Source organism: Candidatus Steffania adelgidicola (genome assembly GCF_020541225.1).
Classification (GTDB): domain Bacteria; phylum Pseudomonadota; class Gammaproteobacteria; order Enterobacterales; family Enterobacteriaceae; genus Steffania; species Steffania adelgidicola.
The window spans coordinates 403699-461369 of the sequence record NZ_CP045889.1 but is presented as its reverse complement, the minus strand read 5'-3'; the positions used below and the strand labels follow the sequence as shown (position 1 = coordinate 461369).

Genomic DNA, 57671 nt, shown 5'->3' with positions numbered 1-57671 from the left:
AATGTCGTCCGTGTCGTCTGTGAATCACGATCTGAGCCGGAACGCGAAAAAAAACAAACCCATCAACTAAGTAACATCATTACAATTTGTATACTGTATATTAAAATAGTATTACTAGCGTCGCATTTAAATATCGTGTTCTTTAAGTTTACACTTATAATTCATAAAATTTCAACTCGCCGTATAGATACAAAATTACTCTCTTTAATCTTCATCCTGGCACGTCTTCAGACAATATCTCTGTTTTAATCTATTCATGCTTATACTTTAATATAATCATATGGTCACTAACTTAAACAAACTCAGACTAGGGCCTTAGTATATAGCGATCCCTATTCTTTTTTTATCAATACTTTTCTTATCTCTTTAGTAGAGTGATTGTCAGTGCTGAACAAGAGACTAAATTCTGGCTCACTCATCTGCGTTAATCATGTCTTTCTATAAAATATAGAAAGACTATTCACTATTCACTATTCACTATTCACTATTCACTATTCACTATTCACTATTCACTATTCACTATTCACTATTCACTATTCACTATTCACTATTAGTATGGATACTAAATAAACTTCCATATAAAATATCGTGATGACATCTCTAGATATATAGATAAAACTTTTTCCATACCCAGGAAAAAACTCCAAACATGGAACCTGGCTTTATTTATATTACCTAAGTGTTATACTCTTTCTAAGAGTATTATTTATAAATCTTCCACATCATTATATAAAATATCTATTTTTATGGTATTTTTCCTAAAACTTAATAAGTTTTATCCAGATCTGTAAATTATAAATACCGTCCAACATACAACTCTTCTTGTGTAATTTGCACTCAGAATCAGCATAGATATTCAACATTTAATGATAAACAAGAATCAACAATGTATCAACTACTTTTTTAACCTGAGAGACGAAGCTCCTAAATAGGAGGACTATACTTTCATCTCCTTCTGTACAGATGACCCTCTTCGCTAACTACTGTACCTCTAAGCCTCAGGCATTATTATCGAGCCATTCTACCGGAATTTATACCATTATCTTTATTCTAATATTAGAAATCAAAATTAAACTACAGCCATATATTGATTTTTGTACCCCAACATAATCTCGATTTATATCTCGGCATTCACAACAAATTTACAACAAAATCCGGCTACTTTCTCGTAGGCTCTCTTATGTTCTTAACTTCCGAATTACTATGTAATGGCAATAATAACCTCTTATTTTTCATGAGAGGTATGCGATTTTATGCATCATTGTTGAACTTGGCTATTTACTACAGTATTTATCTACAAATGTAAGTGCTTTTTACATGACCAAACATAAAAATACACAACCTAGATAGAAAAAACAAAGAAATGCATACTGAGCGATCTGGAGCTTGTTCTGAATCCGGATTCAGTACTTCACACGAGTCTCCTTAAATATAACACCACCAATACTCTCTCCGTTTCTTATCAAGAAAGCGGGAAAAAGCGCTATTAACGTTAGCACGTAACCAGCATTTTTACTTCTTGTTGGCACGAAGATAAAGAAGGCACCGATTTAACTTTATATCTAATGGAGCTTCTATCCGAAATGTTTTTCTGCTAGTCGGATGCTCAAAACACAGCGAAATGGCGTGTAGAAAAAGACGATTTAGGGCACACACTTTTAGTGTCTGATTAAACGCATCATCCCCGTAACGATTATCAAACGCAATAGGATGACCAGCATATTGGGCATGAACCCGAATCTGATGCGTGCGACCAGTAACCGGAGTGGCTCGAATAAGTGTTGCTAACGCAAATCGTTCTTCCACTTTGAAACGGGTTTCTGACGGCTTACCCTCAGCATTAACCCGCACGATGCGCTCACCACTAGTGAGCGCATTCTTTAGTAGCGGTGCCACTACCTTTTGAGAACGGGATTTCCAATAACCTTTTACTAGCGCTAAATAATCTTTTTTTATCCCTTTAGTACGAAATTGCTCATGCAGAGAACACAATGCCGAACGCTTCTTGGCTATCAACAAGACCCCAGAGGTATCTCGATCTAGGCGGTGAACTAGCTCGAGAAAACGTACATCGGGACGAAGTACTCGCAAGCCTTCAATGACGCCAAAACTGAGACCGCTTCCACCATGCACAGCTGTACCAGCTGGCTTATTCAGGATCAGAAGATCCTCATCTTCATAGAGCACAGCATCATTTAATATCGCCACATTATCTAATGTAGTAAAAATACATGACTTCTCTACCTCTGATCGCCGTACTGGAGGAATACGCACTTTATCATCATGTTTAAGTTTATATTCCGGTTTGACTTTTTTTTTGTTAACTTGAACCAAACCTTTTCGAATAATTCGGTAAATCATACTTTTCGGCACCCCTTTAAGGTGAGTACGCAAAAAATTATCAGTCCGCTGACCAGCTGCATCTAGAGAAATGGTGATAAAATAACCACTAGGTTTATTCGCATTCATAAAATGAGATTGTAAATATATCGACACCATAGCGCCACTTCTTTTTATATGTTTAACTATGGGTTCATGGGTGAAATATCTTCTGTAATCTCTTCACTCGTTATCCACTCTGATTAAGAAGCCATTTAGGATAAGTCTGAAACCTATCATTGATGCCTAAAGTCATCTTGCTATCCACCTGTCACCAGTGGAATAATACGTTTACTTTCCACGCTTTTTTACTTTAAACAACTAAACGAGAAATCAAACATGAACCAGATTTACTCATTATGGTAATTAATATATCACGCTCTACTCTTATCAAACGATAGTCTCATTCATGACAGAAAAAACCTTAAATTTATATGATGTAGACCAAACGCCGCAATGGCGTAAGATGTAATGGCTAATCAAGCAGTTAGCGGGCTGCGATTACAGCTTGGTGGGTAATGGGAATCCGTTCTGGCAATTACTATCAGACGTTATTCTATCCGTAAAAAACGCCGTTTTCTGTTATGAAAAACAGGCTGCCGAAATATTTCGCTCTTTAGCAAGGAACCACGGTAAGGTTGACGACTTTTCACCAAGTTACGGGATCCTCGGTGATTATCTGACATGCGTTTTTTACCCGCAGCTCTGATACCAACAGATAAAAAATGAGTAAGTTACGATGAAAAGAATGTTAATTAACGCAACTCAACAGGAAGAGTTGCGCGTCGCCCTGGTGGATGGCCAGAGACTATATGACTTAGATATTGAAAGCCCTGGACACAAGCAAAAAAAATCCAATATCTATAAAGGTAAAATCACCCGTATTGAGCCTAGCTTGGAAGCGGCATTTGTGGATTATGGAGCAGAGCGACACGGCTTCCTTCCTCTCAAAGAGATCTCCTGCGAATATTTTCCTTCTCAATATTCTGACTATAGTAGCCGACCCAACATTAAAGATGTTTTACGGGAGGGTCAGCAGGTCATAGTGCAGGTAGATAAAGAAGAACGGGGTAATAAAGGCGCCGCATTAAGCACCTTTATAAGCCTGGCTGGAAGCTATCTGGTGCTTATGCCAAATAATCCACGGGCTGGCGGTATTTCGCGGCGTATCGAAGGTGATGATCGAATAGAGTTAAAAGAAACTTTATCCTCTCTTGAGCTTCCGGATGGTATGGGATTGATTGTTCGAACTGCAGGCGTTGGCAAGTCTGCGGATGCCCTGCAATGGGATTTAGCTTTTCGACTGAAACACTGGCAGGCAATTCAAAAAGCTGCTGCAGGACGTCCTGCACCATTTTTAATTTATCAAGAAAGTAATGTTATCGTTCGCGCTTTTCGCGATTATTTACGGCCTGATATTAGCGAAATCCTAATTGATAATCCAAAGGTATTGAACTTAGCGAAGGCTCATATCGTATCACTGGGTCGTCCGGATTTTAATAGTAAAATTAAACTTTACAGCGGAGAAATCCCCCTGTTCAGCCACTATCAGATCGAATCACAGATTGAATCCGCATTTCAGCGAGAAGTAAAATTACCCTCCGGTGGCTCTATTATTATTGACACTGCCGAGGCGCTTACTGCTATTGATATTAACTCCGCGCGTTCAACACGCGGAGGCGATATTGAAGAAACCGCTTTTAATACCAACCTTGAAGCAGCGGATGAAATTGCTCGACAACTGCGCCTACGTGATTTGGGTGGCTTAATCGTGATAGACTTTATCGATATGACACCACTTCGCCACCAACGCGAAGTAGAGAATTGTCTACGCGAATCAGTGCGCCAGGATCGTGCCCGCATTCAAATAGGACGCATATCTCGTTTTGGATTGTTAGAGCTCTCCCGTCAGCGCCTGAGTCCCTCGCTTGGGGAATCAAGCCATCACGTCTGCCCCCGTTGTAGTGGCACTGGTCGTATCCGCGATAACGAATCCCTCTCCCTTTCCATATTGCGACTAATCGAAGAAGAGGCCCTGAAAGAGAATACTCATGAAGTCCATGCGATCGTACCAGTTCCCATAGCATCTTATTTGCTAAATGAGAAACGCGAAGCAGTCAATGCAATCGAGAAACGTCAAGGCGGAGTGAGAGCAATTATCGTCCCAAACGATCAAATGCAGACCCCACATTATGGGGTTTTACGCGTAAGAAAAGGCGAAGATGCCCCTACTTTGAGCTATCTATTACCGCAACTTCATGAAGTAGAGATGACGACACACTCATCAGAGGATGCTATTACAGAGCGAAAGCGTCCCGAAAAGCCGGCAATAGAGGATTTTATGATGCCCAATCCTTCATTGATCTGCGATAAGCCCGTTTCTGCTAACACCTCTACGGGTACTCTTATGTCGCGTAGTTTATTCTGGCGTCTCATTGCTGGTTTCAAATCTCTTATTAGTACCCAACCTCATCAACAGGAAACTGATTCCACTGATGCTCTGATGAGCGAGACACCGCCCGAAGGAGCTATGTCACAGCGTCAGAAACTCCATGCTTTATACAGGAACAACAAAGAACGACGCGAGCGCAATAATGGCGATCCTGAGCATGCTCATCAGGAGAATCATCAGCGACACAATAATCGTAACGACCCCCCCCGAGGGCATATTCAAGCTTTCACCGCTATACAATCAACGGGTAATCTCATAAATAAAACTCCGCGGGAAGAAAATGAGACACTACAACGTGAGGTACCTCCAGATGCCCCATCCTATCGCCGTCAGCAAGCGCTGAAAACAGACCCTAGCGCGCAGGAGAGCAAGGCTCTGATCATTAACAATGATATAAAGATAAAGAGTGGCGAAAAAACAAATGAGGCCGATAAACTGATGCGGTTACCGCAGCATCAGGTACGCCGACCGCTGAATCAAAAAATTCATCTTGACGATAAATCAGCTATCCCTGTCACCCTGACTTCTACTATCACGGATAGTGCCACAGTTATCTTTAATACAGCAGTAGTCAGGCAAGATAATGGAATCAACCATCTACAATCTGAGAATAGCAACGAGCTCCAGTCCAGAAGCATGGATATCAGCCGTAATGGTAATAAAACCGGGCTACCGCGCCGTTTACGTCGTTCACCTCGCCATCTACGCGTTAGTGGACAACGTCGGCGACGTTACCGTGATGAACTTCATCTATTAGTATCACCAATGCCGATGACCAGGGCAGTGGTATCTATAGAAATAGCCTCAGGTAAAGTATGGGTTCGCTATCCTATTACTCCTATCAGTCCTATTCAACAGACAGACAATGATGGAATTACGCATGTGGTTTCTCACGTCCATCGATCATCAGTTTCAGCATTTTCTGGGCAACAGCAGCAGACATTAGAAACAGCCATAGCTTTAACCATGAAAGAAACCTTAAATCACGAACATCTCTCGCAGTTAATGCTTATCCCACTGAAGAATCCTGTACCTTCACAACCATATAATGCTGAGATACTGCCAATAATTGAATCCCTTCAATCCCCGTGGAGAGAAAAACAGATCCAACATACTGTTAGTAGCAGTATGCTGCTAACAACGCACGTTATCAACCAACAACAAGAGTCTGTAGATTTAAAGACGACATCACCTATTAAAGATAAACAGAAAGGCACCTGCGATTTTGAGAAATCCTCCCGATCAACTGAAACACACTTCTTCTCACGACTCTCTGATAAAACAACTAATCCTACGGAAACACCGGAGTTATTCTCTAACGCTGCTGCATTAACTGCAGCCATCTTAGGCGAAGCTAGTGACATGATCGGTCAAACAACGCTAGTTTCCTCCCCTCTAACCGTACAGGGAAACAAATATACGAGACATGCAGAAAATAAACGTTCGTTGCTAGTTATCCCTGAAACTCGTTTTAGGCGTCATGCTAGCGCGCCAACAACTACACCCTCTATATTACCGGATTATAAAGATTCGTCTCTCCCAGGAGGCGACTGGGAAAGAGAAAATTACCTATTTGAAGGCAATGGCGGCGCTGGCGGTCATACTGCAGACAGGCACTCTAGCGCACCAGAAACCCGTCCAGATTCACCAGATCTACGCTAACGCATATTCTTTTCCACCCCCAACTCAAGACTCGCTTCGGCGGGTCCTTTTTATCTGCTTTATGAGGTCATAAAGATATTAAATTAAGATAAGGTAAAATACGGTAAGGTACGGTAAAGTACGCATCTCTCTTTATACTTCTTCTAATAAAGTGCTTTCATAAGCAAAGTAATAACTTTATCCTAATTTAACCGGAGCTAGACAATATGTCTCAACAATCACCAGTACTCAAAATTCGACGACCGGACGACTGGCATGTGCATTTACGCGATAATGAGATATTGCGTACAGTGCTGCCCTATACTAGTCGCCACTTTGGCCGAGCGATAATCATGCCTAATCTAATGGTGCCAATAACCACTCTCGAGCAGGCGAGAGCCTATCGAAAACGCATTGTTTCTGCGCTCCCAAATGGACACCGGTTTACACCATTAATGACCTGTTATTTAACAGATACCTTAAGAAAGAAAACACTTATTGACGGATACAAACAGGGGGAATTTACTGCAGCCAAGCTGTATCCAATGAATGCTACCACTTACTCCCAGCATGCTGTTACTAACATTACAGCAATGTATCCTCTCTTTGAAACAATGCAAACACTTTGCATGCCTCTACTTATTCACGGCGAAATGATCGGGAGAGATATCGATATTTTCGATCGTGAAGCTCGATTCATCGAAAAGATCATGGAACCTATTCGGCGCCAATTTCCAGAGCTAAAGATCGTTTTTGAACACATTACCACAAAAGAGGCCACTGAATATGTGCTTGCCGGTAATTCTTATTTGGGCGCTACAATCACTCCACAACACCTGATGTTTAACCGTAACCATCTTCTAGTGGGAGGCCTACACCCTCATCTTTACTGCTTACCAATCTTAAAACGTAAGATCCACCAGGAAGCATTGCGCGGAGCTCTCGCAAGCGGCTGTAATCGTTTGTTTCTCGGTACGGATACCGCGCCGCATACCCAATCGCGTAAAGAGTCAGACTGCGGCTGTGCAGGAATTTTTAACGCCCCATCAGCATTAGCGGCTTATGCCACAATATTCGAAGAGATCGGTGCACTAGCGCATTTAGAAGCTTTTTGTTCGGTTAATGGTCCATTTTTTTACGGTTTACCGCTGAACGAAGATTTTATTACACTAGGCCGTAAGACAAACCGCCAACCCATGACAATTCCTCTTATAAATTCCGATCTCGAGACGCTAGTACCCTTCCTTGCTGGCCAGCTGCTCAATTGGAGCGTACTAAATGACAGTGAATGTGACGCTGATAAATATACAGTCAATTCACTGGATAATATAATGGGATCCATCCCTTAGTAGCCTAGTTATTTTCCTAAAACATTTGCATAAAACTTGAGGCGTATTAAAGGATACGAATATACTTCATTAACAATGAAGTATCTTAAACACCGGTATTTAATCATCTTAAAAAGTATAGCATGAAGGATATAAATAAAATAATAAAGACAAAACTAAAGCTTAAGCATAAACGTTTAAAACTACGCATTCGGTTATCTACGTTAGGATCTAAATCTCTTAAAAAAAAGAAATGAAACCCAATCACTTTATCTTGCTTAAGTGTAAATCTTATAACTCGCTTAATTTTTATCCATTTCTACATTATACCGCTCCATCGGCTGCCAAAAGGTAGGGGAAAGAAATTTACAAACCTTTTAAAAAATCTTGTAAAAACAAGGCGTTATAAGAAAACTTAAATTCCATGGCTTGTTTTAAAGCTTATTAGAGCGCTCTTTTCACTGAAAAGAGAAAATATAAAAAATATGACCGTGTTATTGAATAAACAGTATTCAGATATAGTCAAAGTTACTGTTTCATTTTAGTCAAGAAATTGCGATCATATCAAGTTAATGTGTTGCCATGAACAATCAAGCATTGCCACAATCAGTCTTGAGGAGCATAACGCCATTTTAGTCTTTGAAAGAGTTGTACAAGATTAAAGCGAAATGACTTCAAAAACACACAATATTACAGAATGTCAAATTTTTACTAAAAATACATGTGCACCTTGTTTATAAAAGCAAAAAAATTTTTATCTTAAAGGTGAAGTAGAATAACTATACCCTTAAAAAACCATGAATAACCAACAGGCGAACAGGTAGAAACATTGGAAGATAGCAATCAAAGTCTGGATAAAGCTAATCTATAGCTAAAAGCTGTTGGATGTGTTAACGATATAACTCATTGCTACCTGTTAGATTTATAATTAAAAAGATCCATGACATCTGACGTACCAAGCATGCCACAGTAAGCAAGGAGATAGGCGTGAAGCAATTACCGAAGTTCCTGATAGCTATCGGGGTCAATCTTATCATCCTTGTAGCATTGACGGTTACCGGATTGAATCTAGCCATAACGCATCTAAATCACTTCCGTCCACAAATAGTCGCAATTTTAAATCACGATTTCCATACCAATATCCAGATAAACCGGCTCCAAGCTAGCTGGGAATCCTTTGGAATCACTTTGGATATTAGAGGACTGGAAGCTGTGAATTCTACCGAGTTGCTGAATGTAGAGCACCTTACGCTAGCTCTAGATATCTGGAAATCGCTTCTGCAGTGGCGCTGGAAATTCCGAGATGCAACCTTTTATAATCTTCAGGTAATTGTTAACCCCACTATGTTACAACAGGATCAGCATAATGCTTTTGTCAAGGCCTATCATTTTTTTGATTTTTTTCTTCGCCAGTTTGATCAGATCATGCTGATCTGCAGTAAGATCACTGTTCTAACCCCATCAGGAGAAGAGAATCGGCTTTCTTTACTACACGTCACCTGGTTTAATACCCTTAATCACCATTTTGCTAAAGGAAAGATACGCCTCTCCAGTCGACAGATAGAGCAAGGAGAGATCGAGATACAAATAGATTTGTATGATCAAAAAGAGGTACTAGACCATGGCAAGATCTCTCTACAAGCCAAGCATTTTAACTGTAAACCTTGGTTCAATAAACTATTAAAACAGAATATCAACCTAAAGAGTGCTGATTTTGGTCTAACAAGTTGGGTAACTATCACTAACGGAAAGATTGCAAGCGCAGATGCTTTACTCAACAAGGGATCTATGCTTTGGGAAGAGGATGTTCAGAAACATTGGATTGATATTCATCAGATAAGGCTGCATCTAAGAAAACAGGAGAATACTTGGAAGATAGATATACCAACAATAGATCTTACCACAGATGGTCAAGCCTGGGCACCTGCAACGCTATCATTTTACTGGTGCCCATCACAGGGGTATCTCGTTAGTCAAGATCCAAAAGGTGAGATACGTCTGCGTGCGAGCGGACTTGTTTTCGAAAGGTTAACACCATTGCTATCGCTGATCTCATGCGTAACGCCAACTCTATGTGCACGCTGGCATGACCTGCAACCACATGGAGAACTGTCAACCTTAATCTTAGACATTCCACTTAGTAATGTCGTTGCCACGCATTTTCAAGGACGCTGGCACGATCTCAGTTGGCAGAGCTGGAAAATGCTGCCTGGCATGGATCACATCTCTGGATCAGTAGAAGGCTCGATAGATACGGGAGAATTGCAGTTAACGATAGAACATAGCAAAATACCCTATCAGGTGATGTTTCGCAAACCAATAAATTTATTTTATGCGTGCGCGACTTTTTATTGGCACCATAATCTAAAAAAAGAGCTAATTCTCTGGGGGCGTAATATTCATGCCCAAGCTCCATCAATATCAGTTAATGGTGATTTTTGTTTTCATCAACCAGTAAAAGGGGAACCTTGGTTAGATGTTCTTGCCGGTCTACGCTCAAACAACGCTAGCAATACTTTACGTTATTTTCCCACAAGACTGATGGGAATCCGCTTAATGGAGTATCTAACCAGTGCGGTTAAGCACGGCAAAGTAGATAATGGCATCATGCTATTTTCAGGCAATCCCACTCGGTTTTCATTTAAACATAAAGATGGACATCTTCAGGTATGGCTACCTTTAAGACATGCGGAGTATCAATTTCAATCTAATTGGCCGGCCCTCAAGCGGTTAGAAATCGACCTAAATTTTGTTAACGATGGTTTATTTATGTATGCTAAACACACTATGTTTGGCGAAGCCAAAGGTCGAAATGTCACCGCTAGCATTCCAAATTATTCTAAAAAGAAATTATTAATCGATGCCAATATCAGCGGCACTGGTGACGCTGTTCGTAACTATTTTCTTCAAACACCGCTTAAATCATCGCTTGGAAAAACACTCAATGAGCTTCGGGTTTCAGGGAAACTACATGGAAACCTGCATCTAGATATCCCACTTAGCGGTCCAGCAGTGACTGCTTCAGGTGATATAACGCTTGAGAACAACTCACTTTATTTAAAATCATTAGACATCACTCTACAGCATTTAAACGGTACTTTTCATTATACTAATCGTAATATAGACAGTACCTTTCTTGACGGGACATGCTTCGGACAACCTATAGTGTTGAATTTCATAACGAGAGAAAAGTTCGGTAGCTTTAACGTTAATGTTGGACTAAAAGGAGACTGGATACTTAGAAAGTTACCTTTAATACCAGATAGACTGACCAAAGTAGTGAAAGGTCATATACCCTGGGAAAGTAATATTAAGGTTGTTTTACCGGTAAAAGGGAAAATGCACTATGAAGTTATAGTGAGGAGTGATCTAAAAAATATCAAGAGTCAGTTTCCTGCTCCATTCGATAAAGAAGAAAATCAGCCCTTAACGCTTGTTATAAATGCTAAAGGAAATATGTATTCCTTTACATTCAGTGCCTACACGAACAATCTTAATGCTTTTAATAGCCAATGGCTATTATTGCCAGGAAAAAAAGTTCAACTAGCGTTTGGAGCGTGGACAGACAATGGAAAGATACCTCCACTTCCCGCTGATACTGCTGCTCTAACGTTATCGATAAAGACTCTGGATGGAGATAAATGGCTACACCTACTTCAATCACTACCGCCGTCACGAGGTACAGTATCAGATATACCTTTCTTTTTTCCAGAGACGCTGAAAATACGGATCTCAGATCTAACACTAGGCGGGCAAACCTGGCATCATCTAGATCTGACTGATCATAATATGAGTCAGGGAAATAAAGTTATTATACAGGGTCAAGAAATCCATGGTATTTTAACTATAACTAAGAATGCACACTGGCGTGCCGATCTAGACTATCTCTACTATCATCCAGGTTTTTCCATCGTCACTGCCAATCCCAGTTCCTCCTTGAGCAAGAAGCAACGCTCTGGGTACAGTGATATTTTTGCTAACTGGCCTACCACATTCAAAGTCACTTGCCGTCAGTGCTGGATTCAAGGTCAGAATTTAGGATGGGTTAGTGCCAACATCAAGGTAAAACAGAATCAACTTACACTGACCGGCGGTGTTATCGATAACGGCAGAACGCGTCTGATTGTCGAAGGTAATTGGCTGAATAATCATCAAGAGAATAAAACTTCTCTGAGAGGGAGAGTAGAAGGGGAAAATATTGCAGCCATAGCTGATTCTATCGGGATAGATACACCGCTTCGTGAATCCCCTTTTAATATAAATTATAATTTACAGTGGCATGGTGCGCCATGGCAGGTAGATCTAACGCTTTTAAATGGAGTTCTATATGGTCGATGTGGAAAAGGAAAAATCGAGAATATCACCAGTAGCAGTGCCGGGCGAATCCTACGCTTACTGAGCTTAGATGCGCTATTTCGTAAATTTCAATTTGATTTCAACGATGCTTTCGGGAAAGGATTTTATTTTGATTCAATCATAGGAAACGCCTCATTACATAAAGGAATTTTACATACTAACAATCTACTGATTGATGGCTTAGAAGCAGATATTGCTATGATGGGAAATTTAGATTTTACTCAACACCTAGTGGATATCGAAGCTTTAATCGCACCAAAAATTTCTATTACGCTTGGTATGGCGACGGCATGCGTCATCAATCCGGCGATGGGCGCGGCAGCCTTTGCTGCCAGTAGAGTTTTGGCACCATTATGGAATAAGTTATCGCTTATTAGTTATCATATAAGCGGAAACTGGGCAAAGCCGAAAATAGAAGAGGTTTTACGCCAACCTCGCATTCCGAAACAACGATTAAAATAAAAACCTCTTATTCAACCGCAACACTTATTTCCCGTAGATTAGTTAAAAAGATTTTTAATTCTGGATCATTATCTAGACCCCTTATGAATAGATAGGTGTTACGATTTTTTTACACTTCTTGTCATATAAAACATCATTTAAATTACTTATAAAGTATAGGCTTTTTCTCACAACAGGTTTTTTTTAATTATATACCTCTATAGGCGCAACCAAGATCTGCTCAATATCTACGATGCATACTTTAGTGAACATCAGAATCAGCACTGTCATTGGACAGTCAATCTTTTATTTTGTTTCACTCAGATTCGACAAAAATAAATCCTGATATAAATATCAATCTCTATATCTTGCTTCTATATTGCACACAACCCGTGTGTCATCCCTTGTAAAAAATGCACTTACTCTTTTGATAGAATTCTTTTTGATATTGCAATCTTTCTCTTCCAGATAACATATGAGATTTCGTCATCGCTTTTAGAAGAACTTTATTCTTTATAAATCTTAATCTGAAGAATAGTGATAAAATTTTACTTGTAAAAATAGAACAACTATCATCGATAATAGACATTACCCGGATAAGATCTTGATTGGAATGGGATTCCAGATAACCTATAAAAAAGGTGATACACGGAAAAACCACTATTCTCATTCCAGTAAATACGATAAATAGTACACCACACGATATATATACCTCACTATAATTAAACATTACTTCCATCTTCACTGTAGCACTAGTAAACAATAATATGTAAAGTTAACAGATATATGAAAGTTCTCCCTTATAACATAAAGATTCTATCTATTACAACTAGAATAAATGCATCGTCTCACAGTTAATTGCAAACGAACGACTATCATCCTTAATAAATAATTTTAATCAATTGTACGTAATAGATCATTGATCCCAACCTTGCTGCGAGTTTTTGCATCAACTTTTTTTACAATTACTGCGCAATAGAGACTATGGCAGCCATCTTTAGACGGTAAATTACCAGACACTACGACTGAACCAGCAGGAATATAGCCATAATGCACTTTTCTAGTTTCCCGATCAAAGATTTTAGTACTCTGGCTAATAAATACACCCATGGAAATCACCGAGTTTTCTTGTACAATTACCCCTTCGACGATTTCAGAACGAGCACCTATAAAACAATTGTCTTCGATAATAGTCGGATTACTTTGTAGTGGTTCTAGTACACCGCCAATACCAACGCCGCCAGATAAATGAACATTTTTGCCAATTTGCGCACAGGAGCCGACTGTCGCCCAGGTATCCACCATGGTTCCCTCATCTATATAGGCTCCAATATTAATATAAGACGGCATAACTACTGCGTTATGTGCAATATAAGAGCCCTGGCGCACACTGGCTAGAGGGACAACGCGACACCCAGTCTTCTGGAAGCGATCATGATCCCAGTTAGTAAACTTCATAGGTATTTTATCGAAAAAACGCATTTTTCCAACTTCCATTAACTGGTTATCAGCAATCCGAAAGGAGAGCAGTACTGCTTTTTTCAGCCATTGGTGAGTGATCCAAGATCCACTGATTTTTTCTGCTATACGTAGCACCCCACTATCCAGAGAGGCTATGACCTCATTCACTGCATTTCGAGTAGAGGAGCTGACATTCTTTGATGTTATTGAAGTATGTTGTTCAAAAGCAGTTTCAATAATCTGCTGTAATGATGGCATCTTGTCTTATCCTTTTGATCGGGTTGAGGGACATTAACAACAGTACTTATATTCTATTTGGTTATTTACATTGAATAACTCCTTCAAGAGTAATTGGGGTTTTCCTACTGGAATATCTTTAGATTACGAGAGTTTCTCTGTTCGGTAAGTGATGTTGGCTCTGAATCTCTAGTCGAGATGTATTATTAAATGATTGCAATTCAAGTTTACGTATATCCTTTATTCACCGAAATAGTGTTTTATTTTTTAATTTTAGTTAAACTAGTATAGTAAAGATAATTACTACCTTATTTGTCCCAATAAGCATAATACATTATATTCTTTAGACCATTATAAAATCGATTAGCTATATTGTTAATTTCAGATTCAGTATTAAGTAAACGATGCTTTTAAATATTAAAAGTTACACAAAATCAGTTGAAGTTATATCTTAAATTGAACAACGCATCTTTGTAAGCGAAATAGCTTATAAATTTCTTGCTATTATCTGTTAGCACCATGAGCAATGCTTATGGAACAGGCTTGATAAAAACACAAAAGAAGAATTGTGTATTTAGGGATGTCTTCATATCATGAAGTTAGACAGAAATTCATAAAAACCACTAGGCCGAGACCTGATATTTGATCAGACATTTGCAAAATATACACGTTCGTATATTTTGCAAACTTTCTAAGTTCGTATCTACGTTAATACTAATACAAACCTGTTTATGATAAGTCGAATATTACAGTATATTTACACCGCCCTAAAATGCTTAACAGAAAGAATAAATCAGACTGCTTATTTAAATCAGCAGTTTGGTTTCTTCCATGCCCTCATCCTCAAGATGAGGATAGTATATCCTCGTATCAAAAACACTAATAACAGATGTTATCTAATCAATTTTTCGCAAGAAAAAAAACATTATACCGCTTTTTATACGATTACAAACGAATAATAGTACAGAAAATCATATCCCTGCTTTATCAATCCAGGTATCTCGTAGGGTCACCGTGCGATTAAACACTGGACGAAACGAATTATAGTCAGAAGGATCAGCACAAAAATAGCCTTCACGCTCAAACTGGAAGGGTTGATATACATTAGCCATTGTCACACTCGCTTCAACAAAACCCTGGCAAATAAGTAACGAATTAGGATTCAGAGCAGAGAGCAAATCTTCAGCGCTTTCTGGGTTTACTATACTAAACAATCGATCATAAAGACGAAATTCTGCCGCCAAACCATGAGCGGCCGATACCCAGTGGATTACGCCTTTCACCTTTCGACCGTCTACAGGATGTTTATGTAGTGTCTCAGGGTCGTGTCGACAATAAATAGTAGTTATTAGCCCATTGTTGTTTTTTTCTAGATGTTCAGCTTTAATAACGTATGCATTACGGAGGCGCCCTTCCTGACCTAACACTAAACGCTTGTATTGCTTATTAGCTACTTCACGAAAATCAGCACGATCAATATAGAGTTCCCGAGTAAACATAACCTGACGGGTCCCCATCTCTGCTTTATACGGATGGTTTGGCATCAAAAGATTCTCTTGGTAGCCTACTGGCAAGCTTTCTATGACTACTCGAACGGGATTGATTACCGCCATAGCGCGGGGAGCGTTCTCATTTAGGTCTTCTCGGATACAAGCTTCCAGCGCAGCCATCTCTATATTGTTATTCTGCTTTGTCACACCAATGCGTCGGCAGAATTCGCGAATTGAAGCTGCCGTATAACCGCGGCGACGAAGACCAGCAATCGTCGGCATTCGTGGATCATCCCAACCTTCAACGATTTTTTCTGTTACCAAAAAATTAAGCTTGCGCTTAGATGTAATAGCATATTCAAGATTAAGCCGGGAAAATTCATACTGCCGGGGATGTACATTAATAGTGATATTATCTAATATCCAATTATATAACCGACGATTATCCTGAAATTCTAGCGTACATAATGAATGGGTAATCCCTTCTATTGCATCGGAAATGCAGTGAGTGAAATCATACATCGGATAAATACACCACTTCTTACCAGTCTGGTGATGATCAACAAATTTAATTCGGTACAACACCGGATCACGCATCACCATAAATGGTGAGCTCATGTCGATTTTTGCCCTCAGACAGGCGTCACCTTCAGCAAATTTTCCATTGCGCATTTTAGCAAAAAGTCTCCGGTTTTCTTCTGGGCTCCGATCCCGATAAGGACTATTTTTACCTGGATATACAAGAGTACCTCGAAAATCTCGCATTTCATCTCCTGAAAGCTGATCGATATAAGCCAATCCTTTATCAATCAGCTCAAGTGCATAGTCATGCAAAATATCAAAATAATCAGAGGCGTAGTGAACATCACCGCTCCACTTGAAACCCAACCACTGCACATCGTGCTTGATAGCATCAATATATACTAAATTCTCTTTAACTGGATTAGTATCGTCAAAACGCAGGTTACATCGACCATGATAATCCTGAGCAATCCCAAAATTTAGACAAATAGATTTAGCATGCCCAATATGCAAATAACCATTTGGTTCCGGCGGAAAACGAGTATGCACCGATTTACACTGACCAGAAGTTAAATGTTCGTCAATAATTTGACGAATGAAATTAGTTAATTGAGTTTTAGTTTTACTCATGTTAATATTCCTCTACACCGCAGCGCAAAATTTATTGCTCTTATATTCCAAGATGCTACGCTAGGACAGACATACTAATTAGAGCAATTTCTCTTACATAGATATCAAAGAAAATAAAAAACGGGTTTTTTTCTTACTCTTAATTCAATGTACCAAGCTTTAGAAAAAAAGGATTAGGATAATGCTAGAGAATTCATCTCTAAAATCTAGGTATTTGATTTTAAATAATTAATTAGATATCGCTAAATTTTAGTTTTATCATATTAGATTAACAAAACACTCTATCTTGCACAGAGACATCTCCTTTTTTTTAACTCTCCCCTTCAGAAACCATATCACAGCCATGAACACATTCACGTTTTTCGAAGCAAGCAATATTTATTCAATCTCCTCTTCATGGACAACGACAAAAAATAAAAAAGAGATCTTTTGGTAACACTGAGATTTTAGTCTCATTCGAAATCATTTTGTCACTTTACCTTACTGAGGTATATGCAAATTCAAATATGATAAAGATCACACAACGCCATCCGAAATATTCAAGCTCTCTCTATATAAGCATAAAATCAGTGATTCAAAGATCTTTATCTGTTTACATATTCACTTGAGAAAAAACACTGACATAGCAAATATCAATATGGGTCTTTTATATAAAATCTTATAAAGGGCGATGTGTTACTCTATCAATACATCTGAAAATACACCGTATGATCTAGATATTTAATACATTTAAAGAAAATATGCTTTAAAACTAAAGCCTATCCTACCTTAATCCCATCCACTAGATTATTAGACGTTTTCTGGATCAAAAAATATAAAGTGAAATACTATTTTTTCTCTATGAAAGATGCGTACACAATCAACCTTTAAAAATTCCAAAAACATATTATCTGCTGATATATAACAGCCCACAAATTCTGAGACCAGAACAGGCGAGAGAGAAAAAATCAGCGGACAGGTAATTGATACGGGTTAGGATCTCCAGGCTTACGCGTTTTTAGTAGTTTTAGCACCCAGGCATATTGTTCTAGATGCGGACGAACTAGTGTTTCTACTACTTGATTCATGCATCGTGCGACAGTAGCCTCATCAGCGTTTCGTAATGCTTCCATAGGCGGAAGCATATGGATATGTAATAAGCTAGTACGCCCGTAATACACTGGAAATAAAGGGATTACTGTCGCGCTACAGACTTTCATTAATCGACTAATAACCGGCAGTGTAGCTTTATACGTAGCGAAGAAATCCACAAATTCACTGTGTTCTGCACCATGATCCTGATCCGGTAAATAATACCCCCAATATCCCTGACGCACCGACTTAATAAACGGTTTAATACCGTCATTACGAGCGTGCATACGCCCACCAAAACGACGCCGTACACGGTTCCACATATAATCTACTAACGCATTGCGCTGATTCTGGAACATGGCCGCCACTTTCTGACCACGTGCCGCCATCAGCATAGCTGGTATATCAACCGCCCAACCGTGAGGAACTAAAAAGATGACGTTACCCCCTTGCTTTTTCAACTGATTTAAGAACTCAGCCCCATGCCAACGCACTCTTCTCAAGACTCGTTTTGGATCACGGCAAGCTAGCTCAGCTATCAGAATTGTGGACTGCGTGACACACGCAAACATATCATCAATGATGATTTCTCGCTTTGCCGCATCAATTTCTGGTAAACAGTAGGATAAATTAACATGGGCACGAAAACGTGCTTTATAGGCAAACCGTCCCAACGCTCGTCCTAAACACCCCAACATCGGATCACGCATCCGAGGAGGAATCCAGGCAACAGCAGTAGCTATACCGATACCAAGCCAAATCCCCCAGTAACGAGGCGAATAGAACGCACTTTTAAATATCGGGATGAATTCTATCTGTCTATTCTGCTTATTTTTCATGAGTATTTTTCTCAAAATTGATCAGTAATTATATACTACACCGATAGTTAACCATCATATCCAATAAAAGGATATGGAAGAATATAGAAAATCCTTCATCATCTACAGACAATCCGTAATAAAGTACAGAAAATTAAAAAAATAAACCATCGCTGATTCCTTAATCAGCAACAGCATTCTTTATAAGAGAGAAGAATATATCTGCAATCCTCAACAGCACACACGTTTTACGTGTGTGTGAAGATTCTTTCCTTGTCTGCAGTAAAGGTCTAATACCAAAAGATATTATAGCCTACCCATGGAGATATGAGCATAATAATACTTAATAATGCAACTACATCTATCATTAGTCATCTTATGAGAAACCTAGTCGATGGCTGGAGGAGCTAATCATTAACCATCAAAATAAACATATTATAAAAAGTTATTACTTTAAACAGCGATGACGATAGTGCTCTATCAATTTAACCAAAACTGCGGTATCATCTCTTTTACTTAGTTGAGATCTTCAGTAAAATCTTCACTATTGAAGACTTTTTAGGTAACGGTGAAGAAGTTAACTGTTTTCTAGTCAATTTAGAGTTTATGATATAAATAGAGACAGGTAAAGCGCTCGGTATTACCAGAAAAATCAATATGAACGTGACGCTTCATGTTTTATTATCCTAATTTGAGCATATTTTCCAGTGATCACAGCTTGTTATATCCTGTTGACCGTAGCGAATCGTCCTATCATAGATGAAACGAAAGATAACCCGTAACTAAGTTTACGCCTTCACGGATTGAAAGTAGAAGAAATGCGAATTTCTTTAGGGTCGGTAAGCATACTGAAGCTATACAAAATCATAATGATTTTTATCGACGGTATAATAAATAAATACCCCGAAATTGATTTCGATAGCTCTTCGCGCATAGCGTTTTCTTAAAGTTAGATTTTAAAATTGATGCTATTTATGACAAGAGCCAAGATAAATCCACCACTCTGGTATACTAACTACTGTGTAATATCACAGTTTTTGTCAAATTTAGGAGAGAGGCGCTAGCAATCATACTAACCCTTTATCTGGCGGGTTATAGTGATATTATATCATCCGATAGTCATCGAGGTAATCCTGTCCTTAAAATCACCCCTAATGCATGAATTGACATGAATTACAGGTCGAGCAAGATCTGATCTTATCTTATCTGATGTAAATAACTCAGACATGAGTCACAAAGAAACCGGGTCGTCTATTTTCAAGTTGTATATGATAACCAGTTGTACATGATAAAATGCTTAATGAGCAACTATACTGTTAGTTACAATATCAATGCAGTACTTTATTTTTTTGTTTTTCAGGGAAAACCCTGATAAGAATTGAATATTCAGTCACATCGGCATTTGATTTAAGACGTTTATTTACTCTTTTATTCGTAATACCCAGTTTAATTTTCAAATTACTCTGAATAGAGTAATGTCTATTGACTGATTGGTCAACGATGCGGATGTTGCTAGTGGATTGTATAAAATATACCGAAGATTATTACATAAATCAGTATCCTCATGACTTCTTCTCCAGGCAGCTCACGTACTGATGCGATAGTTGTAATAGGAAACGTGCATAACTGTCCTTATCCAAAGCGATACCCATCCCCAATGGATCCAATGTACCAATATGCACAGCTGTCCCACGGATAACAGCATTAATAATACTTGGTCTAAATTGTGGCTCAGCAAAAATACAAATTTCTTTTTTCTTGAGTAACTGTGTTCTGATTTTATACAATGCTTGAGCACCAGGCTGTATTTCAGGATTAATGGTAAAATACCCTGACGGCGTCAGGCCATAATATTCTTCAAAATATCCAAATGCATCATGGAATACATAATACTCTTTGGCAAGAACGGGTTCCAGGATTTTAGTGATGTTTTTGTCGTTTTTCGTCAATAAGCGATTAAAAATCCGAAGATTATCGTCTAATTGTTTTTTCTTCTCTGGCATTAATTCGGCAAGACGATCATGAATCGCCTCACCTGCAAGCCGCACAATAGCAGGTGAAAGCCATACGTGCATATTAGATCTACTATAATGCTGATCTTTTTCACCCGATCCATCCGCATCTTGCCTATCATCTTTATGGAATACCTCGCTGGTTTTTTGTAAAAAAGGCATAATAGATGGTAAATTAGACAAAGTGATATATCGTTTAGAAGGCAAGGAGGATACTGATCCAGACAAAAATGTTTCTAACTGTGGTCCCACCCATATTAAAAGATCAAGTTTTTTTAATTGTAGCGCATCTGTCGGACGCAAAGTGTAATGATGAGGGGAAGCCCCGTCGGGTAAGACTACTTCTACCGGCATCACGCCGTTAGCAACGATAGCAGCAGCAATAAACCCTAGTGGACGAATCGACGCGACGAGAGTAGCATGCCCATCGACGCTCGATATTATTCCCAAAACAATGATAAAACAAACGCAATGAAAAGCAGAACAAAAAACACGCAAAAAAAAAGAGGCTATAACCGCTGGCATAGCAAGATTCTCATCAGCAATAAATTAAATTATTGTGTTATAATAACACGGTAATTTAACAACTGTAATCATAATGACTAATTTAGTAAGCATTCAACATGTTTTTGTCACCTTTAATAAAAGATCAGTTTTACACGATATCTCCTTTACCTTGCGTCAAGGAGAAATTCTAACACTTTTGGGACCGAACGGTGCTGGAAAATCGACTTTAGTGCAAGTAGTGCTTGGCCTTGTTATCCCCGACACTGGTATATTAAGGCGCCAGTCCAAACTCCGCGTAGGCTATGTGCCTCAGAAGATATACCTTGACCCTACTTTACCTCTGACAGTAGAACGCTTTATGCGCCTACGACCAGGAGTGAAAAAAAGCGATGTAAAGCCAGCGCTAGCTCAGGTGAAAACTCAACATTTGAATAATGAGCCTATGCAGAAACTTTCTGGAGGTGAAATGCAGCGGGTGTTGCTGGCACGTGCCCTACTCAATTCACCGGAACTCTTAGTCTTGGATGAGCCTACTCAGGGGGTTGATATCAATGGACAGGTCGCACTCTATGACTTAATTGATAATATTCGCCGTACAATAGGGTGCGGCATATTGATGGTTTCTCACGATTTACATCTCGTAATGGCAACCACCGATGAAGTATTATGTCTCAATCATCATATCTGCTGTTCTGGCACCCCACAAGTAGTCTCCGCCCATCCTGATTTTATCGCCATGTTCGGACAATCCGGAGCAGCAAAACTCACTATTTACCGTCATCATCATGACCACCGACACAATCTACAAGGGGAGATCGTAGGGGGCACGCATATAAACGGAACTTCTTGCCGTGATTGAATTATTGTTTCCTGGCTGGTGCGCTGGTGTACTTCTATCTCTAGCAACTGGTCCACTCGGTTCTTTTATAGTCTGGCGCAAAATGTCTTATTTTGGCGACACTCTTGCTCACGCCTCTTTGTTAAGCGTCGCTTTCGGTTTGTTACTAAACATTAATCTTCTTTATGCAATAATCGGGGTAATGCTAACAATGGCACTCGGGCTCGTGTGGTTAGAACGTTTCCCGTACTTAGCTATTGACACTCTTCTAGGCATCATGGCACACGGTTCACTATCTTTGGGACTAGTAGTAGTGAGCCTGATGCAAGGTATCCGAATAGACCTGATGACATATCTGTTTGGGGATCTGCTAGCAGTTACACCGCAGGATATTTTACTGGTGGGTATAGGCGTAACAGTGGTACTAACGCTGATTCTCTGTCAATGGCGTTCTTTATTATCCGTAACTATAAGTCCCGAATTGGCCCATGTAGACGGCATCCGTTTACCCCATATTAAGCTACTATTAATGTTGGTCACGGCATTGACTATTGGACTAGCAATGAAATTTGTTGGTGCGTTGATTATTACTTCACTGCTCATTATTCCCGCCGCTACCGCCCGCCGTTGTGCACATAGCCCAGAGCAAATGGCAGTATACGCGACCTTAGGCGGTGCACTCTCAATTACTTTTGGACTAGCGTTTTCAGCGGTATATGATACACCAGTGGGCCCGTCTATAGTATTATGTGCATTAATTCTATTTCTGCTGAGTCTTACTCTGAAAGTGCGGTTATAACACATACTCGAGTGTATGGAATGTCCTATCCAAGACTACATTTATACTCAATCCTCTCACTACTTTCTCTAAAAATGCTTAGAAAGCAACCTTTAGTAAAGTTATAAAATCTTTCTTCCCTGACTCTGATGCCAAAAATACCGCTCTATTTATACAGAGTATTATACAAACATTGGCTGCGATTTAAAATTGCATTGGCATATCATGCCATACTTTCTTGTCCATTCATCAATCACCAGTTGTAAGATGATCCCACCCCATTATTCCTTATATGTCTTCTATAAAACAATACCAATGAACTTGTTTATTGTGATTGGGTTACATAGACGCAGCATGTACTCATTCTATCGTAATACATATGCGTATTTTTCCTGTATGACTCATCTTTCATTGAGTTTTGTCTAACAAAGAATATCGCTTATGCAGAATAACACCGCTTATTCTCGCTCTAGCGTTACCTATAACTCTCTCGAAGTTTTTAAGAATCCATTTGACAAAAGTTGCTGTATTCTATGTCAGCTTATAAACAAGATCTGAGATCTACACCTTGCCACAAGACTCTTGTCGTAGCAGGGATAACACGCATACAAAAATAATCCATTTATGTTTGAAAAAACAAGTCTATTATATATTATATATATGATATATATGATATATATGATATATTTTATAGTAAATATGAATATACTATACTAAGTGTAGTGATCTTCTAATATTCTCAAACCGGGATACCATCTAGAATGTTTATCTATATAACTCTCGAATCTGAATGATATTAAGAAATGAAAAACATACTCGTTTAAATTGCTAGAACTATCCTATGTATTATACATACAATATGTTTGAGGTACCTTGCGAGTTAATCAAGTTGAAAACTTACCCATCAGACATTAACCCACAATAGTGTTTTATAAACATGATGGAGTCACTACCGATATTCCCATGTTCAGTTGGCATGTCATATCATGTAAATCTAAGTAGATTCCAGTTGTTTTTACCTCGCTATTGCTTATTAAGCAAGCATCAGAATCTCAAAACCGCGCACTCTTATAAAATCTACTAACTTTCTATTCTCCCATCATGTTCTTCTTTATTTTCAATGAATAGTCTATCATGACTGATATGATGAGCAGTCTTCTATGTTCTTTAACCACTATTACATTTCATGAAACTCACTGAACTCTTTATTGCTATTAAAAATGCAAAAACAACACAGGTGATGATAAATCACTGCATCACTCTTTCCGTCCGACCAACACAGCCAGACTACTGACTTACCTTCCTAATAGAGCGCAGGAGCGCATTTCCCTGATGATTGTAGTTTGTATATACAGTAGGCATCTCATCCGGAGCTACCTGAGGTCATATTATTGTTTCTCTTGAAAAGATATTGCGAATTGATTATGCGATGAGATCGATTATTTTTTTACCTTTCCTGCTTTTGAGAACGATAATCTCTATACAGAGATCACGATTTATCTCAATGCATACCCATGCCTGCATATGCGGACAATGCTTCTAGCGTGGTAGTAAGTTTATCTGTGCGAACGGCATCTCAATATGAGTGTAACTACATCTCTCCGCACACTTCTGCAGGAAAAATTTCCTATTATTACTATCAACTGGGGTCTACCGCGAATTAAATTGGTACTGGAGCTGAAGTTCCTCTGCACATCTGCAGAAAAAACAATCTGATAGTCTCTCTAAACGTATTAATTTCTATTTTTTTTCTTTGTTAACTGGTTTTGTGAGGGGTATATCCATCTCATATACACTTAGAACTTTCTGATTTACTACTGCTAGATCCACCATTCTCTTCGAGAAATGACTGATTGTTTATTATTCAGTGTTTTTGTGTATTTGACTGTATTTCCTAGTAAATTACGTTAGTATATACCTTTTTATAACATTTAAAAATATTAATAACATACAGCTATCGAAATGAGTACCTGCTCTTTTCTCTAGCACTTTATCTCCAAGTTGTTGTATTCATATTCACAAATCAATACGGCCACTTTTCACAAGAAAAAATTGTTATCCCAATAGGATTGAGTTACACGACAATCCTACCTTGTGGTAGGACCCGGTTATAGTAATAATCGGAGTACCAAATTACAGGGGAGGGTAGTGGTACTATTTGTTTCCATTCACGCTATATCAGTATTTTTATGCATCTGTCGTTTCATGATTATTATGTAAATTAGCAATAGATTTTTCTGAACAGCTTCGGATTCAGCAGAAACATTATTGATCTAGGCATGCTCTAGCATCGGATCACATAGTAACACTGTTCTGACATGTAGCTTCATACACGGTCTGATGCTAGAAGCGCTTGGAGCTACCAATCTGCTATTTTCTGGCAGCAGACCGTTATGCTCGGTAACTAAAACTGTTATAAGATCATTAGCTCTACCATACTTCTTCTGATGTATGTTATAAAAACTTTTTACAATGAAAGAGTTATAAGAGCATATGCAAATTAATTACTAAACATCGTCTAGGTAGACTAGATGCTTACAAGTGACATAATCATACCGCAGAAACAGCCGGGAGCGCGTATTAAGAACGCTGAGTGCAATATTCAAATACTAAAATTTCTAGTTCTGATACCGATAATTTTAAGATCACGATATAGTATGACTCTCGATTAAGACGACGAAATCATTCCATAATTAATACGCTAACGGATAATTTTTTATAGCGTTCAATAGAACAAATGACTATTACCCCCCCCAAACGAGGAAGGGGAGATTCTTAGCATATCCTCTGGATATAAAAAAACAGCACATAACACCGCTCCCAGTCTTTACCGTTGTCTTCTAAAAAAAGACTCGTCTTTCCGCTTTATTGTATCTTCTAGAGAGACTTCTCATCTTCTTCCTCTAGTACCACGAGCCAAGAGGTAGTTTACTGAAGTTTGATAATAAAATCGTGAAATGATTTGCAGAAATATCTGCGCTCAATACTAATATTAAAAATCGCTTTTGATAAAATTAAAAGATCTATTTACATGTATGATTATCACTAACTAGAAGCGTTAGAAATACATCGAATAAATATGTCTCTCCAGAAAGAGACAAATTAATGAGATAGTATTAACGCCCCGGATTCATTCTATCGTCTGGAGAATAGTGGATTTTATACATTCGGTTTTTCATCAAAATATAAAACAGATATACGAGATAAAATCTAATATATCAGCTTCCCTAAAAGTTCTGAAAAGGCACTACAGTTGAATATCAACTGATTTTTGGCGCCAGTTATCATTAATTAAAAGCTTATGAAGCTAGAAGATAAAAATAATCTACTACCTAGTATTATCAGTTATTTATTTAGATAAATTATTGTTTATAAACCAATCAGTAAAGTTGTCGTAAAAGAATACGGTTCAATAACCGTTAACATTTTAAAATTCAAACCAATATACTTTCTTTGAACATTGAGGCTTTACGCTATGCTGATGATAGGTTATGACTTAGATTTTTTTAATTAAGAATGAATAGTAACAGAGCATATTCCAATCAAATATCTAAATATTAATGACCATATTTTCTTTCTCACTAACTGAGTTTAAAAGGATGTCATAAATCCTCTCTGCCTTTATCAGTAAATTATATTGAAATGTTAATTAACAGTATTGGAAATACTCCATAGTATGAATGCTATATACCAGTATAGAAAAAATTATTTAATTATAAGCATAAAACAGCTAGACCGGTTATCTATCCCTTATAACATAGTCGTTCATTAACCTCAGGTTAATGAACGACTATTAACGATAACATCACCATCAATAATTTCCCATAAGTAATATCCCTAGAATAAATTATCTATTCTTCAAGGTAAAAATGCCTACACTAGGCAGTGTCCTACTATCTACAGTGATTGATAGGGGGTCTGAAAATGGGTTATGATATCAATTCACTGAATTTCCTGAATAAAAAATATATACGAAAAATCTTTTTCTAAATTCTGTCACCATCTTGACTTGGTTTCTAGTGTTTTTAGTATGGGTCTAGGGTTTAGATAGTATCTGTTATGTCTACTCAAACATGTCGCTATGAAATAGCCATGCAGCTTAACCGAATTAAGAGCAGTCTCTTAGTTTACTGTTGAATATGAAAACACATGACGTTCTCGCGCTTTATAGCACTATAGAACAACAGACATTTTATTAAATACCATATCCATGGTATGGATATATTCGATTTTAGAATTCAACACTCATTAATTAATTATAAGAAATAAAATATTTTATAATATTTTGAGATTGATGCACTATCAAATCCAAGTTATTTAATGAATCCCAACACTTTCTGAGATGTAATTGGCTCTATCAAGAGAGAAACTCTACTATTATCCTTAATTGAATCGCATTTCGCGATTAGACGTTACCTAATCACGGAGACAAATTATTACGATTTTTACTCTCACCCATATTTAACAGTAAGCATCTTTCTATAAAGCAGGATGAACCATAAAAAAATCATTATAGTCATCCGATGCAAAATACCAAACCTAATTCACAACATAAAGAAACACTATGTTTCATATCCAATATAAAACACACCAGCATTATCATACTGATTGCACTACATTGATTTCTATGCTAAAAATAATATTTTTATGCATATTATACCAATAATAAACATTCAGCTGCCATATAGGCGCTGAATTTTAGTTATATCTCATTTAGAACCCTAAAATAGTTATTTGAAATCACATTAAAATTAAAATATTATTGATGTTTTAGCATTAGTCGATAGATAACATAATAAATTTGTTAAGTGCCTTAATCAGTTTATCTGTCAATCCACCATCATAAATATGATGGCTATCATTCCTGGTTAGGAAGTATCTATCTAGTAGATAAACACTCCGTTCTTGTATTGCCTCAACCCGCAATTTTATATGAAAAATTATACGTATCAAACATTACTACGCTAGGTAGTAGCCTCCCACAAAGGAGATAAATTATCCTTGGTCAATAATGATTAACCATGTATAATAATCAGCCATGATTAGTAAAATCCAGGTTACAACAGAAAAAAGAATGAGTAAAAATCGCCTAACTAGTAATCTTACTTGATTAGCATCCTAGCGAGATGATATCCGTAACATCCTAAGGTTATTTATCCAGCCCCAAGCCTAATTTATATACATCAATATGCATTGTAGTTATACATAGAAAGGAACGTTTTACTCATCATCAAAAAATCATGTTCCTACGACCGGATAACAACAAAACACTTTGCTGCGTTAGCAGTAACTCAAAAAACATTTTATGATCCACGCGGGGAACATAGTTAGTAGGCCTCTCTCAAGATGAGAGCAATAATATGCTTTATTTGTTAATAAATCTGACATCTGAGATAGGATATCCCCCCAGGGGGATATCCTATCTTGTTAGATACATTAGAATATTGTTGACAATAGCAATCTTATGAATATTAATAACCTAACCCAGATTCTTTTCAAACCGATATAAAATAGGCGTCGCGTTGATTACGATGCCGAATAGAAAAAGAAAAGACTAGATAATAAAAGCTAGCGAATAGACGCCATAACAGAGCAGAAAATGATATCTTTTATCCAACAACTGAGATCACCGCATCGTTATGATCATGAAATCATCGTAAAAATTGTAGTAGTACTGTTCAAGCAACGTTGCTGTTACCAGCCACATTACTAGCCTGGGTTGCTATGTAAGGTGGTGTCTCCTCCATCACCCGCCTACAGGCGATATAAGGCTATGTGTGTAAATTTCCACGCGCTACGACATACATAGTTGAGCACAGTTTTCAGGAGAGTAAGTTATGGGACTTTGGGGAGGGAGATTCACTCAAGCAGTGGATCAACGTTTTAAATCTTTTAATGACTCGCTAAGGTTTGACTATCGCCTGGTTGAACAAGATATTCTAGGCTCCTTAGCTTGGTCTCGCGCCTTGGTCTCCATCGGCGTATTAAGTGAAACGGAACAGCAGAAATTGGAAAATGCCCTAAATCTAACACTCCAAGAAGCAAATGCCGCACCAGAGACTATCCTTACAAGCAATGCCGAAGATATTCATAGCTGGGTGGAACAACGTCTGATTGATAGAGTAGGAGATTTAGGTAAAAAACTACATACTGGACGTAGCCGTAACGACCAGGTAGCTACTGATCTGAAGTTGTGGTGCAAAATGGAGGTAACAGTACTACGCACTGGAATACGGAAACTTCAGCAGGCGCTGCTACTCACGGCTGAGTCTACACAAGACGTAGTGATGCCAGGCTACACCCATTTACAACGCGCACAACCAATTACCTTTGCTCATTGGTGTCTAGCCTACAGCGAAATGCTGTCCAGAGATGAAAGCCGCCTACGAGACACTTTAATGCGTTTAGATGTCAGCCCGTTAGGAACGGGTGCATTGGCTGGAACTGCTTACGCTATTGATCGTAATCAACTCGCTGCTTGGCTTGGTTTTACTACTGCAACTCACAACAGCCTAGATAGTGTTTCTGATCGCGATTATGTTCTCGAACTATTATCGGATGCAGTAATTGGTATGGTACATCTTTCTCGCTTTGCTGAAGACCTTATTTTTTTTAATACCGGCGAAGCGGACTTTCTTGAATTATCAGATCGTGTCACTTCCGGCTCCTCCCTGATGCCACAAAAGAAAAACCCCGACGCATTGGAGCTGATTCGAGGTAAATGCGGTCGAGTTCACGGTGCATTAACGAGCATGATAATAACACTCAAAGGCCTACCATTAGCTTACAATAAAGACATGCAGGAAGATAAAGAAGGGCTCTTTGACTCACTGGATACATGGCTTGACTGCCTTGAAATGGCAGCACTAGTGCTTGATGGAATCAAGCTAAAATCACCAAACTGCCGAATAGCAGCTCAAAAGGGTTATTCGAATGCAACCGAACTAGCCGATTATCTAGTGGCAAGGAATATCCCTTTTCGCGAAGCGCATCATATCGCCGGCCAAATAGTAATAGAAGCCATTCGTCAAGGTATCGCATTAGAGGAAATGCCACTCATGCAACTGAAGGCTTTCAGTCAAGTAATCAACGATGATATTTATCAAGCGCTGACACTTGAGTCTTGTCTTGAAAAACGTCAGGCTAAAGGTGGGGTAGCCCCAGAACAAATCATGCAAGCTATCGCCGAGGCTAAACAGCGTTTAGAGTTAAGCATCTAGCACCAAAGACAGCATCTATGGGTAAGTCGTTAAAGGAGAATACAGACTATACCAATCACTACTATCGAACTCTCCTAGGAGAGACAGGAGTGTCTTTATCAACCGCAATGATGATAAAAATCATTGCGAAAATTAACAAACCTAAATGCATTTTTCGACGCCAAATGCAGAGATACCATATCCATGGTAAATACCACTTGGAAAATTTCAAATATTTTTACAAAGAAATAACGTAGGTCTTACCTATACAATAGAAGGACTCATTCCTAATGAAGACATTGCGTTCATATTCTTCTTATATCTTCAGCTGTACAATCACGCCTTATGACTATTTATGTTAAGATAGTCACACCCTATCACAAGATGCCAGAGAATGAAAATATCATGCAAAAGAAAGAATTTTTAAAATGATTCTATCAGATATCTAATAGTTAAATCCCTCTATAAATCTCTATACATCATACATCAAGAACGATACTTAACGTATTACGTACAGTCACTTCCCAGTTAACCCAGTTAACGCTACACTATCCTATCCTTCATGAGCTGGCTAAAAATATTATGCATTGCCCGTTTTGTTCTGCAGTCGATACAAAAGTAAGCGATTCGCGTCTTGTGGGGGATGGAACTCAGGTTCGTAGACGCAGGCAGTGCGTTATTTGTAATGAACGCTTCACAACATTTGAAATCGTAGAACTTCTTCTTCCTCGTGTCATCAAAAGCGATAATATACGGGAACCGTTTAGTGAAGAAAAATTACGACACGGCTTTTTAAAAGCACTAGAAAAACGGCCAGTGAAATCTGATGATATTGAAATAGCTATCAATCAGATTAAATCCCAGATTCGCGCCACTGGCGAGCGCGAGGTACCTAGTAAAAGGATTGGTAATCTCGTTATGGATTCGCTAAAACAACTAGATAAAGTCGCTTATATTCGATTTGCCTCGGTTTACCGAAGTTTTGAAGATATTCGTGAGTTTGGCGAAGAAATCGCAAAAATACAGGACTAAACTTCTTCATAAAGCAGCATAACCTATGTTTTTTAATTTCATGTCCTTACATCAATTCTTATTTCTTATATCTTTTATAGCAAAACCCCACTAAAGAACATAGTTAAGAGTGAAGAATTTTGATAATAATTATTTATCAAATAGATAAAGAATTCAGAGAGATATGTCCAGTTTTTATACAAGATCTTATTTTCTATTTGCAAATTAGAGTTATTTCTCTTCTAGATATTGGTTTTTTCCTTGTATGACTGCACTAACTATAGTGCACAAATACCAAAACACAGCTCTATCTCATTTAAGGTGAAGTCCCGTTTTCGGTAGATTTTAAAAATTCCAATATAAGCAACAATGTCGTCTGAGAATGCAGCGATGCTCAATAGCATACCTTGACTTTTAATAAAAACTTAGAATCGTGAATTCATTACACTAACCCAGCATCACTATAAGCGAATTAATGATATAAACGACAGATTTACTTTAGAGGCAATAGTTACATCCCGATTACAAATGTAACTTATTATGTTATTCGCAGTTAGCCATCTGGGCTAAATTATCTCGCTACAAAAAAGCTCAAGCTATACATCTCTACACAATAATACAAAACTAAATATACGACGTGGATTACATGATCTTAATAATTCCCCCCCATCTGTCTCTAAAAAACCTAAATCGCAACTAATGTATACTGACATTGTACTTGTCTAACAAGTTTCATAAAAAAATAATAAATCAACTTAAATTTTTCTATTCATATAAAAATCAACATCACACAACACGATGCTTACTCATACCATTAGGTGTGGTATGAATTTATATTGATTCGTATTAGGTTTTCACGAAATAACACACAGTGATATTTAAATTATTTAATATGATCTTTTCTAAGAGAAAGAAATCAGATATAATTGACGTGTATCAACATTCTTATGATACAAATCAATATCACCTTCTGTCTTTATAATATCAACTAATAAGTTCAATTAAAAAATCGCTAGGCATCGGATTTTTGATAAAACATCTATCTACAATATTCAAAAGAGTTTTCATTTACTTCCATGCTCATCGATTCTACCAGAAATCAAACAAATCATCATTGATATAAAAACAATCCCAGATCTAGAGATGATTCAGAGAATTTAAGTATCAAATAAAATAATATCATGACTTATCTAAAATATTATTTTTAGTTGATAGTAAAGCCCTCAATAAAGTATTTTTCCGTTTTAAAACAAACAAGATAGCTTTATTTCCATTACAAGTAATGCTCGATAAAGGTTTTTTACTTATCATGGTATAAATAAAGAAACGTTGATAAATATGTTTTGGAATAAGTACTCTACAGAAATTTTAGATATAATTGACACAATATATTCAACATATCATGCCACTCTAGAGGGCTAATACGTAGCATGTTTATAAATCTCTATTAAACTTGACAGATCAGACAATAAAGAAAAAATATGTTTAGATATATATAGATATATAACTTAAATTTAAAGACTTATATCAAAAATTATCTCTTATGAAACGATCTGCTATTAATAGCAGCAACAATGCAGGATAAAATTATTGAATACTATATGACCTCCGTTTCTTCTTAACAAGAATCTAAATGAAGCTTCAATCGTAGCTTACGAAACAAATAAATATATTCCACAATTTTAAGAACATGTACATTTATAAAGAATATTTAAATTAATTACAATCCAGGTGTTGCAGAACAGAAAGTAGCACTCTATTATCAGAAAGACGTACCTTTTATAATATTCGAGATTAAGTCCATGAGCGAAACACTAAAGATTCTTCATAACATCCGTACTCTCCGCGCGCAGTCTAGGGAATTCAGTCTAGAAACTCTTGAAGAAATGCTAGACAAACTCGAGGTCGTTGTTAATGAACGCCGTGAAGAAGAGAGTCAAGCGCAATCTGAAACTGAAGAGCGTACTCGTAAATTACAACAATATCGAGAAATGTTGATTGCCGATGGCATCGATCCGAATGAATTGCTATACGCTATGAGCGCTTCTAAATCCGGTGTAAAAACTAAACGTGCTACTCGTCCACCGAAATACCATTATATCGACGAAAACGGGAATGTTAAAACGTGGACTGGCCAGGGGCGTACCCCAGCTATAATCAAAAAGGCAATGGATGAAGAACATAAATCTTTGAAAGATTTTTTGCTCTAATTGCCCAATAGAGCGGAAAGTTACGACTTTAAAACAATTTAAATTTAATGATGTACCAATCTCTCATAGACTGCAAGGGTCCTTAACGCTTTCATGCTTGATTCAAGTCATCTTTAATCGTAGAACCTCAAAACCTAAAACTCTTCAGCCAAATACAAGAGGATCATTAAATCACTCGGCTATATATTCAGTATGTGGATGAAAGAGATAAGATACGATAAAAACAATATCTTATATTAGACTCTGTAAAAATACAGTCAAGATTTCTATCGTCTTATATCGAGATGGCACAAGAATATGGTGGATTGCAATTAAGACACCCAAGGGATAAATATCCTCCATTGATTTATAACGCTTTATACTACAGATTATAATCTTTCTTCGTCATAGAATTAATGAATGAAAGCACGGTTCTCATAAATAAATATGATGGGGAAATCTAACGATGATCCTCATCAACATTATAGTTTCTTTGCTATATTAAAATAGTTAGTTTAGAGCATTTAAAACACTACGCTAACGCGAAATGCGAGTTGTAATTAACTTAAAATGCAGTTTAGAAGTTAGAGATAGTACAGTTTAACGACTGCATTTAAATTATCGTATATAGATTGCATAATACAGTTTCAAACATATAAAACCGTATTTTACTTTTAGTAAAAAGCAGAGAAAAATTATATCCGATTCTCTCTAGATAACTCTATTTAAATTATAGATATGATAATTTAAATTCAAGCGATAAGGGATAGCATTAGGTATAACCTGGGGTGACAAGAACTAGAAACTGCCAAATAGAAACCTAGAATTAAACGGTTCCATTTACATTAGGGAGAATAGTGATTAATTTACCAGATTATATCAAGTTATTTCTCTTAACTAATCTGATATTATTCGTCACTGAATGACTAGTACTAAACATCGTATGCCATATACCTTTCATACCAGGGATGCTTGATAAAATCGAAAACTAAACACGTGATCACAGCACCAGATGTTAATCATTACTATTTGTGATAAGTTCAAACTTGGAAGTTACGTAAGATTTTGATAAAATGTTTTATGTACAGATCCTGACAATATTTTCAGAGAATCCTAGTATATATTAGGAACTATAGCGTTGAACAAACCATGTTTAGTACCATATTACCCCTACTAAGAGCAGATTTATCTGAAGCTTACCTTATTGAACAGGCGTGCTACACTTTTTCCTGGAACCTTAAAACCTTTACCACTCATCATGGTAGGCGCTATTTAAATTTTAAGCTGTGTATAGAGGGTCAAATTGTAGCATTCGCCATCACAAAGATGATGCTCGATGAAGCTTCTCTATTTAACATTGCAGTACATCCTAAATTTCAACGGAAAGGGCATGCACGGGCGCTGCTAAAGCATCTCATTACTGATCTAGAGGCACGACGGCTAGTCATGCTATGGTTAGAAGTGCGTCAATCTAATACACCGACTATTGCGCTATATCGCACTCTGGGTTTTAATGAGGTCTCAGTCCGGCACCATTACTATCCTTCAGTGAACGGACGTGAAAATGCTATCATTATGGCGCGTCCTCTAAGTAGACGCTTTTTCTAATTACGATACTGTTTAATATCTGCTAGAACATTTTCTTTAGACACCATATACGGTTACCGTGACCATTGCGCATTCATCGAGAAAATAACTATGAAGAATAACCTCTACATCGACGCGATTGCGGCACGGCGCACCTTCGCGATCATTTCGCATCCTGATGCGGGTAAAACAACCATCACTGAAAAATTACTACTGTTAGGGCAGGCTATTCAAACTGCCGGTACTGTTAAGGGTCGTGGTTCTTCTCACCAATATGCTAAATCAGACTGGATGGAAATGGAAAAGCAACGTGGTATCTCCATTACCACGTCGGTTATGCAATTTCCTTACCGACAAGCACTGATTAATCTGCTAGATACACCAGGGCATGAAGACTTCTCTGAAGATACCTACCGCACCCTCACCGCAGCCGATGGGTGTCTGATGGTAATTGACGCTGCGAAGGGGGTTGAGGATCGAACCCGAAAACTAATGGAAGTAATCCGTCTTCGTGCTACACCACTTCTTACGTTTATGAATAAGGTGGATTGTAATATACGCGATCCAATAGAACTACTTGATGAAGTGGAAAGTGAACTGCGTATCGTTTGCGCGCCTCTTACTTGGCCTATTGGCTATGGTAAGTTATTTAAGGGCATCTACCACCTGTCGAAAGATGAAACTTACTTCTACCAAAGCGGTCAAGGATATATGATCCAGACAGTGCAAAAAGTAAAAGGGATAAACAACCCCGCTCTAGATCAGGCAATAGGTGCAGACATGGCTTCTCAGTTACGCGAAGAGCTAGAACTGGTAAAGAGTGCTTTCTACCCGTTCGATAAACAAGCTTTCCTCAGAGGAAAACTGACACCAGTGTTTTTTGGTACCGCACTTGGTAACTTTGGCATCGATCATATACTGGATGCCTTAGTGGCTTGGTCACCATCACCAATGCCTCGTCCAACTGATATTCGGGTGGTACATGCAGAAGAAGAAAAGTTCACTAGCTTTGTATTCAAGATCCAAGCAAACATGGATCCGCGACATCGCGATCGAGTGGCATTTTTACGCGTCGTATCCGGTCGATACAAAAAAAGCATGAAACTTCGCCAGGTTCGTACTGGTAACGATGTGATTATCACTAATGCATTAACTTTTATGGCAGGTGACCGTTTTCATATCGAGGAAGCATATGCCGGTGATATTATTGGTCTATACAATCATGGCACTATCCAGATTGGCGATACTTTCACTCAGGGTGAAGCACTGAAATTTACTGGTATTCCTCACTTTGCTCCGGAATTATTCCGCCGTATCCTTCTTCGTGATCCACTGAAGCAAAAGCAATTACTCAAAGGATTAGTGCAATTATCAGAAGAAGGAGCAGTGCAAATCTTTCGCCCACTCACTAATAATGAGCTCATCGTCGGCGCACTCGGCATGCTGCAGTTTGATATGGTTATAGCAAGACTGAAAAGTGAATATAATGTAGAAGCATTATATGAGTTGGTAAACGTTTCTACGTTACGCTGGGTAGAATGTTCCGACAAAAAAATACTAGAAGTGTTTAAGTCTAAAAACAAACTAAATCTAGCACTTGACAGAGGAAATCATCTTGCTTATATCGCACCAAGCAAAATAAACCTAAATATAATACGAGAACGCTATCCGGATATTTTATTTCATAAAACGCGAGAACATTAATTACACAATGTAAAAATAATACCTTTAACAAAACACATGACAATATACGTGGAAAACTAAAGCATTATAGGAAGTGTAATTCCAACAACTTCTTCCATAATAACAATCCGGCCCTAAAGCCGGTTTTTGCGTATATAATTGTCATTAACATAACACATTAAGATTTATTATACAGTTCAAGAATATTTTTTTCTAATTTAGCCATCATTTTACTCAGTAAATGAATCTCCTCTTGACTAATGTCATGGAGAATTTCGTCTCTAGTACTGTCTATGACATTATTCACTTCTTTAATAATAGGCTCAGCAGAATCCGTCAGTTTAATTCGCTTGGCTCGACGATCATTTGCGCACGTATGCCGAGTGATTAATCCTTTTTCTTCAAGCTGATCTAGTGTTCTTACTAACGATGGCTGTTCAATACCGATGGCTTTTGCTAGTTGAATCTGAGACTGCTCAGGTGGCAATTGGCAAATAGTATGTAAAGTGATCCAATGCGTCTGTGTGAGTTCTAAAGGCTTTAACCGGTGGTCAATTAAAGCGCGCCATACTCGAACAAGTCGTGCTAAATCTGATCCTAATGGCGATTCCAATTTTCTCTCCTTATAATTAAGCTAATCCAGCCTACTCCACTGGATTCCTCTCCATCCTAATGGGTGGATGAGACAATGACAAATACATATACCAATAACCTGAGCTTATTGAAATATGCATTCGTAATGAATGTTATACGTTATGCACAAGAATTAATGACAGTATATTTTTTAATTACACAGAGACATATATAGTCTGGCAGACCACCACCTCTCATGTGGTACCTTTATTAATACATATAATGGTTTATTATTAAGTAATATTAAAGGTATATACTAATGAACACTACTATCATAGTGATATAATTTTAATGCATATCTAAATGATATGGTGAAAATAAAACCCTAAATGACGTTTTGTACGTTCTTGTCTCCTTTTTTTTCTGAGGCTACAAAGCTAGACTAAAAGTTTTCAGGAGGTAATTGAAAGTCTGGCCTGCTGTCGTGTAGAAAACCTCCTATATCGACAGTCCCTCCTCTCTTTTATTGCTCTTACATAATTCAATATATATTTAATCTTAACATCTAAATAAATTAATGAGTAGTTTATATATAATATATAAACTACTCATAAGATCAACACAAAGGCAAGTAACAGTACTACTATGAAGAAGAAAAGATCATCGCTTGCCGCTTTAATAATTTCGCCCGGGATTTCTGATGGTTTTCTAATTTTTCTCGCTCTTTTACTACCACTGATTCTCGCGCGCGGTCGATAAAAACCTTATTGCTTAGCCTAGCTGTAATACGATTGATTTCGCTTTCAATGCGCACCACTGCTTTGATTAAACGTTCTAACTCAGCAGTTTTATCGATAAGACCTACCATCGGAATTACTAGTTCCGCACCGTCGATAATCTGGCTGACAGCAACTGGTCCTATCTCCTCTGGCGGCAAAAATGTAATACTTTCCAGGCGGGCTAAGAAAAGAATTAATTTCAGATTTTCATTTACTCTACGAACCACAGCGGGAGTAGCATGTCGCAAAATCATTGTTAGTGATCGACTGGGCATAACATTCATTTCAGCACGGATAGTTCGTACAGAAACGATAACTTGCTTAATCCATTCTAAATTAGCAATAACCTCGCCGTCGACTAATCCTGCACTATAAGCAGGAAAAGGTTCCAACATAATAGTTTTATTCTGATTGCCGCTGAGGATTTTTACTCGCTGCCAGATGCTTTCGGTAATAAAGGGAATGATTGGGTGTGCTAAACGCAGAAGCGCCTCAAGCACACTAACCAATACATGGCGAGTACCTCTCAGCTCGATATCGCTACCGTTGTTTATTACTGGTTTAGTGAGCTCAAGATACCAGTCACAAAACTGATGCCATGTAAATTCGTATAAAATACTTACAGCTAAATCAAAGCGATAACTATCCAGCGCCTCACGGAACATCTTCACCGTCTGATTAAATTTCGCCAGAATCCAGCGATCTGCTAGAGAGAACACTTTCTTTCCACCGTTAAAACCACAATCTTGATCTTCGGTATGCATTAGTACAAAACGGCTAGCATTCCATAATTTATTGCAAAAATTACGATATCCCTCGAGACGCTTGATATCCCATTTAATATCACGACCGGTAGACGCTAGAGCTGCCAAAGTACAGCGTAAGGCGTCGGTACCGTATGACTTAATCCCGTTAGGAAACTGTTTTTTAGTCCGTCTTCGAATCTTCTCCGCAAGCTGCGGCTGAATCATATTCCCAGTACGTTTTTCCAGTAAATCAGTTAGATTTATACCATCCACTATATCCAGAGGATCTATAACATTACCTTTTGATTTGGACATTTTTTGCCCTTCTTCATCTCGGATCAACCCGGTTATATACACTATTTTAAACGGTACCTGTGCCTGACCATTCTTATCCTTGATAAAATGCATAGTTAGCATAATCATGCGTGCTATCCAAAAAAAAATAATGTCAAAACCACTTACCATCACGCTGGTGGGATGAAATGTATGAAGCGCTTCTGTATCTTCTGGCCAGCCAAGAGAGGAAAAGGTCCATAATCCTGAAGAAAACCATGTATCCAGCACATCGTCATCTTGATAAAGTGTAATATCTTTCCCCAACTGATACTGCTCACGCACTATGATTTCACTCTGCCCCACATAGACTTGGCCATTGCTATCGTACCATGCCGGAATACGGTGCCCCCACCACAGCTGACGGGAAATACACCAATCCTGAATATCAGACATCCAACTAAAATACATATTTTCATACTGCTTCGGAACAAACTGGATCTTACCCAGTTTCACTGCCTCTACCGCTGCTTGTACCAGGGGGGCAGTACGCACATACCATTGATTGGTTAACATCGGCTCGATAATAACCCCTCCCCGATCACTATAAGGGACTATAATATCATGATCTTGTATTGCAACTAGGAGACCGAGTCGATTAAGTTCCGCCACAATCGCCTTTCTGGCAGCAAAACGTTCCAGGCCACGGAAAAGCATTGGAATTTCGCCTGATAACTCTGTACTAACCTCACCATCAGTGTTAAAGATCTCAGCTTCCTGTCTAATTGCGCCCTCACAGGTTAAAATATTGATCATCGGCAAGCGGTGACGCTTACCGACCTCATAGTCGTTGAAGTCATGTGCAGGCGTAATTTTGACGCAGCCAGTTCCTTTATGAATATCTGCATATTTGTCACCCACAATTGGAATACAACGACCAACAAGTGGTAACATGACAAACTGTCCTATCAAATCCCGATAGCGCAGATCGTCTGGGTTTACAGCAATACCGGTATCGCCGAGCATCGTTTCCGGTCGCGTGGTTGCAAGGACTAGATAATCTAAACCAGCGGCAGTACGAACACCGGCCGCCAGCGGGTAGCGAAAGTACCACATAACACCTTTCAATACCCGTTTTTCCACTTCTAAATCTGAAATCGCAGTGCATAATTTTGGATCCCAGTTCACTAGGCGCTTACCGCGGTAAATTAAATTTTCCTGATGAAGACGAATAAACACTTCTTTTACCGCGTTAGATAATCCCTCATCCATAGTGAAGCGCTCTCGCTCCCAATCTACCGAATTTCCCAGGCGGCGCATCTGATGAGTAATAGCTGCGCTAGATGTAGCTTTCCACTGCCAAATTTTCTCAATAAAATCGTCTCGACTATAATCCTGGCGATTTTTTCCATCTTCATCAGCAATCTTGCGCTCCACTAGCATTTGTGTCGCAATACCAGCGTGATCAGTACCTACCTGCCACAAGGTATTTTTACCCTGCATACGCTGATAACGGATTAGAATATCCATAAGGGTCTGTTGGAAGGCATGCCCCATATGCAGACTTCCGGTAACGTTAGGGGGAGGGATTATAAGACAGTAACTATCTTGTCTGGTATCACCATTGGGTTTAAAATACCCTTGCTGCTCCCAGCGCTCATATAGTGGCTGTTCGATATCTTTGGGATTATATTTTTTTTCCATTTTATCTTGTTAATCTATACGTTATCGGCAGCGCCGTAGTCCATTCGCAATCTGTATCCACTATCTTTTTCCAAAGATAGTGGATGTTCTGTTTGCAACTCTCTCTATTTAGACAGAGATTATCTCTGTCTAAAACATAAAAATTAGAGAAAAACAGAGTAATCATATTTTAACAACCATGTCTTTTTATGTTTTTTTGCTCAGGCTCATTAATTTTTAATGAGCATACAGTTCTTTACTCTAGTGAGTACTCTATTTTCAATATCACTTATCAAATTTTATTTCTCTTTTGAAAGAGAAATGGCATAGTTTATTATACTAATATAGTATTTAATCAAAGCTAAGATATAACTCAATGCATCTCAAGCATAAAATATAGATAATGCTTTCGCTCCCTTAATCTCTGTAAAGCATCGATGTAAAATACAAAGGACCTTTTAAGGTCGAATTCTGTGGATATGGATCCAATCTAAACAGCTTGAATCCAATAACAGTCAAAGCGCTCTGTCTGTTGTTTTAGAAAAGAATCTGGATATTGTTGAATATATTTTGCACTTGAAATTGATAATTATGGTTTTGTTTAATAAATTCAATGAGATATAAATATAGAGCCAGTATAATGTTTTTCTTTCATTATTACATGTACTGCCTTTCATTATCGTATATAGATATATATACATATTACAATCAATCAAGTGATTGAGATGTACATGTAGCAAAAGTTCTAATGATGAACCATATCATGATAAAGTGTCAAAAAATCCTAGCATAAACTGTTATATCGTAATCTGGCACTTAAAATCACAAAAAAACAATCAGTTAATGTTTTTTATAGTCACTCGTCAACGTTGAATTCAGCGCGATTAAGCAAGAATTGGGATAGCATCGCCACAGGCCGTCCAGTAACACCCTTGACTTTACCGAAACAACAAGCCGTACCAGCGATATCTAGATGTGCCCAATTATATTTACGTGCAAAACGCGATAAGAAACAAGCTGCGGTAATTGCACCACCTGATCGTCCACCGACATTTGCCATATCAGCACAATTGGACTCTAGCTGCTCTTGAAACTCATCCCCCAGTGGCAAACGCCAGACGCGATCCCCGGCCTGTTCTCCGGCGGCGATCAGTTCCTGAGCCAAAGGCTTATTATTCGCCATCATTCCAGTGAAATGATGCCCTAGTGCAATAACGCACGCACCGGTTAACGTGGCTATATCGATTACAACATCGGGATCAAAGCGCTCAACATAGGTTAGAACATCACATAACACAAGTCGGCCTTCAGCGTCAGTGTTCACCACTTCCACTGTTTGACCGGAAAGAGTAGTCAAAACATCGCCAGGCCGAAATGCTCGGCCGTCTACCATGTTCTCAGACCCCGCCAGCACACCAACGATATGCAGTGGTAAACTCAGCTCCATTGCCATCTGCATCACCCCGTATACAGTAGCACTACCACACATGTCATATTTCATTTCTCCCATATTATCGGCTGGCTTGATAGAAATTCCGCCAGCGTCAAAAGTCAAACCTTTACCCACTAGCACAATCGGACGCGTATCTAGGATTCCTTTATATTCGATAATCGACATCATCGATTTATTAGCAGAGCCCCGACTAACCGCTAAATAGGCATTCATCCCAATTTCTTTCATCTGCTCTTCATCTACAATCTGAGTCTTGCTAGTGTTGGCATAGCCAGCAGCTAACTGGCAAACCTGCGAAGCCAGATAAGCTGGATTGCAAATGTTAGGAGGAAGATTTCCCAAATCTTTAGCTGCCTTCACACCAGAAGCGATTGCTAAACCATGTGAAATAGCACGCTCACCGCTAATTAACTCTTGACTCGTTAGAACATTGAACACTATCTTTTGTAGCGGACGACGAAACTCGGTTTTAATACTTTTTAGATGATCGAAGATATATAGCGTCTCTTTAACCGTTTCTACAGCTTGGCGTACTTTCCAGTAAGTATTTCGCCCCTTGACGTTCAATTCAGTCAAAAAGCACACGACCTCCATAGATCCAGTGTCATTCAGCGTATTGATCATCTTATGAATCACTTGCTTATACTGGCGCTCATCCAATTCACGCTCTTGACCACAACCGATAAGTAATATCCGCTCAGACAGAACATTCAAAACATGATGCAGTAAAAGTGTCTGGCCAACCTTGCCTTCCAGTTCACCTCGCCGCAATAGCGCGCTGATATAGCCTTCGCTAATTTTATCAAGCTGTTCGGCAATAGAGGACAAGCGACTGGGCTCAAATACTCCGACGACAATACACGCACTGCGTTGTTTCTCCAAACTACCGCTTTTTACACTAAACTCCATGCCATCTCCTGATTTTTTAAATAAAAAACAAGAATGCCAGAGAAAGTAGACTTTCTCGTTATTGCCCTAACTTTGCATACAAAGCTATATATGCATCTCAACGATGCAAAAGAAAATATTCTTTGACAACCAGTAAATTCTCATGTTTTAAAGGAATTTTTTCTCTCGTTATACTTAATCTCACTAATGTAAGGTGGCCACTTTGATGTAAATTAATCAGGTTAATCATTTTCATAAATCATCTATGAGCTGATCACGTAGATTTATTCATGATAGTCAATCCTTACATTTCATCTAATATTTTTCTTATGTACTGTTTCTTATTTTTAATAAAAATCTTCTTTTAGCAAAAAGAAAGATATATTTTGATTATATCATTTACTATAGGTAAGTGTGATATGTTTTAAAAAATACATTTAATTTTGGGATATTTTATAGGTGTTAAGAGTACTTTACTAGATATTGCTGATTTATAAAATCTTTAAATACAACACTAAGTATATCTATCTAATAGAATATCTTCTCATTAGTAAAATAGAAATTATGGTTTTATATGCTATTAACTATCTCACCAGAACACTCCTTGACTACACTGTTTTTTAACATATACATAAAGTGAAATACAAAATTCAAGTGCATTATCTATATGTATTAAGATAAGAACGTTAATACTTCTTCATCCTTTTAAATCTCCATTCTCATTTCTTACGTATTTAAAACCAACCTAGCCCTGCTCAAGTAAAGATAGGTAATTTGGTTATGCACCCCAAATTACTTAACAATTTTTCAAAGATATAATCGAAAAAAAACAGGAGACTATTCTAAATAAACGCAAGAGTTATTTTTTTTGAATTATAGAAAACATGTCTATTATTAATACCATTATGTTTTTCATCGAAGCGATTAATGCATAAATCATATGCTGCATAGTTACAGTGAATACGGCTTCATCACTTATTAAAAGCATGACTCTAATCTAGAATCCGAGCTATTATTTATCTACAAAGATAAATAAATGGCACATTGCGTCCACATCAAATGTTCCTCCATGGATATGGAGCATAAACAAGGTTGCGCGATGAAGATCTATAGAAGAATTAGAGATGAAAAATAAAAATAGCGGATAAAATGGCATCACTAGGATGCAAACCCTTTTCCCTGAAATATTACAATACCCATGCTTTAAAAGAAGAAAAATACACAATAAATGCACCGGTTAATATATCACTATTCATTTCCATCAAATAATATAAGTTACAACTTATATATAATGTTGACATGTAGTTACCATGGATTATTACAAAACAAATAATATTGGTTTTCTAGGATAGAAGATATATCTTCCAATAATTTCCCTTATACTTTTTAGACTTTTCGACACCTAAGTTCGATTTACACATCAACATGCAGTATCTGCAACACTGCACTATATTTAGTGAATTTGATATGTATCTTAAGGTACTTTAAAATAAGCAGTCAGCCACTTTTCTTTCTGAAGGCATTGCTTTTCTCAATCATAGATTGACTATCACTGCATTACTGTTAATTACTTAATTAATACAATATTCATACAAGATACTCAGTTTTATGGCTATCGAATACCACTTCCCTAAAAATATGCATATTATCTGAAAACAATAAAATCAAACGAGTGTTTATGAATAGAATGTTATTCTGAATAACACTATCCTAATTGTCATGATAGTCTTCGCCTATCTATGCAGCGCATTATCTGACAGAGTTCTGTACTCTAGACTTATTCGACTACCGGATCCATATACTAGCGGCAGCGACACCCCCCCCGATGCGACTAATGTGATGCGGAGCGGTGGCAGGTGCAGCGTGATAATGTTTGATGTTCTGAATCCGGTCTGGAGACCAGCTATAGTCTTAATCTTCCGCCGTTCTAGCTGAGTTTCATAACGATTGCCGCGTGTCTTAGCCAAGATCGCGCAGCCCTGATGATAGGCACCTGGTTGTTAATAGTGCTGCTCCCCGGCTATTCTTCATTAGGTGTAATTATCAGTGCGTACTTGCACCTGTCTATAATATGGTGGTTCAAGCCGCCGCCACAGTTTACTTTCCCAGTCGCCATGCTCTGCTGATTAGCACTCGTACATGTACGTCACCACGAGAACATCCAGAAACTATGGCGCGGTTAAAATAATACTATATAAGACGACGTTGAGTTAAAAAACTCGAATATGAATCGTTAGCAGAGTAAAAACTAAACGCCTAGCGCCGGTAGTTCCTCCATCGACCAGCGAGGTCGAACCGACACAGCTAGCTCCGTCTTCATCCCAGTTTTTATCCGCATAATACCGGCGTAAGCGATCATGGCACCGTTATCCGTGCAAAACTCAGGACGGGCGAAGAATACTTCTCCGCCCCGCGGGAATATCATTTTCCCCAGGCGTGTACGTAGGGATTGATTGGCACTTACGCCTCCAGCTATAACTAATCTCTGGAAACCAGTTAACTTAAGCGCACGTTGGCATTTTATCATTAGCGTATCCACCACCGCATCCTCAAATGCCCTTGCTACATCCGCACGAGTCTGATGGGTATGATCGCTAGAACGAAACGTATTGACAGCAAAAGTTTTTAATCCAGAGAAACTAAATGCCAGACCAGGTCTATTCGTCATTGGACGAGGAAACCTATAACGCTCCGGGTCCCCCTGCTGTGCTAAACGCGATAACATTGGTCCGCCGGGATAATCTAGTCCCAGAAGCTTGGCTGTTTTATCAAATGCCTCACCAACAGCATCATCAACAGACTCTCCTAGAAGCTGATATTCGCCAATACCAGTCGCTGAGATTAGTTGGGTATGGCCGCCTGAAACCAATAGAGCCACGAAGGGAAACGCTGGGCGAGGGGTTTCTAGCATAGGTGTTAACAAATGTCCTTCCATATGGTGGATAGCGATAGCCGGAACCCGCCAGGCATAGGCTAGCGCGCGTCCAACACTAGCCCCAACAATTAACGCGCCTACCAGGCCGGGGCCAGCCGTGTACGCTACTCCGTGGATATCCGATGACTGAAGATGTGCCTGCACTAACGTATCCTGAATTAGGGGAATAATTTTACGACCATGATCACGAGAAGCTAATTCCGGCACTACTCCGCCATAATGAGCATGCAATTTCACCTGGCTATATAAGTGATTCGCCAGCAATCCTCGATCTTGATCGTAAATCGCTACACCAGTTTCATCACATGATGTTTCAATACCCAATACCCGCATAGTCATTACCTATAAATTTCAAGAAGAAAGATATGATTGATTGTATAATTCAGTTTTTCGAAACTTTCATATATCTGTGAAATTACAATATCTCCCTTTTCTAAAAGATCGAGTACTAGGCAAGACAGAGTTTTATATATGGTTCTGTCAAGCAGCATTTTTTATATAGATCTCGCTCAATGACGCCTCGTTCTCTAAGACACAAAAACGGTCTGTCAAGTTCTGGTTACAATGTATTAATATACGATTGATGACTTCTTAAAGTAATCTTAATTACAATTGCTTCAAAAGCATCGAAAAAACATTCTGAACCGCACTCTTCATTTTATGAAGGCAAATAAAACCTCTATAAAATAATAAGTACTCTTCTGATAAAAGATTAGGGGAAAATCCTTTTTGCTATTGATGGAAAATACTTCACATCTATATTCAGATAATATGAACGCACCAGTTATAAAAGTATTACTATTTAACCTTGCTGATTTCTAGTGAATTTCCGTTAAATTCTCAAGTATCCATCTACCCAATCACCCTTTAGGTGTCTAATACAGACACATTACAACTGGAACTTTATATGTGGTAAATGAAACCTTCAGGTATAAAAGCGGGTAATCATTAAAACTTCCTAAACAGAGAATAATGCGTCGCCTATTAACAAGAAAAACATAATCGTAATTCTTAGGACTATCATGTTCTATGATCAATAAAAAATGCCAGTTCAAAACACTAATAATGCATAACCAAAGTGGATGCAGACGCTTCATGCATATGCAGTCATGCTCTTATTTTCAATACATATATGTTAAATCATATCTTTCATTAACTCAGTATTCATGAGCACAGTATGAGATGTGTACCGATATATATCTCATGAATATCCAATGGTTTTCTGATTTTTTCTCTAGCATCATGAATGTTTCACATCATAAACAGCAGATTATCTTTCATGTCGCAATCAATTGTGGCTTCATTTTAAAAAACACACCAAACCGGATCTCTAATAGAGAGATGAATGCTAAAATCGTTATCTATTATGAAATAAAGGAGTTATGAGCTTATGTATAGTCGACTAAGAGCTACCTGTCTGGGGTACACATACCAAACAAATGAATCGAGGTTATATTTTTGACTCAGAAAAATATGTGATACGGAAATGTTTATTGCTATAGAGTTAAAGCAACGTTCTGTATTAAGGATAAATAACCCGATCATATTAAATTATTTAGTCAATAAAAAGATAGACAATAGATAGAACGACAAAACTTAAATTTACACATGCAGATCTCAGCGTTGAATGTTAAGACCATCCAAGTGAATAATTATTCAGTATTTTTAATACATGCAATTCGTAAACGGTAAAGTGACATTTTTCAATACCTTGCGATGCAAGTATGCTTTCTTTCTAAAAGCTAGTAAAGATTTAAAATTTTTCATTCACTTAGATGTGTTCACTTTCACTGCGTGTAAGTGGATGGATTTAACTGCCTTTAATTAAATCAATCGGAATAAAGACCCCAAGTAAATAAAAAAGTCTGTATTATTTTTGTACACATAATTCTTAGTCTATTTGCATGAGATCACAGTTTAATTACAGTAAACAGAATAACTCACATACACTATATCACTTATATTTAATCTTTTAGTAAGCTCTCTGTCTTTTTGCAAAGACCTTACTGCCCGCGGTAAATACACCCAGCAGTACAGGTTTCTTTAAGAGTGACACTACTTAATAGCGTCACTGTGGGTTTCAGATGTTGCCAAATCCATTTTGCTAGTACTTCACTAGTAGGATTTTCCAGCCCGGGAATATCATTTAAGTAATAATGATCAAGCCGTTTTAGAATTGGTTGAAAAGCGGATTTCAATTCGCCAAAATCCATAATCCATCCGGTCTTGGGATCGACTTCACCTGTCACTTCCAAACGTACTAAAAATGAATGTCCATGCAGTCGACCACATTTATGCTCCGCAAGAACATGCGGCAATCGATGGGCAGATTCAAAGGTAAAATCCTTATATAACGTACTAATCACGATTATTTCTCTAAAATATATTTTTCAAATTAAGCAGAAGGTTTGATTAATGCGATGCTAATATATTGTCACTGAGCACAACTGTTAAATCCACAAATGCTATTAACAGATCTACCTATTAATGCGCTTGACTACGTTTTCATACCATATAGATTACCGATTGATCTTTTATCATACATATATACTATAAGTAGACGGTCCATATAAAAATAGACATCTTTTTTGTATTTTTCTTGACTCATCTCACTTTCATTACGTTTAAAGTTAGAAACTATATATAGCAAAACAATTTATTAAAACTTGGCATAAAATAATAGGCCTATAGAACTTAAGATACCCACATCAGCATCATGTGATTTTTAGGGAGTGATAAAGTTAGAATATGAATTATCCCTCCAATTATCATTCCCCCAAGTCTGCTCCAGAATAAAAGAAGCTAGCGGACTAATTGGAAGAGAGCGTGTACAGCACTAATAAACCACGTGCCCAGTATGAAATACTAATGTCAGAACAGATATCACTTATTAAATAAGTCGTATGGTTTTTTAAATCATTTAATTTTATATCGATTCTTCCTAAGTTGCAATAGAAGATAAGTATATCCATATCATGTCATCGACATCCATTTAAGTAAATACTAATGGTTGTTTTTTCTAAAAATTCGCGATATCTCTATTCAAATTATATATATACTCTTCATTTTTAATATTGCGGTAAACTCTTAGTGTGAATTATATTCAATAGTCTAGAAAAAAGTAAAATCAATATTTTCATGTAGCGATATGTTTTATCAGGACTATAAAAATATTCGTAACTTTTACTATTCTCGCTTTTACCTCATGGGTAACGGTCGGTAGGAATAGCATAGATTATACAGATAAAAATATATACTGAGGTGAAACTAGCTATATGAGATCAGATGATGAATTTATAGCAGAAATTACAAGATAGATACGATTAATCGGGAGTCTCCTCTTTAAATCTACTATGGTATAACTTTTGCGATCTCCACTTTATTAAATCTATATTCCTGACTCCACGTCTATGTCATCAGCCATCTAAACCTGAACTGGATACGTTAGAATGCACGCATGGATCTACCACCATAAAATTATCAAAAGGAAAATAATACACTTTCGCAGAACTACTGAAAAGATTGTCTAAATACGAGATCATGTTATTTGTAACATATAAGAAATATAGCCACGATCTGCAATATAATTTCATTTTTCTCACTGATAAATAATGAATCTAAAAACTCTATAACACTTATCTTAACTAGAAATCAGCGCATAACTTGTGCATAGAGTTCAACTCTACTCTTAATTACTTATCGTTACTATGCTATCTAAACAACAAATTTTATTTATTCTTCTAAAAATAGAGAAGATATCGATTACTCAGGCATTTTTCCAAGTAACTATGAAAACATGGAGAAAGGAAAATCTATATAATGATCAGGGATCCTATAGATAAAGAGTAAGAACTGCTTGTTTGACAAAATCGTGCTGTAAACAAAGTAGATGCTCATAAGAAAAATCAGTATCAATCACCCTAACATTACTGGGACATTTACTTAGGTAGAGCACATCTCTCAATATTCATTCTTAATCTTCCAAGAATGAAGTCGCGTTGCTATATATAAAAAATATACCCTAGTCATACAGCGAGGTGACTCTAGTTTACATATCTAGATCTAACGTCTTAGTTACACAAGTATCTTTTTTAAAATCAGAAACGATACACGCCAAGAGTCTTAGATGGTATACAACTACTTACTATTATCAACTGTTCTCATTCAAGACCGATTAAGTTTTATTTAAATAAAAGAGAGGTGGTTCATGTCTTCTAATATAACAAAAGTAAAAAAAGCTGTAATCCCAGTAGCAGGATTGGGTACACGCATGTTACCGGCAACGAAAGCAATCCCAAAGGAAATGCTCCCTCTGGTAGATAAGCCTTTGATTCAGTATGTGGTAAATGAATGTATCAATGCAGGAATTAATGAGATTATCCTGGTTACTCATTCTTCCAAGAACTCTATTGAAAATCATTTTGATACTAGTTTTGAACTAGAAGCGATACTGGAAAAACGCGTAAAACGCCAGCTATTAGCAGAAATCCAGGCGATTTGTCCTCCCCATGTCACTATAATGCAAATCCGGCAAGGGCTAGCCAAAGGATTAGGTCACGCGGTATTGTGCGCACACCCGTTAGTGGGTGACAAACCGGTGGCGATAGTGCTTCCTGATGTGATTATTGATGAATATCAATCCAATCCAAAAACAGAAAATCTAGCTGCTATGCTAAAACGTTTTGAAAATACTGGTCATAGTCAGATTTTAGTTGAACCTGTAGAGGATGTCACGAGCTACGGTGTAGTGGATTGCCTAGGTAAACAGCTCAAACCAGGTGAAAGCGTAGCAATGGTTGGAGTTATCGAAAAACCGGTGGCAGAAAAGGCACCGTCTAATTTATCCATCGTTGGTCGCTATGTACTTTCTTCTGATATTTGGACGCTTTTAGAAAAAACCCTGCCGGGTGCCGGAAATGAAATTCAACTAACAGATTCCATTGCCATGCTGATGGACAAAGAAACTGTGGAGGCGTACCACCTAAAGGGGGTGAGTCATGATTGTGGTAACAAACTAGGTTACATGCAGGCGTTTGTTGAATATGGCCTGCGTCATGAACATCTTGGCAAACAATTCAAAACATGGTTAAAAGAACTCATCACACCATAAAGTATTGAAGTTTTGTTGAGTATATCTTACATAGAAACCAGGATCTTATAACATGAAAGTGACCATTTTTGGTATTGGCTATGTCGGCTTAGTACAGGCTGCGGTTTTAGCCGAAGTTGGACATGATGTGTTGTGCATTGACGTGGATAAGTACAAAGTTGAAAATCTGAAAAAAGGAGTGATTCCTATTTTTGAACCAGGGTTAACGGCACTGGTACAACAGAACTACACAGCCAAGCGCTTAAACTTTAGTACAGATGCCCAAACCGGCGTCAGCCATGGCGTCATACAGTTTATTGCAGTTGGTACACCGCCAGATGAAGACGGGGCAGCAGATTTAAAATATGTTACTGCGGTAGCCAGCACGATCGCCCAGCATATGAACGATTACAAAATTGTGCTAAATAAATCCACCGTGCCAGTAGGCACCGCGGACAAAGTCCGTGAAATCATGAAGAAAACGCTAAAAAGTCGCAATAGCACATTAACTTTTGATGTTGTATCCAACCCTGAGTTTTTAAAAGAGGGAACTGCGGTAAATGACTGTATGAGTCCTGAGCGCATTGTCATAGGTAGCGATAATGAAGATGTACTGGAGTTACTTCATGAGCTGTATAAGCCTTTCAACCACAATCACAACAAGATAATACTAATGGATATTCGTAGTGCCGAACTGACAAAATATGCTGCTAACTGTATGCTGGCAACAAAAATCAGCTTTATGAATGAAATTTCAAATCTAGCTGAACTACTAGGTGCAGATGTGGAAAAAGTGCGGCAAGGAATAGGCGCTGATTTTCGTATCGGATATAGTTTTATTTACCCTGGGTGCGGGTACGGTGGTTCTTGCTTCCCGAAAGATATCCAAGCTCTTATTCGCACTGCCGAACAGATAGGTTATCAACCTAAACTTCTACAAGCTGTGGAAGACGTGAACTATCAGCAAAAAGATAAATTACCCACGTTTATTCAGCGCCATTTTGGAAATGATTTAAGCGGTAAAACTTTTGCATTATGGGGATTATCATTTAAACCTAATACAGACGACATGCGCGAAGCATCAAGCCGTCTGTTAATGGAGGCGCTGTGGCAAGCCGGTACGACTATTCAGGCTTTTGATCCTGAAGCCATGCATGAAACACAACGCATTTACGGACATCGTTCTGACTTAAAATTGATGGGTACTAAAGAAGCTGCGCTAAAAGGCGCCGATGCGTTGGTTATCTGCACCGAATGGCAGAACTTCCGCGCACCAGATTTTGATGTTATTAAAGCGTTTTTAAAACAACCCATTATCTTTGATGGGCGTAACTTATATGATCCAGAACATCTCGCTCATCGTGGATTTATTTATTACGGTATCGGTCGAGGTGCTTCAATTACTTCTCGGTCGTAATTTATATCGATAGAATTGAATACGATTTTTATATCTTTTTTACCGTTTTATAATAGATGCCTGTATGAATAAGATATTTAAGAATAATCATGTAAATCTAAGGCACAGGATTCTATCTGCTAAGTGTATTGTTTTTGCTTAATGTAAGACATTTTTACATTTAAAACGGTTTTTAGTATGATCTTCTAGATTTAAAGATGATTTTATTGAACTGACTTAACCATACAATCTAATATACTTAAAAGCACTCTCAGAAGGACATCTACTTTATAAGCAGATGACTACTTTAGTAATATAATGAAGGATAAAATGTCATGATAATTTATCTTCATAACTAGGCAATCAATACTCTAAAATCAAAACCAGATATTAGATCAATTATAAGACCATATTCACTCTAAATTAACAATATGCCCTATCTAAACTGATCATCTATTAATTCTAAGACATCATATTATTTAAAATGATAAAAATACTTCTATCTTTATAAAAGACTTAGAATTATATGTTTAAAACACTTTGTCTTCTTCATAAAACCTCGTGGAGAGTTTAATGCCTATAACTATATCCTGTCGGATGTTAATGAAGTTGATAGTAAATAGTAGGTTTATATAAAATAAGGTAGATCACACGAAAAGCTCCCAGCATGACTCAAGCGCATCAACTTAATTATATCTAATTAATTAATTTACATTGGTATTTTTAAGATCTTATATGCCTTATCTAACGGAAATTATAGAAAATCACCGCCACCTAACACATGGCGATATCGACGCCTTTACGATTACTCTCTAATCAATAGGTAAGCACTCCTAATAAATAGAAAATTGCTGAGGGGTGAGATAATTAAAATTATTGGAAGAGAATATTGAAAGGATTGAAGTACACTACCTATGTTTATCCTAAAAATAATAAAATTGTTGAAATTATTTTCACCTATCTCAAGACTAAATCTAGTTGCATTTTACAACTGTTGAATAAATACCCATCATGTTCTCAAAAACTTTTCAGGGGAACCATCCAATCTATCAAGTACAAAGAAAATTAATTTGTCCATATATGATTGTGATATCCCTAACTAAAAATAATATGACGTACTAAATAAAGTTTTTGCTTAAATATTTAATCTCTATGTTATCATGTTAACCTTCATTGCTCCCGCCCTAATTCATACAGGACATATCTTTCTAAATTAGAAAAATATAGACGTAATGAAACATCTTCTCCCCTACTGACATACTTGAGTATATCAAGTACAATTTTATACATACCTAATGTGAGCTTATAAAACTACCTTATCATTAGAACATATCATAAAACTCGGTAGTTTTTTATCTGTCTTCATACAATAAAACTAGCTTTAATATAAAAAATATTGAGCGATTTATACCATCTCATCTCGCAATGCCTATCTATCGGATACTAAAAATCCCATAGATAGCAAGTTATAAACTGTATCTTTTAGCGGTAAAAATATGCTACTATGGAAAACTAAATTATATATATAACCTTATATCAAGCACTGTCTGAGTACAGATACATTATCTGAAAACCAAGGATATTATCCACTAACTTAATAAATGAATTAAAGATATGCTAAAAAACTCTTTTCATTCTAACATAATAGATTATTATAATGTATTTGACTACACTATTGGGTATTCTCTCAATTAATCTTAGCAACTAAAAAACGATGACTATCTAGAAAAAATGGATATAAAATTCAATATAAATTTATCTACAATAAACCATGCACCACCTCCCGAAACAGGATATCCATATACCTCTTATTTAAAATGCAACTGATGATTTTTAGCGTTTTTCATCATCGATGCAACTACTCTATAAAATGATACATGCTCTGTTACTTGTACAATACCAGAGAAAAAGTACGCTATTGACTATCATGGGATGAAGATTATTTCCAGAAATCATCAAATACCGTCACTGGTAGATAACGTTTATGCTTGGTCTTCTCATACCATTTTTCAATAATATCAGATGAGGCAGATTCAATAATTTTACCCTCTAAATAGTCATCAATCATTTCGTAAGTAACACCCAAAACTGTTTCATCTGGTAACAAAGCATGTTCTTCTTCTAGATCAGCTGTCGGCGTTTTTTGATAAAGATGCTGAGGACAGCCAAGATATTGCAATATAGCACGCCCTTGCCGTTTATTTAAACGAAAAATAGGATTAATATCAGTAGCACCATCTCCGTATTTAGTGAAAAAACCGGTTACCGCCTCTGCTGCGTGGTCAGTACCCACCACTAGTCCCGAGGTTATTGCGGCAATGCTGTATTGTACTTTCATGCGTTCACGCGCTTTTTCATTACCTTTTATATAATCACTTAATATAATGCCTGTTTGTCGTAAGGTAACCTCGCTAGCCTCAATAGCATTTTTAATATTAACCCTGACTGTACGGTCAGGGTTAATAAACGTAATTACGTCCCGACAATCAACTTCATCTTTCTGTTCACCATAGGGTAGACGAACAGCAATAAATGCATAATTACTTACCCCTATTTCCTGCCGGAGCTCCGTGATGGCCTGCTGAGAAATCTTGCCTGTGAGCGTAGAATCCTGACCGCCGCTAATACCAAGCACGAGAGATCGTATAAAGGTATGCTTTTTTAGGTAAGATTTAAGAAAATTTACGCTTACTCGAAATTCAACCGCCGGATCAATGGTTGGTTTTACATGAAGCGCCGCTATAATCTCCTGCTGTATTGTCATTTTTCTCTCCTGAGGTCTAAAACTTAAGGACAGCTCAAACGTCGCAATGACAGTACGTTATCTATAAAAAAAAGATAGAATAATATTTTTTCGAAAATTTAAATTTATCTATATACCTATCTTTGCAAGAGTGGGATGAATGTTTGCATCGCTACAACGCATTGAAGAAATATATGCTGATAGTAGCAGATATACAGATAGATAATATTTTCTACCTATTAATTAAAATCATTAAATTATTCTAAAATACCTTCCGGTATATATACTATATATATAAGATTAAACAACTGGTATTATGTGAATGCTAACGTGAATACAGATTCATCGATGTCTTAAAGTTGCGCTTTGATTTTATAGCGTGCATATAATTCTCATATAGTGATACATCATCATGATAGTTTTCAGTCTCTTCTATTCCTTAATGGAGAGAGTCTTCTATAGAAGACTAATAGGTGATATTAATAAAATAAACAGGGAAATACAATCTATACCTACTCTGATAAATGTCATCATACATGTTGATTAAATGTCTTAACTAACAGTTAACATCTTAATTTTCTGGTTAATGCGAGGATTAAGACCATATTTCAACGATTTTATAGTCGCATAGCGAATTTTATTAAAACTTTTACTATTGGAATAGTACTAAAAATCCGTAGATCAAAAAAAACGAAAAAGAAAACGACGTAAAACTGTAAGTTACTCCATGTTGCCATTATTTGACAAAACACATACTGGCTCTCGAGAAACTAGTTGTTAATACGAGTCTATTATTCTTCCATTAAACTTCACCTATTAGTCGCTATCTTAGATTGTACTTTGATTAGTTATCAAAAAAAAATTATTGAAAATAAAATAACACCATGGCAAATATTCAAACAAGTTAATCCACTCTAGTTTATAGACTGCTAATCGCCTTTAGTAGACAAGATCAAATCTTCCTACACAATGAAAAATCAATGTAGTTCTCATCGTACAATATACTTATATTAAATCTCACACTTCCTGTACATAGTCTAACTTCCATCAAAAAGATAAGGTATGTAAAGATGAAAAAACAGATGACATTGAAAATGAATCATGGATTAATACTTTATTAAACTCAAAAGTACTCAGTAAACGCTGCTAGAAACTGATTCGCATTCCATATACGTGTCATAGATATACTAATTACAATATGAGGGCTAAGCGTGCTCCTTGCCAAGCTAAAAACAACCCTACTTAAAGTCAATCTTAGATTCACAAGAATACAGCCTATCTCGAAACACCATGTAAGCACGCTGAAATACATTTTTTTTGGTGATTTAAACAAATTTTTCTACCTTAGATAAGGAAAAAATATAAATTTATTCATTAGCACAATAAAAAAATCGTTAGAATTACATCGACTATCTGATGATAAGTTAGCTTTATCCAGATAAAGGTAGTTCTTGCTCAATCGGATGATATAGACCCATAAAAGAACTTAGAAATAGTTTCTAAATCTAATAGGTACAACAGATAAGAAATTAACATAAAAAACTTAGTATAATTAATTCCAAAACAGAGGAGTCTTCGACTTCAGTCGTTAACAAAATCGAAAATAATATTGACAGTTACCCTATTTCAGGTAAAACAAAATACATAAAATGAATATAATCCTTATGTTTAATACTACTCACTGATTAACGTCATTATTAACGGAATTATTAGATCTAGAAGGGTTCTCTATCTAAATCGCACATGATGGGGAATGAGCAAAACCCATAAAACAGTTATAATAACTTATTGATTTTAATGTTATTATATCTCATTATCCCTCGAGTTAGGGACGGATTATTATTTACCTCAACCCTAGAACGATCGTGATTAATAACAAATATTCGAGCAGTGTTACGTCGTGCATAGTGGTGGGGCAACAACAGCATAGTAAGTTGAAGACGCCAGTGCTTGAAGCAGATTTCCTACGCCAAAAACTAGGTTAGCATGAGTCATGCTGACACAACTCTCCTCTTAAATTTACTCCTACTGAGTTTGCTTTGCTATATGTGCAAGCACAGTATATAGGTCAGGTTCTATCGCGTGAATATTTAATCCATAGATAGTCTTACTTGGAAAAAATCAACGCCATTCTATCGGGCTGTAGATATGTATATTTCGAGTATGCGGCATAGGTTGCCGAAAGGCAAAAATGGGCATCCATAGTTTAAAATATTGTGGGGACAAAGTTATTTCATGGTATCCATCTAATGGTTAATAGATTATCTTTATATATTTTTATTGCCTTATGGTTAACTCTAGTAACAGTGCTCCTGTTACTACTTCTGGTCGCTACACTAAACTCTAGTGGAAAACAACAAAGTTGATTAATGGTGAGCAGTCTCAAGGTATGCTTGTACAACAGCATACATAAGCAGAGTTAATGACTTTGTCAGATGATGATTTAATGTGGTGGCAGCGGCTATTTGTAGCTATTGATAAAC

At 37.5% G+C, this 57671-nt stretch carries 25 protein-coding genes; 13 read left to right on the top strand and 12 right to left on the bottom strand.

Features of this window, described 5'->3' with window-relative positions:
- Positions 1 to 1512 precede the first annotated feature (1512 nt).
- On the bottom strand, positions 1513 to 2469 hold the full coding sequence (rluC, locus tag GFK82_RS01160; protein ID WP_226811254.1) for a 23S rRNA pseudouridine(955/2504/2580) synthase RluC: 957 nt from the start codon (positions 2467 to 2469) through the stop codon (positions 1513 to 1515).
- A gap of 421 nt (positions 2470 to 2890) precedes the next feature.
- On the opposite strand from rluC, the gene GFK82_RS01155 reads away from it, so the two are divergent.
- From GFK82_RS01155 to yhdP, 4 genes are all read left to right on the top strand, one after another.
- Positions 2891 to 3088, top strand: a complete 198-nt coding sequence (locus GFK82_RS01155) for a hypothetical protein (RefSeq protein WP_226811102.1) — start codon at positions 2891 to 2893, stop codon at positions 3086 to 3088.
- Positions 3089 to 3118: 30 nt separating this feature from the next.
- Positions 3119 to 6493 (top strand): ribonuclease E, encoded by a 3375-nt coding sequence (gene rne / locus GFK82_RS01150; protein WP_226811101.1) that lies wholly within the window; start codon positions 3119 to 3121, stop codon positions 6491 to 6493.
- 206 nt (positions 6494 to 6699) lie between these two features.
- The gene (gene pyrC / locus GFK82_RS01145; protein ID WP_226811100.1) at positions 6700 to 7821 is read left to right on the top strand and encodes a dihydroorotase; all 1122 of its coding nucleotides are present in this window, start codon (positions 6700 to 6702) and stop codon (positions 7819 to 7821) included.
- Positions 7822 to 8787: 966 nt separating this feature from the next.
- Entirely contained in the window at positions 8788 to 12618 is a 3831-nt protein-coding gene (gene yhdP, locus GFK82_RS01140; RefSeq protein WP_226811099.1) for an AsmA2 domain-containing protein YhdP, read from the top strand.
- Between the two features lie 873 nt (positions 12619 to 13491).
- On the opposite strand, the gene dapD is transcribed toward yhdP, so the two are convergent.
- The 4 genes from dapD to znuA form a co-directional block, all read right to left on the bottom strand.
- Entirely contained in the window at positions 13492 to 14316 is an 825-nt protein-coding gene (gene dapD / locus GFK82_RS01135; protein WP_226811098.1) for a 2,3,4,5-tetrahydropyridine-2,6-dicarboxylate N-succinyltransferase, read from the bottom strand.
- A 950-nt stretch (positions 14317 to 15266) separates the two neighbouring features.
- On the bottom strand, positions 15267 to 16937 hold the full coding sequence (gene glnS / locus GFK82_RS01130) for a glutamine--tRNA ligase (protein ID WP_226811097.1): 1671 nt from the start codon (positions 16935 to 16937) through the stop codon (positions 15267 to 15269).
- 947 nt (positions 16938 to 17884) lie between these two features.
- Positions 17885 to 18847: a lauroyl-Kdo(2)-lipid IV(A) myristoyltransferase gene (gene lpxM / locus GFK82_RS01125; protein WP_226811096.1), complete on the bottom strand. Its 963-nt coding sequence runs from the start codon at positions 18845 to 18847 to the stop codon at positions 17885 to 17887.
- A gap of 1541 nt (positions 18848 to 20388) precedes the next feature.
- The gene (gene znuA, locus GFK82_RS01120; protein ID WP_226811095.1) at positions 20389 to 21363 is read right to left on the bottom strand and encodes a zinc ABC transporter substrate-binding protein ZnuA; all 975 of its coding nucleotides are present in this window, start codon (positions 21361 to 21363) and stop codon (positions 20389 to 20391) included.
- A 73-nt stretch (positions 21364 to 21436) separates the two neighbouring features.
- On the opposite strand from znuA, the gene znuC reads away from it, so the two are divergent.
- From znuC to prfC, 7 genes are all read left to right on the top strand, one after another.
- On the top strand, positions 21437 to 22204 hold the full coding sequence (znuC, locus tag GFK82_RS01115) for a zinc ABC transporter ATP-binding protein ZnuC (protein ID WP_226811094.1): 768 nt from the start codon (positions 21437 to 21439) through the stop codon (positions 22202 to 22204).
- Positions 22197 to 22982 (top strand): zinc ABC transporter permease subunit ZnuB, encoded by a 786-nt coding sequence (gene znuB, locus GFK82_RS01110; protein WP_226811093.1) that lies wholly within the window; start codon positions 22197 to 22199, stop codon positions 22980 to 22982. The genes znuC and znuB overlap by 8 nt, the downstream gene beginning before the upstream one ends.
- A 5816-nt stretch (positions 22983 to 28798) precedes the next feature.
- Entirely contained in the window at positions 28799 to 30181 is a 1383-nt protein-coding gene (gene argH, locus GFK82_RS01105; protein ID WP_226811092.1) for an argininosuccinate lyase, read from the top strand.
- 561 nt (positions 30182 to 30742) lie between these two features.
- Positions 30743 to 31192, top strand: a complete 450-nt coding sequence (gene nrdR / locus GFK82_RS01100; RefSeq protein WP_226811091.1) for a transcriptional regulator NrdR — start codon at positions 30743 to 30745, stop codon at positions 31190 to 31192.
- Between the two features lie 1781 nt (positions 31193 to 32973).
- The gene (gene hns, locus GFK82_RS01095; RefSeq protein ID WP_226811090.1) at positions 32974 to 33381 is read left to right on the top strand and encodes a histone-like nucleoid-structuring protein H-NS; all 408 of its coding nucleotides are present in this window, start codon (positions 32974 to 32976) and stop codon (positions 33379 to 33381) included.
- A gap of 1128 nt (positions 33382 to 34509) precedes the next feature.
- The gene (gene rimI, locus GFK82_RS01090; protein ID WP_226811089.1) at positions 34510 to 34968 is read left to right on the top strand and encodes a ribosomal protein S18-alanine N-acetyltransferase; all 459 of its coding nucleotides are present in this window, start codon (positions 34510 to 34512) and stop codon (positions 34966 to 34968) included.
- Between the two features lie 90 nt (positions 34969 to 35058).
- Positions 35059 to 36651, top strand: a complete 1593-nt coding sequence (prfC, locus tag GFK82_RS01085) for a peptide chain release factor 3 (RefSeq protein ID WP_226811088.1) — start codon at positions 35059 to 35061, stop codon at positions 36649 to 36651.
- A 157-nt stretch (positions 36652 to 36808) separates the two neighbouring features.
- On the opposite strand, the gene slyA is transcribed toward prfC, so the two are convergent.
- The 6 genes from slyA to queD form a co-directional block, all read right to left on the bottom strand.
- Positions 36809 to 37243 carry a transcriptional regulator SlyA gene (gene slyA, locus GFK82_RS01080; protein WP_226811087.1) on the bottom strand — a complete coding sequence of 145 codons (435 nt, stop codon included), beginning with the start codon at positions 37241 to 37243 and terminating at the stop codon, positions 36809 to 36811.
- A 603-nt stretch (positions 37244 to 37846) separates the two neighbouring features.
- Positions 37847 to 40705, bottom strand: coding sequence for a valine--tRNA ligase (locus GFK82_RS01075; protein ID WP_226811086.1), 2859 nt, complete (start codon positions 40703 to 40705; stop codon positions 37847 to 37849).
- Between the two features lie 835 nt (positions 40706 to 41540).
- Positions 41541 to 43046: a leucyl aminopeptidase gene (gene pepA / locus GFK82_RS01070; RefSeq protein WP_226811085.1), complete on the bottom strand. Its 1506-nt coding sequence runs from the start codon at positions 43044 to 43046 to the stop codon at positions 41541 to 41543.
- A 1712-nt stretch (positions 43047 to 44758) separates the two neighbouring features.
- Positions 44759 to 44992, bottom strand: coding sequence for a hypothetical protein (locus GFK82_RS01065; RefSeq protein WP_226811084.1), 234 nt, complete (start codon positions 44990 to 44992; stop codon positions 44759 to 44761).
- Positions 44993 to 45273: 281 nt separating this feature from the next.
- Positions 45274 to 46293 carry a tRNA (adenosine(37)-N6)-threonylcarbamoyltransferase complex transferase subunit TsaD gene (gene tsaD, locus GFK82_RS01060; protein ID WP_226811083.1) on the bottom strand — a complete coding sequence of 340 codons (1020 nt, stop codon included), beginning with the start codon at positions 46291 to 46293 and terminating at the stop codon, positions 45274 to 45276.
- Between the two features lie 1670 nt (positions 46294 to 47963).
- Complete coding sequence (gene queD, locus GFK82_RS01055) at positions 47964 to 48326, bottom strand: 6-carboxytetrahydropterin synthase QueD (RefSeq protein WP_420885616.1); 363 nt, start codon at positions 48324 to 48326, stop codon at positions 47964 to 47966.
- Between the two features lie 1841 nt (positions 48327 to 50167).
- On the opposite strand from queD, the gene galU reads away from it, so the two are divergent.
- Both galU and GFK82_RS01045 read left to right on the top strand, forming a co-directional pair.
- Complete coding sequence (galU, locus tag GFK82_RS01050; protein ID WP_226811082.1) at positions 50168 to 51070, top strand: UTP--glucose-1-phosphate uridylyltransferase GalU; 903 nt, start codon at positions 50168 to 50170, stop codon at positions 51068 to 51070.
- 52 nt (positions 51071 to 51122) lie between these two features.
- On the top strand, positions 51123 to 52466 hold the full coding sequence (locus tag GFK82_RS01045) for a UDP-glucose dehydrogenase family protein (RefSeq protein WP_226811081.1): 1344 nt from the start codon (positions 51123 to 51125) through the stop codon (positions 52464 to 52466).
- A 1918-nt stretch (positions 52467 to 54384) separates the two neighbouring features.
- Here the strand turns inward: GFK82_RS01045 and nadE are convergent.
- Positions 54385 to 55209, bottom strand: a complete 825-nt coding sequence (nadE, locus tag GFK82_RS01040; protein WP_226811080.1) for an ammonia-dependent NAD(+) synthetase — start codon at positions 55207 to 55209, stop codon at positions 54385 to 54387.
- Positions 55210 to 57671 lie beyond the last annotated feature (2462 nt).

Bases quoted from the DNA above. Each gene is read 5' to 3' on its own strand.
- tsaD (WP_226811083.1), bottom strand. From the start codon at position 46,293: ATGCGGGTATTGGGTATTGAAACATCATGTGATGAAACTGGTGTAGCG.
- rluC (WP_226811254.1), bottom strand. From the start codon at position 2,469: ATGAATGCGAATAAACCTAGTGGTTATTTTATCACCATTTCTCTAGAT.
- nadE (WP_226811080.1), bottom strand. From the start codon at position 55,209: ATGACAATACAGCAGGAGATTATAGCGGCGCTTCATGTAAAACCAACC.
- dapD (WP_226811098.1), bottom strand. From the start codon at position 14,316: ATGCCATCATTACAGCAGATTATTGAAACTGCTTTTGAACAACATACT.
- GFK82_RS01075 (WP_226811086.1), bottom strand. From the start codon at position 40,705: ATGGAAAAAAAATATAATCCCAAAGATATCGAACAGCCACTATATGAG.
- znuC (WP_226811094.1), top strand. From the start codon at position 21,437: ATGACTAATTTAGTAAGCATTCAACATGTTTTTGTCACCTTTAATAAA.
- rne (WP_226811101.1), top strand. From the start codon at position 3,119: ATGAAAAGAATGTTAATTAACGCAACTCAACAGGAAGAGTTGCGCGTC.
- znuA (WP_226811095.1), bottom strand. From the start codon at position 21,363: ATGCCAGCGGTTATAGCCTCTTTTTTTTTGCGTGTTTTTTGTTCTGCT.
- argH (WP_226811092.1), top strand. From the start codon at position 28,799: ATGGGACTTTGGGGAGGGAGATTCACTCAAGCAGTGGATCAACGTTTT.
- pyrC (WP_226811100.1), top strand. From the start codon at position 6,700: ATGTCTCAACAATCACCAGTACTCAAAATTCGACGACCGGACGACTGG.
- hns (WP_226811090.1), top strand. From the start codon at position 32,974: ATGAGCGAAACACTAAAGATTCTTCATAACATCCGTACTCTCCGCGCG.
- GFK82_RS01045 (WP_226811081.1), top strand. From the start codon at position 51,123: ATGAAAGTGACCATTTTTGGTATTGGCTATGTCGGCTTAGTACAGGCT.
- rimI (WP_226811089.1), top strand. From the start codon at position 34,510: ATGTTTAGTACCATATTACCCCTACTAAGAGCAGATTTATCTGAAGCT.
- prfC (WP_226811088.1), top strand. From the start codon at position 35,059: ATGAAGAATAACCTCTACATCGACGCGATTGCGGCACGGCGCACCTTC.
- nrdR (WP_226811091.1), top strand. From the start codon at position 30,743: ATGCATTGCCCGTTTTGTTCTGCAGTCGATACAAAAGTAAGCGATTCG.
- glnS (WP_226811097.1), bottom strand. From the start codon at position 16,937: ATGAGTAAAACTAAAACTCAATTAACTAATTTCATTCGTCAAATTATT.
- galU (WP_226811082.1), top strand. From the start codon at position 50,168: ATGTCTTCTAATATAACAAAAGTAAAAAAAGCTGTAATCCCAGTAGCA.
- pepA (WP_226811085.1), bottom strand. From the start codon at position 43,046: ATGGAGTTTAGTGTAAAAAGCGGTAGTTTGGAGAAACAACGCAGTGCG.
- lpxM (WP_226811096.1), bottom strand. From the start codon at position 18,847: ATGAAAAATAAGCAGAATAGACAGATAGAATTCATCCCGATATTTAAA.